This window comes from Bradyrhizobium sp., from assembly GCF_035935975.1.
In the GTDB taxonomy this organism is placed as follows: domain Bacteria; phylum Pseudomonadota; class Alphaproteobacteria; order Rhizobiales; family Xanthobacteraceae; genus Bradyrhizobium.
On the sequence record NZ_DASYWN010000057.1, the window covers coordinates 230687 to 285863 of the forward strand.

Sequence of the window (55177 nt, forward strand, 5' to 3'; positions counted from 1 at the left end):
GCCCTGGAGCACGGTCACGGATGGATCGAGCATCACGGCCGCGTCGAGCTGCCCCTGCTCCATCGCGGCGACCGCCGTCGCGCCGAGGCCGACGCCGATCACGGCGGTGCCCGCGGGATCGAGCCCGTTCTTTTTCAGCAGATATTTCAGGAAGAAGTCGGTGGAGGAGCCGGGCGCGCTGACGCCGACCTTCTTGCCGGAGAGATCCTTGACCGACTTGATGTCATTGGTACGCGAGGGCGCGACCACCAGCACGAGGCCGGGATAGCGGTCATAGACCACGAAGGCTTGAAGCTCCTGCTTCTTGGCGGCGAGGTTGACGCAATGGTCGAAATATCCGGAGACGACGTCGGCGCTGCCCCCGAGCACGGCCTTGAGCGCGTCCGAGCCGCCCTTGAGGTCGACCAGCTCGACATTGAGGCCGGCCTTCTCGTATTCGCCGAGCTGCTTGGCCAGCACCGTCGGCAGATAGCACAGGCAGGCGCCGCCACCGATCGCGACGGTCACCTTGCTTTGGGCCGCGGCAAGACCGGTGGTGAGCGTCAGCGCGAGCAGTGCGCCGGCGAGCCTGGCAATCGTGTTCTTCATTGGTTTCCTCCGTTCGGCTGGCGGCACCATAGAGCAGCGGGACCAGCTTGAGAAGCACCGCTTAAGTGCGACTAGCCATTGGCCTATCGACGAAATAGCATGCGCCCACAACAACAATTCTTGATGGGGAGGATCATCCATGAATCGCCTTGTTGCCGGACTGTCGATCGCCGCCGCCTTTGCCGCCGGATGCGGCGCGAACCAGCTGCTTCGGCCGGCGCTGGCCGCCGAGAACATCACCGCGCAGATCATCCATACCGGCGAGATGGAGGGCGATGCGCTCGGGGCCGCCAACAATGTCGGCTACCGCTCGAAAATGTTCGCCAGCGCCGACGGCGCCACCATCTCGATCCAGGTCGGCAATGTGCCCAAGCACATGCACCCCAACACCAACGAGATCCAGTACATCCTGGACGGAACCGGGACGATCTGGCTCGGCGACAAGGAGGTCACGGTGAAGCCCGGCGATCTCGTGATCATCCCGAAGGGCACGCCGCATGGCGGCACCAAGCCGATCAGCGGCCAGGTCAAGGCGATCGCGATCAAGACGCCGCCACAGGCACCTGACGACACCAAGCTGCTGGATTGAGATCTGACGATCAGGCAACGGGGCTCGCGCCAGTGTGCGGGCCCCTGTCGTGTCTTCCAGGCTAGATCGGGCGCGCCTGCTTCCGGATCTCGTTCGCGATCGGCTTCAGGGTGTCCCCCGGAAGCTGGCCGACGAGCGTATAGCCCATGCCGCCATCCGCCCATGCGAAGCCCGCGACGTCGCCAGACGCATGCGGCATCATCGGCGCATCCCGACTGCCGCTGTTCATCGGGCGTGTCAGCACGACGAGGCGATCGCCAAGATCGTCGTCATACATGAACATCGCGGCCGGCCCATGCGACGTCGCAACCAGGCGCCCACCCATCAGCCGATAGCCGGACATCGAGAGATCAGGCACCTTGACCGGCTGCTTCAGCCGATTGGACACCCATTGCGTCAGCTCGGCACTGTCGGAAGCCCGAATCTCGACCGGCCGCACGCGGTCCGGTGCATAGACGCCATAGGAATAGGCGGCCTCCTGCGCCAACGCGGACAGTCCGCTCGAGCCATCCTGCTGCAGGCTGCGCAAGGTCCATCCGCCGAGCCCGCCGATGCCCAGCAGCAACAGGGCCGCGATTGCTCCCCATGCGCGCAACGGGCGCCGCCTCCGGCGCTCAATGATGTGCGACAGGTTCAGCTCGGACGGCAATGGTTCATCGGCGATCGAGGCCAGCGCACCTCGCAACTGCTCGCGCTGGGTGGCGAACGTCGCGACACGTCCGGCGACCTCAGGATGATCGTCCAGATAGGAAGCAACCTCGACACGCCGCTCGGGCTCGAGCGCCTCGTCGACATAGGCGTGGAGATCATCTTCCGTGATCGGCCGTAGGCTCATTTCATGCTCCGCAAGGTCACGACATTCCCCGGCGCAGCCGCCTCCATCTCCTGCTGCAGCCTTTCCCGCGCGCGTGACAGACGCGACATCACCGTACCGACCGGGACATCCAGCATTTTCGCCGCCTCGGCGTAGGAAAAATCCTCGACTGCAACAAGCAATAGCACGGCGCGCTGCTCTTCCGGCAGCCTTGCGAGCTTGTTCAGGACGTCCTGATAGGCCAGCCTGTGCTCCTGTGCGGCCGCACTGACGAGCTCGCGTTCGCCTGCGTCATCAATCGGCATATGCCTTCCCCGCGTTGCAGCCTGACGAAATTGACTGACCGCCAGATTGTGGAGAATCGTGAACAGCCAGGCGCGCACGCTGCCGTCGCGCCGCTGATGCCAGCGGCTGACGGCACGCTCCAGGCAATCCTGGACCAGATCGTCAGCCGCCGCGCGATCGCGCACCAGCGCACGCGCATAGCGACGAAGCGCGGGGATCAGCGGCTCGACCTGAACCAGCATGTCCTTCATGACGCGCTCCGTCACATCTTCATTGCTGCCCTGACCTCGGTCATTGCGCCTCGATCTGGACGGCCTCGCCGGGCGCGGCCGCATCGCCGGCCGCAATCACCAGATAACGCTTTGCGGCTACGGCGGACTGGTCGACGATCTGTCGGATCGGGCCGGCCGCGTTGACGATAGCAGATCCGGCTGGATTGGTCATGAACGCCGCCAGCGGCTGCAGCGGGCCGCTGCCGTCGCCATGCTCCGCCAGGGCAAGCACATATTTCTGCTTGGGCTGAAGTCCCGTGACCGATGCCTGCAGGATCTGAATCAGACCCTGATCGAACAGCGACACGCTGGTCGGGGCCTTGCCGTCCTTTGCGCCAACCTTCGATGCGAGCGACAGATGGGCCACTTGGCCGGCAACGCCTAGCGCCTGAAGGTTCTGGCGGTCATCGGGATTGGGCGCAGCATTTGGAACATAGGCGATTGCCTGCGGCGCCTGGCCGATCGGAACGTTCCCGACCACCGTGTTGGTCGCCGTGTCGATGGCCGCAAGCGCATCGGCATTCTCCAGCCCCACATAGATGCGGGTGCCGTCGCCAGACGGCCACACACCGTGCGGCAGGCTGCCGACCGGGATCGTTGCGACGAGCGAGAAGTCGTCGGTGCGGAACACCTTGATTTCGTTCAGTCCACCGATGGTGACATAGGCGAACGTGCCCTTGGCGGTATGCGCGAAGTTGACGTGATTGGTGATCGGGCCGGTGTCGATCGTCTTGATTGCGTTAAACGGCGGCTTCGCGTTGAACACCTGGGTGCGGCCGACATCCTTCAGCGTGAACCAGACCTGGCTTCCATCCGGCGTCGCCGCGATGTTCGGGCAGAACGGGCTTTCCTGCTTCACCTTGGCGATGATCTTGTGCTCGGCCACCGCGACGACATCGGTCTCGGGATTGAACGACGAACAGATGTAACCGTATTTGCCGTCGGGTGAGAAAATCTGCATGCCCGGCCCGTTCGGGGTCGTGATGCGGGTCTTCTCCTTAAAGCTGACGGGGTCGATGACGGAGATGTAGTTCTCGCCGCGAACGGTGACCCAGACCTCCCTGCCGTCAGGCGTGAAGAACGCCTCGTGCGGCGATCGTCCGACATAAGTGGTGTGCTTGACCGCGTTGGTCGCGGTGTCGATGAACGTCACCGAATTCGAGCCGATCGACACCACGGCGAGCGTCTTGTGGTCGGGCGAGAAGCCCATGCCGTGCACGAGCACCTGCCCCTTGTACAGCGGACTAAAATTGCCGGGCTGCGGATCGCCCAGCCGGATCACGCCAAGCAGCTTGTTGTCGACGGGGTCGGTGACCGAAACCGTATTCGAGAACTGTTCGGCGGCGTAGACGCGGTCGTGGTGGCTGACCTGAATATCGGGCGCGGACAGCGCACCCGGCGCCTGCCCTGCCCATGCGGCAGAGCCGGTGGCGAGCATGGTGGCTGCCAGGAAAAGGCTCTTCATCGTCATGCTTCGTAACGTGGTCATCTGCGGCTCCTACTTCTTCATTCCATTGGACATGTCCATCTGCATGCCCGGATGATGATGGCCGGTTGCGACGGGAACGGATGGCGACTGGGTCGGAGCAGGCGTGGTGTCCGCGGCCGGCTCGCCGATGGCGAGCTTCATGGCCGCGATCTCCTGCATCTGGTCGACGATGATTTCCTGGGCGATGCGCCGCAGCTGCTCGTTCTTGCCGTAGCGCAATTCGATCACCGCCATGTCGATCGCGCCCTGATGATGCGGGTTCATCATCGCAACGAAGTCACGATCGACATCACCGGTCGGCTTGACCGCCATATCGTTCATCATCTTCGTCATCGCGGCTTCGTTTTCTTCCAGGAACGCACGCTCCTCCGCATTCACCGCAGCCGGCGCGGCGGCCGGATGGGATTCATGCGCGAACGCGAGCGGAGGCACCGCGAATGCGATCAGGAGGCGCGCGGCAAGGAAAGCCGTGCCGAGGCCGGGCCGGGGCCATCGACATCTGCCTGCAAGCGTTGCCAAGGCGCTGCGAAACTGTGAGGAGGGCATCGAAAACTCCCATGCGGGTGGTTGCATGGGGGTTTGACGCGCGGGCGCGCGTTCTATTCCGGCCGGCCAATCACATAAATGTCAGCGCACAAACGAGGCGGATCAGCCGCGCCCTTCCGAGGCGGTCGGCCGCCACACCAGCAGGCGGCGCTCGACCAGCGTGACGCCGAAATCGATCAGGATCACGAAGGCCGACAGAACGAACATACCGGCGAACACGCCCGCGACGTCGAACACGCCCTCGGCCTGCTGGATGAGATAGCCGAGCCCCGCCGCCGAGCCCAGATATTCGCCGACGACCGCGCCGACCACGGCGAAGCCGACCGAGGTGTGCAGCGAGGAGAACATCCAGGACAGCGCCGATGGCCAATAGACGTGCTGCATCAATTGCCGCTCGCTCATGCCGAGCATGCGGCCGTTGTCGAGCACAGTGCGGCTGACTTCTTTCACGCCTTGATAGACGTTGAAGAACACGATGAAGAACACCAGCGTGACGCCGAGCGCGACCTTGGACCAGATGCCGAGGCCGAGCCACAGCGCGAAGATCGGCGCCAGCACGACGCGTGGCAGCGCGTTGACCATCTTCACGTAGGGATCGAACACCGCGGCAACGAGCGGCTGGCGCGCGAACCAGAAGCCGATCAGCACGCCACCGAGCGAGCCGATCACGAAGGCGAGGATCGATTCCGCCAGCGTGATGCCGAGATGCTTCCAGATCACGCCGGACGAGAACCATTTGACGATCTGGGCGAAGACGTCGACCGGATTGGAGAAGAAGAACGGCGGCAGCAGGATTTTTCCGAATACCGGCACGCTCGAAAAGACTTGCCACATCGCGAGGCAGACGACGGCGACCAGGACTTGCAGCGCAAACAGCGTAACGCGCGACATCAGACCGCCTCCGCCGGCTGGGTGGATTGCGCGTAGCCCTTCATCACCTCGTCCTTGAGCACGCTCCAGATCTCGCGGTGGAGTGCGTGAAATTCCTTGTCGAGCCGCACTTCGAAAATGTCGCGCGGACGGGGCAGCGTGACGCGCCAGTCGCCGATGATGCGCGAGGACGGTCCCGCCGACATGATCACGACGCGGTCGGCGAGCGCGATCGCCTCTTCGAGATCATGGGTGACGAACAGCACGGCCTTGCGGTCGGCGTTCCAGAGGTCGAGCAGCAGATTGCCCATCACCTGGCGCGTCTGCGCATCGAGCGGCCCGAACGGCTCATCCATCAAGAGAATCTTCGGATCGCGGATCAGCACCTGTGCCAGCGCCACGCGCTTGCGCTGGCCGCCGGAGAGCATGTGCGGATAGCGGGCGGCGAAGGCGCCGAGGCCGACCGACGTCAGCCATTTCTGCGCCTGCGGCAACGCCTCGGCGCGCGGCGTACCCTTGATCTCGAGCCCGATGGCGACATTGTCGAGCGCCGTCTTCCAGGGGAACAGCGCATCGGCCTGGAACAGATAGCCGGCATCCCGGTTCAACCCCGCGAGCGGCCGGTCGAATATCTTGACGCTGCCGGCGGCCGGCTTGAGCAGGCCTGCGGCGACGTTGAGCAGCGTCGATTTCCCGCACCCCGTGGGGCCGACGATGGCGACGAACTCGCCCTGCGCGACCGAAAGATGGGCCTTCTCCACCGCCGTATAGACCCGCCCGTCCCCGAGCCGGAACGCAACCTTGGCATCTTCCAGCGCCACTGCCGTGGGCGTTGTCATGTGTTCCCTCCGAACCTCGCCCGATGCCTTAGCCGCTCGCGCGGCCAAGTTCAATCAACCGGCCAAGCGTGCTACGCATGGGCCTTGTCATCCCCTCCCTCCATGGGCGGGGCAGCGAAGCGAGCCCCCGCCCGATGCCGTCCAGGCCGATGATTGGCTATGCCCACGTCACCAAAAGCTTCGGCTCGCTTAGGGCCGTCGACGACGTGTCGCTCGACGTCGCCGAGGGCGAGTTCGTGGCCATCGTCGGCGGCTCGGGCTCAGGCAAGACGACGCTGCTGCGACTCGCCAACCGGCTGATCGAGGCGGATCGCGGCACCATCACGGTGGAAGGCAAGGATGTGCAGAACATCGATTCGGTCGCACTACGGCGGCGGATCGGCTACGTCTTCCAGAGCGGCGGACTGTTCCCGCATCTGAGCGTCGCCGACAATATCGGGATCACGCCAAAACTGCTGGGCACGCCCGCAGCCGAGATCGCCGCGCGCGTCGACGAGCTGATCGAGCTGGTGCAGCTCGACCGGGCCGCGCATCGCGACCGGCTGCCCGAGGCACTCTCCGGCGGCCAGCGCCAGCGTGTCGGCGTGGCGCGGGCGCTTGCGGCAAAGCCCCGCATCGTCCTGATGGACGAGCCGTTCGGCGCGCTCGATCCCCTCACCCGCGATGCACTGGGCGACGAATATCGGTCGCTGCATCGGAGCCTCGGCCTGACCACCGTGATGATCACGCACGACATGACGGAGGCGATTTTGCTCGCCGACCGCATCGCGGTGATGCGCGGCGGCAAGCTGCTGGCGCGGGGCACGCCCGCAGAGCTCTCGAAGAGCAGCGATGCCTATGTGCTGGAGCTGCTGCGCACGCCACGGCGCCAGGTCGAGCGGCTGAACACGCTGCTGCCTCAGAGCGGTGCGGCATGAGCTTCCTGAGTGATCCGCGCTGGGGCGAGGCGCTGGCGCATCTGCCCGACTATCTCGGCAATCATGTGCGGGTGAGCCTCGCCGCGCTCGCGCTTGGCCTCGCGATCAGCCTGCCGCTCGCGATCCTGACGCGCAACCGGCCGGCGCCGCGCGCCGTCCTGCTCGCGCTTGCCAGCATCGTCCAGACCGTGCCCGGGCTGGCGCTGCTCGCGCTGTTCTATCCGCTGCTGCTCGCCGCCGCCTCGGTCACGCTCGCCTGGTTCGGCGTCTCGTTCTCCGCGTTCGGCTTCCTGCCGGCGATGCTGGCGCTCGCGCTCTATTCGATGCTGCCGGTGCTGCGCAACGGCATCACCGGCCTCAACGGCATCGATCCCGCGCTGATCGAGGCGGCGAAGGGGGTCGGCATGACGCCGCGTCAGTCGCTGACGATGGTCGAGCTGCCGCTGGCGCTCCCGGTGATGATGGCGGGGATCCGCACCGCCGCGGTCTGGGTGATCGGCACCGCGACACTGTCGACCCCGATCGGCCAGACCAGCCTCGGCAATTACATCTTTGCGGGATTGCAGACCCAGAACTGGGTGTTCGTGCTGTTCGGCTGCCTTGCCTCGGCCCTGCTCGCGCTCGCCGTCGATCAGCTGCTGGGCCTGATCGAGAGCGGCCTGCGCCGGCGCAGCCGTCTGCGCACCGCGCTCGGCGGCATCGGGATCGCGGCGCTGGTCGCCGCCACGCTGGTGCCGACGATGAGCCGCTCGTCGCAGAGCTATGTCGTCGGCGCCAAGACCTTTGCCGAGCAATATGTGCTGTCATCCCTGCTCAGGGATCGCCTCCAGGCGGCAGGTCTTGCCGCCACCGCGCGATCGGGCCTCGGCTCCAGCGTGATCTTCGAGGCGCTGAAGGCGGGCGACATCGATCTCTACGTCGACTATTCCGGTACGCTCTGGGCCAACCAGTTGCACCGGACCGACATCAAGCCGCGTGCCGAGTTGCTCGCCGATTTGAAGACCGCGCTTGCCAGGGACAACATCACCCTGCTCGGCGAGCTCGGGTTCGAGAACGCCTATGCGCTGGTGATCCCGAAGAAGCGCGCCGAGGCGCTCGGCATCCGCAGCATCGCCGATCTCGCCGCGCATGCGCCGACACTGTCGATTGCCGGCGATTACGAGTTCTTTTCACGCCCGGAATGGGCGGCACTGCAAAAGGCCTATGGCCTTCAGTTCCGCGCCCAGCGCCAGATGCAGCCGGACTTCATGTATGCCGCGGTCGCCAGCGGCGAGGTCGACGTCATCGCCGGCTACACCAGCGACGGCCTGATCGCGAAATACGACCTCACGGCGCTCGACGACCCCAAACACGCAATTCCGCCCTATGACGCCATCCTGCTGCTGGCACCGAAGCGCGCTGGTGACGAAAAATTGCAGGCGGCGCTGAAGCCGCTGCTCGGCAAGATCGACATCGCCACGATGCGCGAGGCCAACCTCCGCGCCAGCGGCAATGACGCGAATTCGTCACCCGAGGTGGTGGCGAAGTGGCTGTGGGAGAAGGTGGGCCGGCGCTAGGCTTGCCTCCCAGCGCCGCCGCCCCTTTTTGCTAGGCCTTCTCGGTCGCCTCTCCGGCATCGACCCAGTCCTTGAAGCCGCCGACGTTGTAGACATGGCCATAGCCCATGTCCTGAAGCAGCTTGCCGGCGAGCGCGGAGCGGCCGCCGGAGGCGCAATAGAGGATCACTGTCTTGTCCCTGGCGAGGGCCTTGTCGTGATAGGGCGAGTCCGGGTCGGCCCGAAACTCCAGCATGCCGCGGGAGATGTTCAGTGCACCCGGGATCTTGCCGCTCTTCTCGATTTCCGGTGCATCGCGCACGTCGAGCACGAGCGCACCCTTCCCGATCATCTCCTTGGCCTGGGCCGGCGTGATCTTCGGCACGGCCGCGTTGGCGGCCTCCAGCATCTGTTTCACTGAAATTGGCAATGACGTCTCCTTAAGGTTCGCGGTTGGTCGAGCGCCCCATTACCCGGCATTATCCTTCATCGCGTCCCTCGTTCGGACGAGGACGCCGGGCCTAAATATCGACGGATGCGGTGGCGAATGAATGGCCGCGATGGAAACTACAGCCCGCGGATCATCCCGGCATTGATCAGCAACCGGTTCAGCCGCCGCGCCTCGGCGCCGTCCTTGCAGCCGTAGAAGATGCCCTTGCAGCGGAGCATGATCTGCTTCTGCTCGGCGAAGGACGGGTCGAGCGGGATACCGGCGGCCTCCTGGATCACCAGCGGCAGATACGGGCCGTCGACCGTGTCCATCACGGCCTCGCTTTTCACCGGCTCGAAATTGACGGCGTCGATTGCGTAATAGGTCGCGTAGAGGCGCGGGTCGTAGGCGTCGAGCTTCTTGCCGATCGCGCCCTCGTCGAGCCCCGGCTCGAGCAGGTTCGGCGCGAATTCCGGCTGATGATCGCCATAGCGGACGATCAGGAAGGGCTCGCCGGGGAAACTCTTCTTCAGGCCCGCAAGGAACGCCTTGTACTGCTCGGCGCTCATCGCCTGGCGACGCAGATATTCGTCGATCGACGCCGCATTGCCCGGCGCGCGCCAGGTCGGCATCAAATCGGGGCGGAAGCGCGTCTCCCAGGGGAAATGATTGGCGCCGAGATAGATGAAGGTGAACAGCGGCTTGTTCGGCGGCTGCTGGCCCATCAGCTGCAGCGCCTTGTCGTAGAAGAAAGAGTCCGGCTCGACATCCTTGGCGCCGAGATCCTTGGAATCGAGGAAGCGTTCGACGCCGGTCGTGATCTGGAAGCTGCGCGCGCCCATGAAGCCACCATAGGCGGGATAGAGCGACATCGTATCGTAGCCGCAGCGGCGCAGCGCCAGCGGCAGGCCGCGCTCGACGCGGTTCGAGGCGATGCGCGTCACGAAATAGGCGAAGCGGCCGAACGAGCGCGACGAAAGCCCGGCGAGCACGTTGTATTCGGTGAACCAGCTCGGCCCGCCATTGCTCTCGGCGAGGAAGGTGCGCTGCTTGCCGTCCCAGGACTTGAAGTGATTGCCATAGCCCTGGGGCAACTTGATGCCCTGCGCGGCGCGGATGTCGAAACTCGATTCATCATGGATCATGATGATGTTCGGCCGGCGGCCGGCGGGATGACAGGCATCGACCAACGGCATGTTGAGCCGCTCGTCGGTCGAAGCGGCCGATTCCATGAAGCCGTATTGCGCGAAGTCGGAGACCGCGGTGACGCCGGAGCGGAAGAATTTCGAGAGATAGCCGTCGTCGTAATAGCCGCGCCAGGCCTCATCGGGATGATACAGCGAATAGCCGACGAGCGCAGCAAGACAGGCCAGCTTGCAGGCCAGCGCCGGCAGGCGGCGGATGCGGAACGGATCGAGCCACCACAGCGCATACATCAGCGGCAGCGTGACGAGGCCGGCCAGAATCACCGACCAGCGCAGATTCGGGAAGATCGTGAACAGGAATGCGACGGTGTCGCGGTCGATCATCATCAGGTCGATGAAGTTGACCGTCATCTGCACGACGTCGTGCTTGAGCCGCGACAGCAGCACCAGCACCACGACCATGGTCAGCGACAGCGCACCCGACAGCGCGGGCCGCCGCAGCAGCGTAATCCAGAAGAAGTTGAGAATGCCCCAGGCCAGCGCGAACGACAGGCGCGAGCCGAAATCGGTCTCGGTCTCGTACATCAGCGCGAGCGCTGCCAGGTGCGGCGCGGCGACCGCGAGCAGCCGCCAGATTCCGAGCGCGGCGACGCTCGCCAGCACGGCGGTCGTGGCAGAGGGACCTGGATTGGGCGCGGACGCCATCGACGACACGCAACAGCTGGTCCGGCGCAATGAAACCTAGCCGTCTGGCCGGCCTGGCGGCGGCTAGGGCGTCCGGCGCAGCCGGATGCCTGCACCATGTCACAAAACTGTAACGGAACGGTCAAGGACAGGCAACGCGCGGCGCGACGCGACTTTGGCTTAATCCTGGTGGGCGGCGACGTGCCGCATGCGCCAGTCTCTCCCCTCACCCTGAGGAGCCTGCGAAGCAGGCGTCTCGAAGGGCGAGGCCCGGATCAGCAGGCGGGCCTGCACGGTTTCGCGGCGATGCGAAGCATCGTCCGCAGGCGGCGCTACGCGCTCCTCACCATGAGGGTCAGGCGGACTTCGCGATCCCCGCGATGAACAAGTCGATCACCCCCTCCGCCATCCGCTCGATCTCGCCCTCGTCGACACCCCAGCGCGGAAAGTGGCCGTCGAGATTCATCCGGGCAAAGCCATAGACCAGGGCGCGTCCGGCGATCTGGATGCGCTTGAGGTCGGCCGAACGCAGCAGGCCCTGCGCAGCCGCGTCAGCCAGCATCTGCTCGGTCAGGGCGATCAGTTCGGCATTGTCCCGGGTCAGCTCAGGGGAGCTGCCATGGGCAAAATAACGCCCCGTGGAGATGATCTCAAAATGCGCAGGGTTTCGCATCGCCCAGCGCAAATAGGCGAGGCCGAAGGCGCGGAAGCGGCCCAGCGGATCGGTGGCCGGTGCCTGGCCAAGCGCCACCTCGATCTCGGAGCGAAAACGCCGCTGCGCCTCCTCGGCCGCAGCCGCCATCAGGGCATCGCGGTTCGGGAAGTGCCGGAACGGCGCCCCCGGCGATACCGCGGCCCGGCGCGCGGCCTCGCGCACGGAGACCTCGGCGCCCTCGGACGCCAGCTGCAGCGCAGCATCGATCAGCACCCGGCGGAGGTCGCCGTGATGGTACGGCCGGGCTTCAGGTGTTTGGCGGCTGGCGCGCGGCTTGGACGGCTGTCGGGCAGGCATGGCGTTGTCCTAGCATCACCCGAACGTGAATGTAAGCAGCGATTACATCATTGACGATCTCGCCACCATCAAATGTAATCGATGATTACATAAGGGAGGAGATCGCCGTGTCGCAACGTCAAGGCTGGTTCGAAGGCTGGCGGCTGCTGGCCGCGCTCACCCTGAGCCTGATCGCGCTCAGCCTGTGGATTGCCTCGATGCGGCAATTCGAGGTCGAGGGCGTGCGGATGGTGATCCGCTTCACGGCCCGAAGCTCGCTGCTGCTGTTCTGCCTCGCCTTCAGTTCCGCGGCGCTGGCGCGGCTGCGGCCCAATGCCTGGACGCGCTGGCAACGTCGCAACCGCCGCTATCTCGGCTTGAGCTTTGCCGCCTCCCACGCCATCCACGCGGTCGCGATCATCGCCTTCGCCAACATGGATCCGGCCGGCTTCGCGGAGGCCACCTCGCCCACCTCCTACATCTTCGGCGGCATCGGCTATGCCGTCATCATCGCCATGAGCGCGACCTCGTTCGACCGCACCGCCGCGCTGATCGGGCCGCGTGCCTGGCGCGTGCTGCACCTCGCCGGCGGCTATTACCTCTGGCTCCAGTTCATGGTGTCGTTCGGCAAGCGCGTGCCGGCGATGCCGCTCTATGCCGCCTTCCTCATTCCGCTGCTCGCCGTGATGGCACTGCGGCTGATCGCGATGGCCGCCCATCCGCGCGGGCGAACCATCGCGGCAGGCTGAACGCCAATCAGGCCTGCGGCAGGAATCCGAGCCGCTTGGCGATGATGCGATCGACCGTCCGTTTCGGCAGCAATGCACCGATCAGATGGCGCAGCGGGTCGGGTGTGATCTGGTACCGCACCTTGGGGCTTGCCGCGGTCAGCGCCTCGAACACGACCTCGGCAATGCGCTCGGCCGGCAGGCCCTTGGCGCCGAGGTCCATCATGAACGCCATGACCTTGTTCAGCGCCGGCAGATAGGGCGAGTGCTGGTAGACGGAGAGATCGATCTGCTCGGCCTTGCTCCAGATCGGCGTTTTCACCGCGCCGGGCGCGACGATGATGACGTCGATATCGAACAGCATCAGCTCGCGGCGCAGGCTCTCCGACAATCCCTCGATGGCGTGCTTGGAGGTGCAGTAAGGCGCCGACAGCGGGTTGCCGTTCTTGCCCGCAACCGAGCTGATCATCACGATCCGCCCTTTCGGCCCCTTCAGCGACGGGTCCGCGCCGAGCAGCGGCCCGAAGGCCTGCGTCGCGATGATGGGGCCGATGACGTTGATGTCCATCTGGCGGCGAAAGTCGTCTGCCGACAATTCGAGCACAGGGCCGGCCACGGCGATACCGGCGTTGTTGACGAGGCCGGCCAGCGTCTCGCCACCCAGCGCCTCGCGGACCTGGCGGGCCGCAGCCAGCACGGCGGCCTCGTCGGTGACGTCGAACAGCAGCGGCGTGAAGTTCGCGCCGAACTCACCCTTGAGCCGGTCGGCATCGGACTGCTTGCGGACGCTGCCGAAGACGCGGTAGCCGCGCCCGATCAGAAACTTGGCAATGGCCCAGCCGATGCCGGTGGACGCGCCGGTGACGACGACGGATCGCATGGTCGTTTCCCCCTGTTGAATTCCCGCGATCATGGGGGAGGAAGGCCTTGGTGCGCAATGCCGCCCAGCGCTCAAGCTGAGGTTGCAGGTGTCGATTCTTAAGATGAAGCGACAAGTGAACGTCACGACACGAGATGGATTGCGCCCTGAAAATGCAGATGAAGAGCCGAATCCTTGACTCTGAAGACGCTGGGCTTTTGGCGATCGGCCGCTTCTGAAAAAGCTCTGAAAAACGACGCGAGCTCAAGAATGTGGTTTAAGCGTCAGTTCTTCGTGCTCAGAGGGCACATCAGCTCGCGAAGAATTTGAATGAAGCAGCAATGCTTCGCGCGAGATGAAAGGAGCGAGACCGCTGTTTGCGATCTCGCTCGAATATAGTCGCGAAGGTTTAAGATTTGGTTTGGCGACCGAAGCTTGTGTTTCACCTGTCATTCCGGGGCGCGCCTTAGCGCGAGCCCGGAATCCAGAGGTCGTCGGTCGAGATTCCGGGTTGCGCTTCGCGCCCCCCGGAATGACGGCGCAGCCGTCAGTTCTTCGACTTGTCGACCAGCGCGCCCTTCTTGATCCAGGGCATCATGTCGCGCAGCTTGGCGCCGACCTCCTCGATCGGGTGCGCAGCGAGCTTGGCACGGGTCGCCTTGAACGAGGTCTGGTTGACCTTGTTCTCGAGCATCCAGTCACGGGCGAACTTGCCGCCCTGGATGTCGGCGAGAACGCGCTTCATCTCGGCCTTGGTCTCGGCGGTGACGATGCGGGGACCCGTGACGTACTCGCCGTACTCGGCGGTGTTGGAGATCGAGTAGTTCATGTTGGCGATGCCGCCTTCATAGATCAGGTCGACGATCAGCTTCACTTCGTGCAGGCACTCGAAATAGGCCATCTCCGGCGCGTAGCCGGCTTCGACCAGGGTCTCGTAGCCGCCCTTGATCAGCTCGACCAGGCCGCCGCAAAGCACGACCTGCTCGCCGAACAGGTCGGTCTCGCACTCTTCCTTGAAGGTGGTCTCGATGATGCCGGCGCGGCCACCGCCGACAGCGGAGGCGTAGGACAGGCCGAGGTCATGGGCGTTGCCCGAGACGTCCTTGGCGATCGCGATCAGGCAGGGCACGCCGCCGCCGCGCTGATACTCGGAGCGCACGGTGTGGCCGGGGCCCTTCGGCGCGATCATGAGCACGTCGAGGTCGGCGCGCGGATCGAGCAGGTTGAAGTGGACGTTGAGGCCGTGCGCGAACACGAGGGCGGCGCCCTTCTTCATGTTGTCGTGCAGGTGCTCGCGATAGATGTCGCCCTGGAGCTCGTCCGGGGTCAGCATCATGACGAGGTCGGCCCATTTGGCGGCTTCGGCGACTTCCATCACCTTGAAGCCGGCGGCTTCCGCCTTCTTGACCGAGCCCGAGTCCTTGCGGAGCGCAATCGCCACTTCCTTGACGCCGGAGTCCTTCAGGTTGAGCGCATGGGCGTGGCCCTGGCTGCCATAGCCGACGATGGCGACCTTCTTGCCCTTGATCAGGTTCAGGTCGGCGTCGCGATCGTAATAAACACGCATAGTCGTTTCCTCGTTCAGGGCCAGAATCGGCCGATAGTCAGTGTCCGAAGGGTGAAATTTGCGGATTTCGGGGGCTGTCTAGGACATTTTCAGCCCGTAGGGAAACCCGTTTCTGCATGGAAATCCGCGACATCATGCATCCATGAAAACGGGGTAGAGGGAGGCAAGCAGTAGGAGCGCCATCAGGATATTGAAGGCGCGGACCAGCCGCTCCGAGGTCAGCACCGGCCGTAGTGCAGTGCCGAACAGAGCCCAGACCACGGTCGAGACGGTGCCGACCAGCAGGCTGATCAGGGTCTGAATCGCGATGTTCAGGGGGAACTGGGCGATCGCCGCATAGGCGGTGATGGTGCCGATCACGATCACCCAGCCCTTGGCGTTGATCCACTGGAACATGGCTGCGCCCCAGAAGGTCATCGGGCCGCGTCCGCCCTCCCCGCCCGGCGTGGTCGGGCCGGACATGGCGATCACGACGGCGAGATAGATCAGGTAGGCGGCGCCGGCATATTTCAGGATCGTCTGCAGGATCGGATAGGCCAGAAATACCGTGCCGAGCCCGAGGCCGACGGTGGCGACCATGAAGGCAAAGCCGAGCACGATGCCGACGATGTGCGGAATGGTGCGGCGGAAGCCGTAGGTGAGGCCCGAGGACAACAGCATGATGTTGTTCGGCCCGGGCGTGAAATACATCACCACCATGAAGGCGAGGAAGGCATAGAACAGCGAATAGGCCATCATCACCTCACGCGGTCTTCGGCAGGATCTGCGGGCGCTTCGCCAGCACCATCACGGCGATGCCGCCGATCACGGTCAGCATCCCGGCGAGGCGCAGCGGCCCGAACCGCTCGCCGAACACGATGCTGGAGGCCGCCGACCCGACGAACGGCACCAGCAGCGCGAACGGCACCACCTGCGCTGCGGGATAGTCACGCAGCAAACGGCCCCACAGCCAATAGGCGATGCTGGTGGAGATCGCACCGATCGCCAGCAGGCAGACGAGGCCGGTCAGCGACATGTGGATCAGCGACTGGAAGGTCGGCACCGGCCCGTTGACGACCAGCGCCAGCGCGAACAGCGGCACGGCGGTGGCAAGGCAGAGCCAGGCGAACAGGTCGAACATTGGCACGCCGCGCGCGCCGCGCAGCAGGAGATTGCCGACCGCGAAACTGACCGGCGCGATCATCAGCACCGCGAAGGCGCCGACGCTGAAATCATAGCCGACGGTGCCGCAGATCATCAGCAAGCCTACCGCGGCGATGACGACGCCCAGCGTCTGCACCGGCGTCGGCCGCTCGCCGAATGCGAGCGCGGCAAAGCCGATGGTGAACAGCGCCTGGCTCTGCACGACGACCGAGGTCAGGCCGACCGGCACGCCATGGGCGATGCCGTAGGCCTGGCTCAGGAATTGCCCGAGAAACAGCGTGAAGCTGATCGCGATCAGCAGCGACCAGGCAATCTTGGGCCTGCGGATGAACAGGCACGGCACCGCGGCGATGGAAAAGCGCATCGCGGTCATCAGCTCCGGCGAAAACTCGTCGAGCGCGATCCGGCTTGCCACGAAGGCAAGCCCCCAGATGATCGCCACCAGGAGGGCGATGAGGATGTCGGCCGGCTTCATTGTTGTTTCCGGTTCTGCTTTGTCGTGCAGCCCTGCTTGTTGTTCTGGTCTAGCCTTGCTCGCCGGCTTTCGGTTTGCGCAGCAGGTAAGTGCCGTGCATCGGTGCGTGATAATCGGCCGAGACCATGATGAAGCCGACGTCGGTCAGCATCCGCTCCATCACCCAGCCGAAGGTGGAATATTCGTCACGCATATGCGTGACGACGCTTTCGCGCGAAAAATCGTGGTTCTTGATCTGGTAGTCGGCCCATTGCTCGACGTCGCGCTCGACCGCGTCAGGCATGGACGCATAGACGATGTCGCGCAGGTAGAACGTCGCGCCCGGCTTCAGCGCGCGAAAGATCCGCGACATCGCCACGACCTTCCAAAAATCCGGCAGATGATGCAGCGTGAACTCGCTGACGATCAAATCATACGACTCGGGCCGGTAGGCGAAGCTGAGCAGGCCGGCGGATTGCGTGCGCACCGGCGCCTTGCGGTCGCGGGCATAGATCTCCGCAAGCGCCAGCATCGCCGGCGAGATGTCGATCGCATCGACCTCGGCGCCCATCAGCGCGGCTTCGGTCGCCAGCACGCCGTTGCCGCAGCCGATATCGGCGATGCGCCAGCCGCGCTGTACTCCGAGCATTTTCAGCGCGGCGCGCGCCCGCAGGTCGGCATCGTCGTGGCTGTCGTAGATCGACGCCACCGCGGGCTCGATGCCCATCCGGTTCCGCTCGTTATAGTACCAGTCGCGCGCCAGCATGGTTCACATCCCTTCGGGACCGCGGCCGATCGCGGCAACGCCGGTACGCGACACCTCGACAAGGCCGAGCGGGCGCATCAGGTCGATAAACTGGTTGATCTTGTCCGTATTGCCTGTGATCTCGAACACAAAGCTCTCGGTCGTGGCGTCGATCACGCGGGCGCGGAACGCATCTGCGAGCCTGAGCGCCTCGACGCGATGCTCGCCCTGCCCGCGCACCTTCACCATCGCGAGCTCACGCTCGATCGAGCGCTTGGTCTGGGTCATGTCGACGACCTGATAGACCGGGATCATGCGATCAAGCTGATGCTTGATCTGCTGGATCACCATCGGCGTGCCCGTGGTGACGATGGTGATGCGCGACAGGTGCTTCTGCGCCTCGGTCTCCGACACCGTGAGGCTCTCGATGTTGTAGCCGCGGCCCGAGAACAGGCCGATGACGCGCGCGAGCACGCCCGGCTCGTTCTGCACGAGCACCGCGAGCGTGTGCGTCTCGTTGGGATCGTGGCGCTCTTCGATGAAGTAGGCGGATGCGGGCTGGTTCATTGTCGTCCCCTCTTGTCTTTCCGTCACGCCATCGCTGGCGCGTCCGTCCCGACCCAACGGCGGAACAGATCGAAATCGATATTGCCGCCGGACAGCACGAGACCGACGCGCTTGCCCTTCAGCTTGCTTTTTTCCTGCAGTGCCGCGGCGAGCGCGGCCGCACCGGCGCCTTCGGCGAGATTATGCGTATCGGTCCAGTATGCGCGGATCGCGGCGGCGACCTCGTCGTCGGTAACCTGCACGATGCGGGATGCACCCTTGCGGATCAGGGCGAGCGCATCCTCGTCGGGGATGCGCGTCGCCATGCCGTCCGCGCGCGTGTTGGCCGTCTCGGTCGTCACGATCTTGCCGGCCGCAAACGAGAGCGCGTAGGACGGCGCTTCCGTCGACTGCACGCCGACGATCTCGGTCTTCAGGCCCAGCAGGTCGCGCGCCATGATGCAGCCGCAGATGCCGGAGCCCTGCCCGATCGGCACGTAGAGAATGTCGAGATCGGACGCAGCCTTGAACAGCTCAAGTGCGTAGGTCGCGACACCCAGCACGAGGTCGGGATGAAACGACGGCACCATGTGGAGGCCGGCAAACTGCGCGCGCCGCTCGGCTTCCTCGCGCGCGGCCTGAAAGTCTTCGCCGTGCTCGACGAGCTCGGCGCCAAAGGCCTTCATCGCGCGGTTCTTCTCGACCGAATTGCCCCGCGGCACGTAGATCACCGCGGGCACGCCGTGGCGGCTGGCGGCAAAGGCCAGGCTCTGGCCGTGATTGCCGCGCGTCGCCGAGATGATGCCCGGCGTGCTGGGCCGCTCGCGCTTCAGACGGTCGAGATAGACCAGCCCACCGCGCACCTTGAAGGCACCGATCGGTGTGTGGTTCTCGTGCTTGACCACGACCTCAGTGCCGAGGCGCTCAGCGAGCAGCGGCCAGCCGCGTGCCGGCGTTGCCGGCACCGCCTGCCCCACGATCGCATGTGCGCGCTCGAGCTCCGTCAGGTCGAACATGGCCTCACACCAGCGCCTTGCCGCCGGCGAACGCCTTCGCGGTCGCCTCGTCGTTGGCCTGCTCGGGCAACAGCATCTCGTTGTGCGCCTTGCCGGAGGGGATCATCGGGAAGCAGTTTTCCAGCGCCGCGACGCGGCAGTCGAACAGCACCGGACGCTTGACCGAGATCATCTCCTGGATGGCGCCGTCGAGATCGGACGGCTTGTGCACCTGCAGGCCGACGCCGCCATAGGCCTCCGCGAGCTTGACGAAATCCGGCAGTGCTTCCGAATAGGAATGCGACAGGCGGTTGCCGTGGAGCAGTTGCTGCCACTGGCGCACCATGCCCATGTACTGGTTGTTCAGGATGAAGATCTTGATCGGCAGCTCGTACTGAACAGCCGTCGACATCTCCTGGATCGTCATCTGCACCGAGGCATCGCCCGCGATGTCGATGACCAGGCTGTCCGGATGCGCGACCTGCACGCCGACCGCGGCCGGCAGGCCATAGCCCATGGTGCCGAGACCGCCCGAAGTCATCCAGCGGTGCGGCTCCTCGAAGCCGTAGAACTGCGCTGCCCACATCTGGTGCTGGCCGACTTCGGTCGTGATGTAGGTGTCGCGGCCGCGCGTCGCCTCGAACAGGCTCTGGATCGCATGCTGCGGCAGGATGACGTCGTTGCTCTTCTTGTAATAGAGCGAGTTGCGGGCACGCCACTGCGCGATCTGCTGCCACCACGCCTTGATGTCGGGCTTCTTCGCCTCCGCCTTGAACACCTGCAGGATGTCGCCGAGGATGTTGCCGCAATCGCCGATGATCGGCACGTCGACGCGGATGTTCTTGTTGATCGAGGAAGGATCGATGTCGATGTGGATCTTCTTCGAGTTCGGCGAGAACGCATCGACGCGGCCGGTGATGCGGTCGTCGAAGCGCGCGCCTACGCACAGCATGACGTCGCAATCATGCATCGTCATGTTGGCCTCGTAGGTGCCGTGCATGCCCAGCATGCCGAGCCAGTTCTTGCCCGACGCGGGGTATGCACCCAGGCCCATCAGCGTGGAGGTGATCGGGAAGCCGGTGACCTCGACCAGCTCGCGCAGCAGCTTGGTGGCTTCGGGACCTGAGTTGATCACGCCGCCGCCGCTGTAGATCACCGGGCGCTTGGCGTTGGCGAGCAGCGACACGGCCTTGCGGATCTGCGTCGCATCGCCCTTCACGCGCGGCGCATAGGAACGGTGCACGTCGGACTTGCGCGGCGGATGATAGGTGCCGGTGGCGAACTGCACGTCCTTGGGCACGTCGACCAGCACCGGGCCCGGACGGCCCGTGGTCGCAACGTAGAAGGCCTCGTGCAGCACCTTTGCCAGGTCGTTGACGTCGCGCACCAGCCAATTGTGCTTGGTGCAGGGACGCGTGATGCCGACCGTGTCGCATTCCTGGAACGCGTCGTTGCCGATCAGATGCGTCGGGACCTGGCCGGAGATGCAGACCAGCGGGATCGAGTCCATCAGCGCGTCGGTCAGCGGCGTCACCATGTTGGTGGCGCCGGGGCCGGAGGTCACCAGCGCAACGCCGGGCTTGCCGGTCGAGCGCGCGTAGCCCTCGGCGGCGTGGCCTGCGCCCTGCTCGTGGCGAACCAGGATGTGCTGGACCTCGCTCTGCTGGAAGATCTCGTCATAGATCGGAAGCACCGCGCCGCCGGGATAGCCGAAAATGTCGGTCACGCCATGATCGATGAGCGCGCGGACGATCATCGCGGCGCCGGTCATCTGGTTCGGATCGTGGCTCTTGTCGCTCATTGTCTTGCTCCGGATGCGCTGTTGTCAGCGGCTTCGTTCGTTCTGGGTTCGGGAAATAAAAAAGGCCCCGAAGAGGGACCCTGCACACCGCCTGTCATGTGGATGGCAGCTAGCCACCCCCGGCGGTGTGCCTGGGTACGACGGCGATAAGGAGTTTGGTAATAATGTTACGCATTGCAGGTGCTCGGCATCCCAAAGGTTGCGCGAAACATAACGACCAAAGCCTCGATGTCAAGGCAAAGCGGCCGCTTCCGCACGATTTTGGCAGTGTAGCGGTGTTCCCGGGGTTCGGCGAGAGGTAAATGCGGGAACCCGGGCACAAAAGCGCGTCAATCGGGATCCCGGGCCGCGCTGACAGCCGCCGTGAGCCAGCCCCTCGCCTCCTCCAGCTTCACCCATTCGAACTCAGGCAATTGGTGCCGGAACCAGGTGAACTGCCGCTTGGCGTAGTGACGGGTGTCGGCCCGGCCAATGGTTGCGGCCTGCTCCAGGCTGAGTTCGCCGCGCAGATGCCGGATCAGGGCCGGCACGCCATGGGCCTTCATCGCCGGCAACAGCGGATCGAGGTGCCGGGCGGCGAGCCGTTCGACCTCCTTCAGCGCGCCGGCACCCAGCATGGCGTCGAAGCGCGCGTCGATGCGGGCATAGAGCTCGTCGCGCTCGGGCGCGAGGAACACCGCGCGAAAACTGTCTTTCGGCAGCAGCGGCGGCTGGCCCTCATGATGCCAGTCCAGCAGCGAGCGGCCGGTTGCCTCGACCACTTCGAGCGCGCGCGCGATGCGGGTCCGGTCGCGCAGGTTCAATCGCTCGGCTGCGCGCGGATCGCGGCGCGCGAGTTCCGCGTGCAGCGCCTCGACGCCGTTCCGCTCCAGCCGCGCACGCACGTCCTCGCGCACGTCTGCCGGGATCGGCGGCACCACGGAGAGGCCTGCCGTCAGAGCCTTGAAATAAAGCCCGGTGCCGCCGATGAAGATCGGCAGACGGCCTTCGCTTTGCGCCTCCCCGAGTGCCCTGGCTGCGTCAGCCACCCACGCGCCGGCCGAGAAATTCACCGCCGCATCGACATGGCCATAGAGACGGTGCGGCACGCGCGCTTCCTCGCCATGCGTGGGGCGCGCCGTGATGATGCGCAGGTCACGGTACACCTGCATGGAATCGGCATTGATGACGGTGCCGCCGGCGCTGAGGGCAAGCTCGAGCGCCAGCGCCGACTTGCCGCTGGCGGTCGGGCCTGCGATAAGCACCGCCTTGCCAACATGCTTTCTGCTGACCTGCTCCTCGCTCACGAAAACCTCAAATGTCCCTCGTCGCCACGCTGATCTGCAATCCCGACAATCCCGCCCTCGACTCCACCATCGTCGACGGCGCCCGTGCCGTGCTGCCTCAGGCAGCGCCCGCGCACTGGCTGTTCGACGGGGTCGCGGTCGATATCCCCTTCGGCGCCGACAGTAACCTCGAAGGCGACCGTCACGCCATCGAAGAGCGGCTCCGCGAGCTGCGCGGCGACCTGCCGATCGACATCGTGGTGCAGCCTGTCGGCGTCCGGCGCAAGAAGCTTTTTCTCGCCGACATGGATTCCACCATGATCGGCCAGGAATGCATCGACGAGCTCGCCGACCTGGTCGGGATGAAGGCCCACGTGGCCGCCATCACCGAACGCGCGATGCGCGGCGAGATCGAGTTCGAGCCGGCGCTGCGCGAGCGCGTTGCACTGCTGAAGGACCTCCCCGCCAGCGTGGTCGACGAAGTGCTGGACAAGCGCATCACGCTGACCCCGGGTGGCCGTGAGCTGGTCGCGACCATGCGCAAGCACGGCGCCTATACCTGCCTCGTCTCCGGCGGCTTCACGCTGTTCACGCGCGCGGTCGCCGCCAAGATCGGCTTCCAGGAGAACCGCGCCAACGAGCTCGTCGTGCGCGACGGCAAGTTCACCGGCGAGGTCAAGGAGCCGATTTTGGGCCGCGCGGCCAAGCTCGCGACGCTGGTGGATCTGATGGAATCGTTCGATCTCGATGACATCGACTCCGTCGTGGTCGGCGACGGCGCCAATGATCTTGCGATGATCCAGGCCGCGGGGCTGGGTGTGGCGTATCACGCCAAGCCCGCAGTGGCCGCGGCTGCAGCGGCGCGGATCGATCACGGCGATCTCACCGCGCTGCTTTATGCGCAGGGGTATCGGCGGGACGAGTTCGTGGAGGCGTAGCACGCCGTCTCCTTCGATCTCCCGATCTACTGCCGATGCGGCCCTTTCTACCTGAGGTGATGTGCTGTAGCCTATTCGCTCTTTGTAAACCACATTGCAGGGAGGTCATACGTGCTCATACCGCGTCGTCAATTCCTCGCAGCAGCAATCGGCGCATTTTCAGCCGCCACGAACACGGCCACATTCGCCGCGGTTGCGGACAGTGATGCCCAATTGATTGAAACATGGCTGGGCGCGGCGAAGGTCGTCGGCGATCGCACCGCGATCGGCACGCTCCTGCTCTCGCGCTTCGTGGAGCGCGTCTATTTTCTCATGAAGCCGATCGCCTGGAAGCCGGGCCCGAAGCAGGACCAGCAGCTGCCGTCCATCGAGGTGCCGGTCGGTTTTGTGACGGATTTCGCGAGCGTGCCGAGGGCGTTCTGGTCCGCGCTCCCGCCGGACGGCGAATATACCTATGCAGCCATCTTGCACGACTATCTCTACTGGAACCAGGCGACGGACAGAGCCACTGCGGATCTTGTGCTGAAAGCCGCGATGGAAGATTTCGGCGTGTCGACCACTGACGCATTTCTCGTCTACAACGGCGTCAAGATCGGCGGACAGGGTCCTTGGAACGACAACGCCGCGCTGAAGGCTGCGGGGGAGAAGCGGATATTGAAGGTCTTCCCGACCGATCCGACCACGCGATGGGAGGACTGGAAACGCCGGCCCGACGTGTTCGCGTAAAGCGCGATGACATTTGGATGAATCATCATCGCGCTTTAGGTTGTTGTTTGAGCATGATCTTCTTGGAAAACCGCTGCGCACTTTTCCGGATCATGCCTTAGCTCGCGCGGCGGCGAACAGAGCGTGTGGGCACAGCACACGCCCTAATCATACGCGATCGGAATATGCTGCCAGGCCGGCGATTTCGACGTTTGTGGCGTTTGCCGTCCCGGAGACGCAAGCCGGGGAACGCTGGTAGCGAGCCAGACGCCCAGTTCATCCGTTCTCAGGCTATTGCCCTGGTGGGGCGCGTTGCCTCCGAAGGCATCGACAAGTGCGCTTGTGAAGAACGAGTTTCTCCCCTTGGTGAGCGAAGTCTCGGCTCGATTGGACGAGGCATAGGTCATGACGCGGATCGTCTGCCACGACGACGTTTCGTTGAGAAAGTCGACCGTATCGAGTCCGTTGGCCGCGTAGCACGCATCGACGAACAGGATGAGGCCGCCATTCACCTGCCGCAAAATCTCGAACAGCGAGGCCTTCGAGATTCCGCTTCGCGACGGCTCGCCATCGTAGTCCACGGGCAGCAGGTAGGAGCCGATTCCGCCGGGCAAGTTCTTCCCGTGGCCAGAAAAGTAGACCAGCGCAATGTCCTCGGGAGCCTGCACCTGGTTCTTGAGCCATATCAGCTTTTCGATGATGTTCTGCTTTGTCGCCGGTTCCGGTCCGCGGTCCTTCAGCTTGACCACCTTGATTTTCCCGAATGCCTTGTTCGCCTGCCGATTGAGCAGCAGATCGAAGTCGTCGACATCGTTTCCCGGCGAGGGAAGCGCGAGCGACTTGTCGTCGTAATCGCTGGCGCCGATCAGCACCGCATACAGATTTGGTTTGACGGCCGCGGCGTCCGTCTGCGGCTTCCACCACAGGAGCGTCGATCGCGCCGGCTCGCTCGCGGTATCCCCCGTCTCCGCCACCAGGGATATTTCGACATCGCGGGAGGGGATCTTGACCTTCATCGTTCCGGTAAACTCGCCATCGGAGTTCATGATCCAGAGATCGCTGTTGCTCTGGGCGTTCGCGAGGATGCCGTCGACGAATAGGGTCAGCTTCTTGACCGGAGCACCGGTGGGAGAGCGAATAATGTAGGTCACCGTGATCTCGTTCGACGTGGCAACCGAGCGCGCGCTCGGTGACACGATTCGGGCAACCGGCGGCCGATGCGTGAGCACCTCGCCGGCCGCCGCAGGATCATTGCTTCGCTCTGCCGCGGCAAGAACCCGCTGCACGATATCGGGACGATAGAACGTCTTGCGAAACTGGGAGGCAGGGAAGAAATCCGCGCTTTGGTTCCACGCGCGATTGACGCTCCATCCGATCAGCTCCTCGCCCCCGACCGACGTCGTGAAGTAGCCATCCGGCGTCCAGGCTATCCAGCGGCGATCGGTCCGTTGAACAAACATCGACAGCAGCAGCGTTCCGTCCGACAACCGATACCAGCGCAGCGTTCCGTCACCGCACGCGGCGACGACGAGCCCGCGTTGCCTTGCGATATTGACGCCCCAGACGACCCCAGGTGCCTGGGATTGCCATAGCAACGCACCGCTCTTGTCGTAACTACGCAGAAAGTAATCCGTACCCAGAACGAAACCATCCCTCTCGGGCGTGATGGCCACGGATTGGGATCGCTCACGCGGAGTGAGGTCCAGCGCGTTTCCTTCCAGCCTGGGCGCGGTGGTCGATTTCCAGTTGGTGATCGGCAGGCTCTCGTCGTTAGGCGGAAACAGATCGTCCGGCTTGGTGGGCGAATCCGTCAGTGAGCCGGCCAGCATATCGAGCAGGACGGGATCCTGGCCGCCCGCCCGCAGGCCGAAGCGGACCCGCAATCCATCCTCCGAAACCGTGAAATCGCCTTGCAGCTTGCCGCGCATGTCGGCACCGGCCGATTCAAGCCAAAGCCGGCGCGCTCCGTTCGGATCGACCAGCCCAAACGCAGGGTCAGCGGCAGCCACTGCCACGCCGCTGCCGCAGGGAAACAGATTCGTGACCGCATCGCGTGACCCCGCAATGGTCCGGCGGTCTCCGGTGCCCTTGTTGCCCCATACCTGCAGCACGACGTCCCTTGCGATCGTGAAGCTGCCGCCGGCATACAGAGACTGGCCGTCGGCCGACCATGCGACGCTGCTGAGCGCACCCGTGCCGGCGGGGTCGGCCTCGAGCGGATACAGGCGGTTGAGAGAGGCGGCATCATAGACGTCGATCCGGCCGACGTCCCCATAACCTATGGCAACGAGGCCTTCGGACGGATGCACCGAGATGGAATGCGGTTGCAGGCCCGCAACGATCTGTGCCGTCTTGCGCTCAAACCCGGGTGCATAACGGCGAAGCCTCCGGTCGTAGCCGACCGTGTACAAGGCGCCCTCGCGATCGAACGCCGCACCTGTCGAATCCCTGCCGCCGTACTCCCGATCGTCGAGCGCGAGCTGCCACGACCCAAGCTCCGAGCCCGATCGCCGCCAGACGCGCGCGCCAAGGCCGCCGCGAAACGTCGCAGCAAGGAAGCGCCCGTCCACGGACGCAGTCAGATGTTCGACGACCTGCGGAAACGGCCCGAAGCTCCTGACCATGGACCCGGTCGAGCCGTCGAACAGATAGATGAAATGGTAGCCGGGCGTCCGCGAGAAGCCGCCGGCCGCAATCCACTCGCCCTTCGGCGCCAACGCCACCGCGTAGACCTTGCCGTCGTTTCCCGGACCGATCGGAGGATGCAGCACCTTCATCAGCTTGCCGTCGGGAAGGTGCCAGAGCCGCACTGTCTTGTCCTCCGAACCCGTCACCGCAAGAGAGCAAGACGGGTCGGCAGCGATCCGACGCACGACGGCCGTGTGCATGCCGGCTTCGATTTGCAGGATCGGATCACGCGGCGGCAAGTCCGAGTCCTGGGCCATGCAGGCCCGCGAAGCGCTTGCGCAAAAGACCAGCACGCGGACCAGAGGGCGGATCATGCTCATATCCTCGCGACGATTTCCGAAGCTAAACCCGATCGCGGCGAGGTGTAAACCGCGAGTTGAGTTTGGCGGAAGCCACAGCTAAGATAGGCCGGTGTCGGAATTCATTCCTGACTGCATTTTCTGATGAGACCGATTTCGTCCGTCCTGATATTTCTGGCGGGCTGTTTGCTGCAAGACGCCCGCGGGACTGCGTTCGGCAACGATACCGATCACGCAGCGCGATTTCTTGCGGGCATCGTCACGCCTCACGAACCCTCGCATGCATCGAATCCGCCGGGCTGGTGGTCGGCCTATGCACGCGACATCGAGCGGCGCTGGAACGCGTTCGACGACCAGAAGCTCGCTGCGGCGCGCACGTTCAGCCGGGAGCGTGTCCGATCGCACCATGAACTCGCCTACTACATGTTCGGCGGCCCCGACTTCCCGTTCCTGAATGCCTTCTTTCCGCAGGCGACCACCTATGTCCTGAGCGGTCTCGAAACCGTGGAAGACCCCGCTCAATTGCCGCAACGGTTGTGGACCGGCGCCGGACTGCAACAATTGCGCAAGTCGCTCGACACCTATTTCGATCTAGGCTTCTTCAGGACGGACCAAATGACTCCGCAACAGGGCTTTGCCGGCGTGACGCCGCTGCTGCTGGCTCTCATCGCCAGATCCGGAAACCACATCACCGAGGCAACGGCCCTCGACCTTGGGGACGACGGAATAGCCGTCGACCATCGTCCTTCGTCGACCCCGCTGGGCGGCCTCCGGATATCCTTCATCGACTTCCACGGGAAAGCGAAGACGCTCTACTACTTTCAGGCGGACCTCTCCGACGGCGGCAAGGGATCGGCAGCCCTATGGCAGTTCTGCCGTGCGCTTGGCCACGGCGACAATCTCCTCAAGAGCGCATCCTATCTTCTCCATGAAGATCGATTTTCAACCGCACGTGACTTTCTGCTGGGCCATTCCAGGCTTCTCGTGCAGGACGACAGTGGAATTCCGGTTCGCTTTCTGGACCGCACGAACTGGGAGCTCGGCCTGTTCGGGAAGTATCAGGCGCCGATCGGACGGTTCGAGAAATACTACCAACCCGAGCTGGCTGCGATGCGACAGCCCGGTGGCTTCCGGGCCTACACGTTCGGAACCGGGTACCTGGCGCAGGTTGGAGGATCCAACTACCTGCTCGCGAAGCGGCGAGGTGATCAATGACAATTGACCTGCCCGAAATGTTCAGAGCCAACATGCCGTGCCGGAAGGTGCTTGGTCTCATTGCGGCGAGCATGCTTGGTGCTTGGGCGGCGCTTGCCCCGTCCGCAGCGCAGGCCGCAAGCTGCACGGCCAAATATTCGCCTCTGGGCGGCATCCCGAACATGCCGCCGGTGCGCGAGCAAGTCTGCACATCCGAGGCGGACCACGCCGATCTGAAGGTCTCATTCCTGCGCCTGAGCGAAGCGGTCGCCGGAAGTCTCGCGCGGAAGCAGCCGATCGGCGAGCTGGAGAGCATCCTGAAGGGAATGACGGTCGCCGAGAACGACGTCTTCAAGGCGCTCAAGACGATCTACGACAAGTTCGGACATCAGGTCAGCTATCCGGCCGACAGCGTCAGGCTCGTCCTGAACATCAAGACCGCGCCCCCGGGCGCCGCACCCGGCTGGAAATCGGTCGAGCTGCCACCGGCTCCGCGGCCCGCCAACAGCGCGCAGAAGTTCTGGTCCGTGACGTCGCCGTTCGGGAATTCGTCCGAAGGCGTGTCGATCACGTTGAAGCAGGCGCTGGCGTCGATTCTGAAGACCGATGCCTGGCCCGCAGGCTTCAAGCAGTTCTATATCTGTCGCAGCTCGGAAATCCTCTGCACCCGGAACTGGACCTATCTCGATATGGCCGGTCTCGAACAGATCGAGCGCGACACAGCCGCTGCTGAGCGCGAGGCGAACGGCACTCTCGACCAGGGGACGGGGAGCAATGACACGGTTGCGGCCACCGCCGATGTGGACGCCGATTCCGCCGAATGGCCCTCACCGCAATATCCGGCTAATTTCTCATTCTATCGCTATCTCGGCGCGCAAGGTTGGCCGCGCGAATTTCTCCCGGCGAGCAGCGGCAATGACGAGTGTGGGGGCGGGTATTATTTCAACTATCATCCCCGCCCCCTCGCCCTCGATGTAGCCGTCGTCGAGAACGCTTCGGCCATACCGGTTGCAATGGTCGACATCGTCGGCAGTCGCAGTGAGCAGCAAGGCCTGAGGCAGGCCGAAGCCCTCGATCCGTCCGCCCCGCAGGCACCGCTGTCGCAGCCCGGCGCCACGATTGCGCCACAGGGACGACTCGTCATCCCGCTCAGGATCGTATTTGCAGATCCGGTCCCGGAGTGGCGCACGCCGCGCCGCATCGGCGAAGCACAGGCCATGTACCAGAAGCTGCGGTCGAAACCGCCGCAGAGCATCGCGACGGTAAGGATAGGCAACCTCCGGCCGCAGACCACAGTCAGGAAAAAGTTCGCGAGTTTCGCGGCTCCGGAGCTGCCCGACGTCCGGGACATCCTGTTCGGCCCCGAGATCAGACTGCGGGGCTTGATGATCAAGGCTCCGCTGTCGCTCAACGGCTCCTCATTCGACCTGTTGACCCTGATCGACAACGATCTGGAGCATTACGAAGAGCCCGACATCATCCAGCTCACGCAGCCCACTCCGGGCGGATCCTGCCCGATCCTCTATTCGTTGGTCGATGGCGAATGGATCAGCCATGGCAAGGTGATTCATACAGCGAACGGAGCCGGCAATGTCCAGACCAGCATCGTTCCGGTTGATCCCAGGGCGCGCAGGTTTCGCATTGCAGAGGAAGAGCCGGAGCTCGCCACAATCAAGCGCGTCAGTCTCGCACTCACGCTCAAGGACGGGCGCCGCATCATTCTCGATCCGGCTCCCTTGTCGAACGGAAAGCCCGCGCAAGACGTCCGCGTCCCCGCCTATTCGAGAATGAAGCTCGAATTTGTCGTCCCGCCGGAGCATGCGACCACGGAGATAACCGGCAGCGAGGTCGTGGTCAGCGGATTCTACGAACGCTACAGCAAGGTGGCCGGACGCTGATCCTGCTCACGGAACACGCTTCAAGCGAGGAGGCCTGATCGATGCTCCGAGGGAGCACCTTTGTGAAACGCCGCCTCGCGATGGCGTTGCTGCTCGGGTGGGCAGGCACGGCAAGCTCGCCCCTGATCGCACAGACCATGCGGGAGAACATGCACTTGCCGGCAGACGCCGCGCAGACCCGCTCGATCTCCCCATCGTGGGAGAACGCACGGCCGGACAGTTCGGATGTCAGGCCCAAGGTCGTCGGGGGCGACCCGGCGAAACCGCAGGAGTTTCCCTGGCAAGTTGCATTGATCCTGGCTTCATCGCCGAAAGAGGATCCCTTCCGCGGTGTGTTCTGCGGAGGAACCCTGGTCGCGTCCCGATGGATCCTGACCGCGGCTCACTGCACATACGAGAGCGATCCGCGCAGCGCAACGCTGCCGCCGGTCGAGATGGCTCCCGAGCGGATCGACGTCTACGTCGGATCGATCGATTTTGTCCATGGACAGCGCATCAAGATCACCAGGATCGTGCGCCATCAGTACAATCGGAGAACCAAGGACAACGACCTTGCGTTGCTTGAGCTCTCCACCGAACCATCGGCCGATTACCGAACCGGGATCATCAAGCCGTCGCGGCGAGCTGGACAATTCGCCAGGGTCGTCGGCTGGGGCTCAACCGAAGGCGGCATCCTCCCGCCTGCGTTTCGCAAGAGCGCGGATCACCTGATATCCGCGGAACTCAGCTTCAAGGACTCCTACGAATGCAACAGATTCTATGTCCAGGACCGGCGAAAGAAGCTTTCCGATCTTCTCGTCCTCCAGGGCAAGAGCCAGGATGAGTTGCGTGAGACGCTCGACAAATGGATGCCATTGTCGACGGTGCTGGTGACCGACAACATGTTCTGTGCAGGCACTGATGGCAAACAGGATGCCTGCTTCGGCGACAGCGGAGGTCCGCTTGTCATCAAGTCGCAGGATGGCTACCGCCAGGTCGGCATCGTCTCCTGGGGACCAGACGAGGGATGCGGCCTGACCAACCTGAATGGCGTCTACGTCAATCTCGAAGTCTATCTCGACTGGATGTCCCAGATCATCAACTGACGAGGCGCTCAAAACGGAGATGCGCCGGTCAAATCCGCGCATCTCCGTGAGGATGGGATCAGCCAGCGCCCCTTACTGCACGCTCAGCGCAACAAACCGCAGCTCGCCGTCGGCGTTCGAGACCAGCAGCAGTACGGATTTCTTGCCGTCCTTCTTGAGCTGGTCGACGCGCTTCTGGATGTCGGCGCCACTCGACACCGCCTCCTGCGCGACCTCGACGATGACGTCGCCGGCGGAGAGGCGCTTCTCGGCGGCGTCGGAATTGGCGTCGACATTGGTCACGACGACGCCCTTGACGCTGTCCTTGATCTTGTAGCGCGTGCGCAGATCCTTGCTCAGCGCGGCAAGATCGAGGCCGAGCGCCTTCTGCGTCACCGGCTTCTCGGGCGCGGGCTCGTCGGTCTTCACCGCGGCCTGCACCTTGTCCGGATCCTGCAGACGGCCGAGCGTGACCTTCTTGGTCTCCTCTTGGCCCTTGCGGATGATGACGACGTCGACCTCCTTGCCGACTGCGGTGTCGGCGACGACGCGGGAGAGATCCTTGGGGTCCTTGACGTCCTTGCCGTCGAATTTGACGACGACGTCGCCGGGCTCGATGCCGGCGGGCTTGGCCGGGCCCTTGTCGTCGATGCCCGCGACCAGCGCGCCGCGCGGCGGCTTGATGTTGAGGCTCTCGGCGATCTCGTCGGTGACGCTCTGGATGCGCACGCCGAGCCAGCCGCGGCGCAATTCGCCGAACTGGCGGAGCTGGTCGACGACACCCGCGACCGTCTTCGAGGGCACGGCGAAGCCGATGCCGATCGAGCCGCCCGAGGGCGAGATGATCAGCGTGTTGACGCCGATGACGTCGCCTTCGAGGTTGAACAGCGGACCGCCGGAATTGCCGCGATTGATGGCGGCGTCGGTCTGGATGTAGCTGTCATAGGGCCCCGAGGAAATGTCGCGGTTCTTGGCCGAGACGATGCCCGCGGTGACGGTGCCGCCGAGGCTGAACGGGTTGCCGATCGCGACCACCCAGTCACCGAGGCGCAGCTTGTCGCTGTCGCCGAACTTCACCGCGACCAGCGGCTTCGGCGGCTTGAACTTGAGCACGGCAAGGTCGGTCTTCTTGTCGACGCCGACCAGCTCGGCCTTGATCTTGGTGCCGTCGTTGAGGATGACGTTGATCTCGTCGGCGTCCGCAATGACGTGGTTGTTGGTGACAACGACACCTGATGTGTCGATGATGAAGCCCGAGCCGAGCGAGTTGGTCTTGCGCGGCGGGCCGCTGCCGTTGTCGCCGCCCTTGCTGCCGCCGCCGGGACCCCTGCGGTTCTTGAAGAAGTCGTCGAAGAACTCCTCGAAGGGCGAGCCGGGCGGCAATTGCGGCATCGTGTTGCTGCCACCGCCCTTGGCCTCGACGGTCTGCGAGGTCGAGATGTTGACGACCGCATCGATCACCTTCTCGGCGACGTCGGCGATGCCCTCCGGTCCGCGCGCCTGAGCGGGCATGCCGAACGCGCTGAGAGCACTGATGGCGAGCGCAGCCAGCCCAAATCGCGCACATCGGCGCAAGCGGGACGGGGCAATGATGGCAGCGGTCATTGGTATCTCCAGAGAAAAGGATTCTGCGCCAGACTGCGCTCGAACCGGGGGACGGCGCAAGCGCGGACGTTAACGGGCCTCAAGACCCCGACAATATGGCGAAAACCGGCTTCTCGCCTTCACTTTGGCGTTGGCCGCGCGGCTAAACCGGGCGCCGCATCACCCAGATCAGGATCAGGCCGGCCACGGCCGAGCCGATCCCGACCACCCGGAGGATATTGTCCGGCGTGGCGATGGCGCTCTTCATGGCCTTGCGCATCCAGTTCGGACTTGCCGCGAACATCAGGCCTTCCAGCACAAACAGGATGCCTAGGCCGATGAGGAAGTCGGCGAACGCAATGGACCTCATCGGATGGGAACCTCCCGTTGTGCTGTTCTTGTCTGGACGAAGGGCGGCAGAACTGCCGCCCCCTGTCTAGCTTACGGTTTCGCCGGCGTCTCGGTCGCCGTCTTGCCGGACGGGCTACCGAAATACCGGAAGAAATCCGAGTCCGGCCGCAGCAGGAAGCGGGTGTCGCTCGACTTCAGTCCAGTCTCATAGGCCGTCATCGACCGGTAGAAGGCGAAGAAGTCGGCATCCTTGCTGTAAGCTTCCGCGAACAGCCGGTTGCGCTCGGCATCGCCCGCACCGCGGGTCTGATCAGCCTGCGAATTGGCTTCCGCGATGATCACAGTCGCCTCACGGTCGGCCCTCGACTTGATCTCCTGCGCCCTCTGGCCGCCCTGTGCGCGGAACTCGGCAGCTTCGCGCTCGCGCTCGGTCTTCATGCGCTGGTAGACTGCCTGGCTGTTCTGCTCCGGCAGATCGGCACGGCGGATCCGGACGTCGACGACCTGGATGCCGTAGCCGTCGGCCTCACGATCGAGCTGGTCGCGGATGCGCAGCATCAGCTTCTCGCGATCGTCGCGCACCACGTTGATGAAGGTGACCTCGCCGAGCACGCGGCGCAGCGCCGCGTTCAGGAGCGTGGTGAGCTGGATGTTGGCGGCCTGGATCGAGCCGACGCTCTGATAGAAGCGCAGCGCGTCCTTGATGCGGTAGCGCGCGAAGGCGTCGACCACGAGACGCTTCTGGTCGGACGCGATCGCTTCCTGCGACGGGTTCTCCAGATCGAGGATGCGCTTGTCGATGTTGATCACCGAATTCCACGGCGCCTTGAAGTGCAGGCCGGGATCGGTGACGACGTCGACGGGCTTGCCGAACTGGAGCACGATGGTCTGCTCGGTCTGCTGCACCGTGAACAACGACATGTAGCCGACGATCACGACGATCAGGAGCCCGAGCAGCGTGACGATACCTGTGACCGGAGACCTCATCTTGTGCCTCCGCTCGAGGGCTGACCGGTGGTAGGCGCCCGCTTGGTCGTCAATTCGCTGAGCGGCAGATAGGGCACGACGCCCTGGCCGGAACGGCCGCCATCATAGATGAGCTTGTCCGAGCTGCCGAGCACACGCTCCATCGTCTCCAAATAGATCCGTTCACGCGTCACGTCGGGCGCCTTCTTGTATTCCTCGTACACCTTCAGAAAGCGCGCGCTCTGGCCCTTGGCCTCGGCGATCGCCTGCTCCCTGTAGCCTTCGGCGGCCTGCTGGATCTGCGCCGCCCGTCCACGGGCCTGCGGAACAACCTGATTGGCGTAGGTCTGCGCTTCGTTCTGCAACTGCTCCTGATTGGCGCGCGCAGCCTGGACGTCGCGGAAGGCGTCGATGACCTGGGCAGGCGGGTCAACCTTCTGCATCTGCACCTGGGTGATCTGAATACCCGCGCCGTAGCTGTCGAGGGTCCTCTGGATCAGCTCCTGCACGTTCTGCTCGGTGACGTTGCGCGCGCCGGTCAGGATCGGCTGGATCTGCGATCGGCCGATCACCTCGCGCATCGCGCTTTCGGCGACCGCCTTCACGGTGCCCTCGGGGTTCTGAATGTTGAACAGGAAGTTGCCGACACCGTTGGGCTTGATGCGCCAGAGCACGGTGAAGTCGACGTCGACGATGTTCTCGTCGCCGGTCAGCATCAGGCTCTCTTCCGGCACGTCACGGATGGAGCGGCCGCGCCGCGCCGGATCGTCGATCAGCGTCATGCCGATCGAGAGGGTGTTGACGCGCAGCGCCTTCGGCAGCAGCACGGTCTCGATCGGATAGGGCAGATGATAATTCAGGCCCGGATCGACGGTGCGGACATGCTTGCCGAAGCGCAGCACGACGCCCTGTTCTTCGGACTGAACGCGGAAGAAGCCCGACAGCAGCCAGAACGCGATGATGAGCAGGACGATCAGTGTGATGCCGATGCCGGAGAAATAGCCGCCCGGCATGATCTGCTGGAGGCGGTCCTGGCCACGACGCAGAAGATCTTCCAGATCCGGCGGCCTGGGCCCGACCGGTTGCGGGCCTGTGCCCCATGGTCCCTTCGGACCCGAGCCCCAAGGGCCACCGCCCTGATTCTTCCACGGCATTCGACGCTCTCCTCGGCAGGGTAGACTTGCCCCCGCCCGCTTTGTCCGGTCCGGCTTTATAGGGGACAGGCAGGTCCCTTACAACGCAGCCCTCGCCGTCTTCCGAGCTATGCTCGGGCAAGAAAAAGTCAATGTAAACATTGGAGAAAGCGGTTAATGGGGCGACCGCCGACGATATGTCACATAGGAGAAGCCGGCGCTGTCGTCGGGTCCGGCAGGATGACGAATGCGCGCCGTCTCCTCCCATTCTGCCCTGTCGATGTCGAAATGCGTGTCGCCTTCGGGCCGCGCATGCACTTCGGTGATTTCGAGGCGATCGGCGCGGTCGAGCCATTGCCGATAGATCTCGGCGCCGCCGATCACGGCGATCTCGGCGACCGAACGCCGCAGGGCATCGCCGCGCGCAACCTCGCCGGCATCATCAGACGATGTCGTGACGACGGCCCCCGCGGCGCGATAGTCCGGATCTCGCGTGATGACTATGTTGGTGCGGCCCGGCAACGGCCGGCGCAGGGTCTCAAAGGTCTTGCGGCCCATGATCACGGGCTTGCCGATGGTAAGCGCCTTGAAGCGCGCCATGTCGGATTTCAATCGCCACGGGATCGCATTGCCCGCACCGATGATGCCGTTCTCCGCGATCGCAACGACGAAGACGATCTCCATCAGGATGCGCTCCCCGCAAGTCGCGTCAGTGCAGGTCCAGACACGCGGCACAACGTCCAGTCGTCCATCATGACCGCCCCGAGCGATTTGTAGAACGCGATCGACGGCGCATTCCAGTCGAGCACGGCCCATTGCAGGCGCGACCAGCCGTTGTCGACGCATTCTTTCGCGAGATAGACCAGCAGCGCCTTGCCGAGGCCCTTGCCGCGATGCGACGGCCGCACATACAAATCTTCGAGATAGATGCCGTGGCGGCCGCTGAAGGTGGAGAAGTTCAGGAACCACACCGCGAAGCCGACCGGCTCGCCGTTCCACTCGGCAATCGCACAAAACAGCCTGGGATCGCTGCCGAACAGGGCGTCCGCAATGTCAGCCTCGGTCGCCTCGACCTCGTGCGAGAGCTTTTCGTACTCGGCGAGCTCGCGGACGAAATCGAGGACGAGTCCGGCTTCGCCGGAACGCGCGCGGCGGATGTTCAACGCCATCGGCGCTAGACCGCGACTTCCGCCTTGATATGCGGATGCGGATCGTAGCCGACGAGTTCGAAATCCTCGTAACGGAAGGAGAAGATGTCCTTCACATCGGGGTTGATGCGCATCACCGGCAGCGCACGCGGCGCGCGGGTGAGCTGAAGCCGGGCCTGCTCCAGATGGTTGGAATAGAGATGGGTGTCGCCGAGCGAATGCACGAAGTCGCCGGGCTTCAGGCCCGTGACCTGCGCCACCATCATGGTGAGCAGCGCGTAGGAAGCGATGTTGAAGGGCACGCCGAGGAACACGTCGGCCGAGCGCTGATAGAGCTGGCAGGACAGCTTGCCGTTGGCGACATAGAACTGGAACAGCAGGTGACAGGGCGGCAGCGCCATCTTGTCGACGTCGGCCGGATTCCAGGCGGTGACGATCAGCCGGCGCGAATCCGGGGTGCGCTTGATCATGTCGATGACCTTGGCGATCTGGTCGATGCTGCCGCCGTCCGGCGTCGGCCAGGAGCGCCATTGATGCCCGTAGACCGGGCCGAGATCGCCATTGGCGTCAGCCCATTCGTCCCAGATGGTGACGCCGTTGTCCTTGAGGTATTTGATGTTGGTGTCGCCCTTCAGGAACCACAGCAGCTCATGCACGATCGCCTTCAGCGGCAGCCGCTTGGTGGTCAGCATCGGGAAGCCGGCGGACAGATTGAAGCGCATCTGATGGCCGAACACCGACAGTGTGCCGGTGCCGGTCCGGTCGGTCTTCTCGGCGCCGTCTGAAAGAATCCGCTCGAGCAGGTCCTGATACTGGTGCATGTGCCCAAACCTTTAGAAAGACGGCAGCCTTTGGGGAGGCGGCGAACTTAACGGCCACCCCCGCACTGCGACAGCAGCGATTCGCTGCCTCCACCGATTATACCCCGAAAAGTGGCTGTTCCCGGGGCAAACGAAAAGGGGGCGGAACTTGCGTCCCGCCCCTCGCCTATCGGCTTGAAAGTGCTGGTTAAGTTGCCGGCTTGAGCACCGGGGTCCACTTCGCGATCTCGTTCTTGACGAGGGTCGCCAGCGCCTCCGGCGTCCGGTCCTTGGGCGCCGGGATGACGCTGCCGAGCTCGAGCAGGCGCTTCTTCACGGTCTCGTCGTCGAGCGCCTTGATGGCGGCGGCGTTCAGGCTCGCGATGATCGCGGGCGAAGTTCCCTTCGGCGCGAACATCGCGTTCCAGGCCTGGGCCTGGAACGTCGGCAGGCCGGCTTCGGTCGTGGTCGGCACGTTCGGGAGCGACGGATTACGCTCGGGCGTTGCGATCGCATAGGCTTTGATGGTGCCGGCGTTGATCTGCGGCACCGCGTTGACGATCTGGTCGCACATGTAGTCGACCTGGCCCGCCACCAGCGCGTTCATCGCAGGGCCCGTGCCGTTGAAGGGCACACCGACCGGCTTGACGTCGAGGATCGAGTGCAGGAGCTCGCAGGAGACGTGCGAGACCGAGCCGATTCCGGCATGCGCCGCGTTCACCTTCTCGGCGTTCGCCTTCACATAGGCGACGAACTCCTTCAGATCCTTCGGCGGAAAATCCTTGCGCGCAAGGATCAGGATCGGCGTGCCCGCGAGCAGCGCGATCGGCTCGAAGTCCTTTTCGGGATGATAGGCGAGCTTCGGATAGAGCGGCACGGAGGCGGCATGCGTGCCCATATGCCCGGTGATGAGCGTATAGCCGTCATTGGTCGCCCGCGCCGCGCGGGTGGTCGCGGTGGTCCCACCGGCGCCGACCACGTTCTCGATGATGATGCTCTGGCCGAGCGTCTGCGCCATGTGCGAGGTGACGATGCGCGAGATCACGTCGGTCGGACCGCCGGCCGCGAACGGCACGATCATGGTGATGCCGCGCGTCGGATAGGTCTGCGCCTTGGCCGGTGCGACAAAGGCGCACAGCGATGCGAGCACGGCAGCACATGCGCCGGTAGCGAGCGCGCGAATAGAAGTCATTTCGTTTCCCCCGGGACACACAAAAATGCCGGCCACAAGGGCCGGCATTTTCATTTCACGAAGACATCACACAAGTCGATTCGACTTCCGAATGCGGCGCGCGGACGCAGGGCGCCGCGTGGACGCAGGGCGCCGCGCGCGGCGCGCTCAGTTCTCGGATTCGGTGAACACCTCGTCGCGCTTGGCACGCAGTGTCGGCAACACCGTGAGCACCAGAAGGCCCGCCGCGATCGCCAGCAGCACCGCCGACAGCGGACGCGTCAGGAACACGCTCCAATCGCCGCGCGAGATCAGCAGCGCACGACGCAGGTTCTCTTCCATCAGCGGTCCGAGCACCATGCCGAGCAGCAGCGGCGCCGGCTCGAAATCGTGCTTGATCAGCCAGTAGCCGACCAGCCCGAACACGCCTGCGAGGATGACGTCGACCGGTGCGTTGTTCACCGAGTAGATGCCGATCGCACAGAAGATCACGATCGAGGGGAACATCAGCCGGTAAGGCACGCGCAAGAGGCGCACCCAGATGCCGACCAGCGGCAGGTTGATGATGATCAGCATGAGGTTGCCGATCCACATCGAGGCGATCATGCCCCAGACGAGGTCGGGTTGCTTCTGCATCACCTGCGGACCCGGCACGATGCCATGAATGGTCATCGCGCCCACCATCAGCGCCATCACCGCGTTCGGCGGGATGCCGAGCGTGAGCAACGGGATGAAGGAGGTCTGCGCCGCCGCGTTGTTGGCGCTTTCCGGCGCCGCCACGCCCTCGATCGCGCCGCGGCCGAACCGCGACGGGTTCTTGGCGAGCTTCTTCTCGAGCGTATAAGCCGCGAACGAGGCGATCACCGCGCCGCCGCCGGGCAGAATGCCGAGGATCGAGCCGAGCACGGTGCCGCGCAGGATCGCAGGCGTGGAGTCAACCAGGTCCTTCCTGGTCGGCATCAGGCCGGTGATCTTCTGCTGCACGAGGTCGCGGTTCATCTCGGCGCCGGCGTCGAGATTGCGGATGATTTCGGCGAAGCCGAACACACCCATCGCCACCGTCGCAAAGCCGAGACCGTCGGCGAGCTCCGGAATGTTGAAGGCCATGCGCGAGGCACCGGTCTCGATGTCCGACCCGACCATCGACAGCAGCAGGCCGAACACGATCATCGCGATCGCCTTCAGCACCGAGCCCTTGGCCAGCACGACCGCGAAGATCAGGCCGAGCACCATCAGCGAGAAATATTCGGCCGGACCGAACGCCAGCGCGAGCTTCGTGAGCGGCGCGCCGAGCACCGCGATCAAGACGGTCGCGACGCAGCCTGCGAAGAACGAGCCGATCGCCGCGATCGCCAGCGCCGGCCCGGCACGGCCCTGCTTGGCCATCTGGTGACCGTCGATGGCGGTGACGACCGATGTCGCCTCACCTGGAATATTGACCAGGATCGACGTGGTCGAGCCGCCATATTGCGCGCCGTAATAGATGCCGGCGAGCATGATCAGCGCGCCGACCGGCGGCAGTCCGAAGGTGATCGGCAGCAGCATCGCGACCGTCGCGATCGTGCCGATGCCCGGGAGCACGCCGACCAGCGTGCCGACGAGGGCACCGATCAGGCACATCAGCAGGTTGATCGGAGAGAGCGCGACGACAAAGCCGTGAGCGAGGTTCGCAAAAATATCCATCACGCCCTCACTGGATCAGGAAACGCGGAAACATCGGCATCGGTAGCCCGAGCACGTAGGGAAACAGGACTGCACAGCCCAGCGTCAGACAGGCGCCGACAATGGCGGCCTCCAGCCAGCGCGTCTCGTGCGATCCCGTCGCTGCGATCATGAAGCTCACGAACGCCGTGACCACCAGGCCGAGCGGCCGGATCGCCAGCGCGAAGAACACGATCGCGACCATCACGAACAGCGGCCCGCGCCAGGAATAATGCGACATTCCCGGCCCATCGACCAGAAGGCCGCTCAGGGCGATGCCGGCGGACATCGCGACGAGGAGCGCGCCGAACATCCGCGGCGCGGTGCCCGCGCCGAAGGAGAAGCCGCGCATGCCCTGCAAATCGCTCGAGGCCCACAGCGCGAACAGCGCCAGCGCCATCAGAATGACGCCGCCGACATAGTCCTGCGCAGACCGGATGGTCATGAACAGCGTGACGATCGCCACCGCCAAAATCGGATAGGAGTAGATCAGCACAAGCAGCACATCCGATGACGCCTTCTTGGCATCACCGCTGGCCGCTCCGATTAGCGCTGCAGGAGCGCCCGTGACCAGCGCGGTTGCGTGGCTGATCAGGACGGTGGCCGGGCCGCGTCCGGCGCCCCAGCCGAAAATCGTCCCGATCGACCAGATGAATTCGAAAATCTGTGGCGCTATCGCCAGCAGGCAAAAGCCGATCGCCACCGATGTGTTTCGGGTGGTTGTCGCTGAGTGGCCCATCGTCTCGGCCATGTATGTCTCCTCCGCGACCCGTAAGTCACGAGCACTGTTGTTCTAAATCGGCTGGAAGTGGATCCCCGGCCCGGACCATTGCCTAGCGATTTTCATCACACAATGCCAGCAAAACCAAACAGGCCTCCTACGAGCAGAAGCCAGAGTGGATTGATGCGCGAGACCGACGCGACCACCGCAACCAATGCGGTCAGAAGCAGTGCAACAAACGTACGATCGGTCGACTGGGCCAGGATCAGGGCGCTGGCTGCCATCAATCCGATCGACAGCGGAACCAATGCAGCCTGAATCAAGCTGGGCCAGCGCGATTGGCTGGGCCGGCTCAAGAGACGGCTGACATAATAGGCAAGCAGCGCTGTCGGCAGGCACATCGCGAGCGTTGCGGCCAGCGCGCCGGGGATGCCGGCGACCGCATAGCCGATTAACGTCACGATAAGCACGTTTGGACCTGGTGAGAGTTGTGCGATCGCATAGGCATCGGTGAACTGCTTGTCGGTCATCCAGTGATGCACGTCGACGGCGATACGATGCATCTCCGGCACGGCCGCCGCGGCGCCGCCGACCGCGAACAGCGACATTAGACCAAAGGTGGAGATCAGCGCCCAGATCGGGTTCTCGCTGTTCATGCTGCTACCTTCCGCCGCATCAGATAGGTGACGCCGATGCTGACGGGGATCGCGACCAGCAGCACCGCCTGAAGCGGCAGGCGGAGCACGCCGATGGCCACGAACACCCCGAGCATCAGGATGATCACGACAAAGTCCATTCGCTTGAGCAGCGGCGTCATCATCCGGAGCACCACCGCGATCAGGAGGCCGACCGCCGCGCAGGAGATGCCCGCGAGAATACGTCGCAGCACCTCGACGTCGCCGAACCGGGCATAGACGATCGCGAGCACGGTCATGATCAGTGTCGGCGGCAGCAATAGGCCGGTGAAGGCGGCAACCCCGCCGGCAATCCCGCGCAGGCGCGAGCCGAACACCATCGACAGATTGACGATGTTGGGTCCGGGCAGGAAATGGCAGAGCGCAAAGGTCTCGTTGAACTCGTCCGCCGTCATCCAGCGGTGCTGGTCGACGATGGCGTGCCGGGCAAACACCAGGACGCCGCCGAAACCGGCCAGCGACATCCGGGCGAAGGCCACGAACAGCGCCAGCAAGCCGGGCGGTGGGGCGTGGGCGGCGGGGATATCCGGCTCTTGGACGGCCGGTGCTGAATCCGTGGACATGTCAGGAGCTTAGAATGAGGGCCGCGCCGCGGCCAAGATCGGACCTGTGGCGATCCGGGACCTATCCAAAGGGAACCGTACCCTCTCCGCTCGAAACCTCTGTTTTTTGAAACCTTTGCCCCCTATATTGGGAGTGCCGGTTCGCCGGCTATGGAAATAAACGGTCGTCGCAATAAACCATTCGGACCCGGGGGCGGTACCCGGCGCCTCCACCAAAGCTCATCGGGCTCAAGCCCATCGAAGGTGAGTTTCGGCGGGGGCGAAATAGGATCGACGAGGGCGTAAAGGGCGTGCTTTTTCCCGGTATTGTTCCGCCGTTATCGGGCTACTGCAATAGTTGCCAACGACAACTTTGCTCCGGTTGCTCAGGCTGCGTAACGCAGTTTGAAAGACCACTTTAAAGTCCTAACGGGTTAAGCTCCGTTAGGCGGGGTTCGGAGGCACCTGGCAACAGAAGCCTCCACTTGCCTTCTATTTCCTCCCCGGCGGGGACTCCTGCTGACCCGTCAGGCGCGGTACTATTGCGGCTTGGCGAGTCGGGCCGGCAGGGCCCAACTCCTGGAATGCAACAGGACCACCATGGCGACCGATCATATCCGATACGATGTGCTGGCCCGCGACGCGCTGCGCGGCGTGCTGCGGAAGGTGCTGACCGATGCCGCCTCCCACGGCCTGCCCGGCGAACACCATTTCTTCATCACCTTCGTGTCGAAGGCCGAGGGCGTGAAGCTGTCGTCGCGGCTGCTCGCGCAATATCCGGAAGAGATGACGATCATCCTGCAGCACCAGTTCTGGGACCTGACCGTACTCGAGGATCGTTTCGAGGTCGGCCTGTCCTTCGGCGGCATTCCGGAGCGGCTGGTGGTGCCGTTCAGCGCCATCAAGAGCTTCCTCGATCCGTCCGTGAAATTCGGCCTCCAGTTCGACACCTCCGATGTCGCCGAGGTCGCGCCGGAGACGCTGCCGGCGGCCCCTGCCCCTTCGGCATTGTCGGTGCCCGCGCCCGACACGGAGAAGGCGGAGACCGCGGAAGAGCCGACCCCGCCGAGCCAAGGCGGCGCCGAGGTCGTGCGGCTCGATCGTTTCCGCAAGAAATGATCTAGGTTGGGCGCCAACCGGTCGCGCCCGGCCAAACTCCCTATATAGAGAAGCACATGAAGAGGCCGCGCGGCACCTCGCGCGGCGGAATGGATGTGCTCATGGCCAAAGCTGCCCGCGCGAAGACCTCGTCCCCCGCCACCCGTATCGAGACCGACAGTTTCGGTCCCATCGAAGTCCCCGCCGATCGTTATTGGGGGGCGCAGACCGAGCGCTCGCGCCAGAATTTTCGCATCGGCACCGATCGCATGCCGATCTCGCTGGTGCATGCGCTGGGCATCGTCAAGCTTGCCGCGGCACAGTCCAACCTCGCGCTCGGCCTGCTCGACCAGCGCCGCGCCAATGCGATCATCCGCGCCGCGCGAGAGGTGATCGAAGGCAAGCTCGACGACCATTTCCCGCTTGTCGTATGGCAGACCGGCTCGGGCACCCAGAGCAACATGAATCTCAACGAGGTGATCGCCAACCGCGCCAATAAGCTGCTCGGCGGCGAGCTCGGCGCCAAGAAGCCGGTGCATCCGAACGACCACGTCAACATGAGCCAGTCGTCCAACGATTCGTTTCCGACAGCCATGCACATCGCGGCAGCAAGCCGCATCAATGTCGATCTGGTCCCTGCCCTCACCGAGCTGCTCCGCGCCCTGCGCAAGAAGGAGAAGGCATTCGCGAAGATCGTGAAGATCGGCCGTACCCACACCCAGGATGCGACGCCGCTGACGCTGGGCCAGGAGTTCTCCGGCTATGCCGCGCAGGTCGAGAGCGGCATCGCCCGTCTCAAGGTCGCGGTGAAGGACCTCTATCCCCTGGCTCAGGGCGGCACCGCCGTCGGCACCGGCCTCAATTCGAAGCCGCGCTTTGCAACGTTGTTCGCAAAGCACGTTGCCGGGATTACGAAGCTGCCCTTCACCAGCGCGGCCAACAAATTCGAGGCGCTGGCCTCGAACGATGCCTATGTGCTGGCGCACGGCGCCATCAATTCCGTCGCGACGGGCCTGTTCAAGATCGCCAACGACATCCGCCTGCTCGGCTCGGGCCCGCGCTCGGGGCTCGGCGAGCTGATCCTGCCGGAGAATGAGCCGGGCTCCTCAATCATGCCGGGCAAGGTCAATCCGACGCAGTGCGAGGCGATGACCATGGTGTGCTGCCAGGTGTTCGGCAATCACACGGCCATCACGGTCGCCGGCAGCCAGGGCCATTTCGAGCTCAACGTCTACAAGCCCGTGCTGGCCTACAACATGCTGCACTCGATCCGCCTGATGGCGGACGCGGCGCGCTCCTTCACCGAGCATTGCGTCGACGGCATCCGCGCCGACGAAAAGCGCATCAAGGAGCTGATGCAGCGCTCGCTGATGCTGGTGACGGCGCTCGCCCCGAAGATCGGTTATGATAACGCCGCCAAGGTCGCCAAGACCGCGCATCACAACGGCACCACGCTGAAGGAGGAAGCGCTCCGGCTGGGCTTCGTCTCCGCCGACGAATTCGATCGCCTGGTGCAGCCGGAGAAAATGACCCGGCCCGGGTGAATTCCGAATTCCGATAGTCATCCGTAATGATACGGAGCCCGAGGCCCTATAATTATAAGGTTTCAGGGACGGGATTTGATTACCGTCAATGTTGCAGGGAGGCGGCGTGCTAGGCAGGCCTCTCTGCCCTTGACGGGGCTAATTCATCGTTTGATGGCCCGAGGGCCGATTGACGAGGACAAGCTAATGGCGATCAAGTCTTGTAGGGCGCAGCGCGGCACCCTGTTTCTGAATGTTTCATCCCACCTGGAGAGGATCGGATGATGGAGACGCGGCATGGGGAACGTCATCAACCTGAATCGTTTCCGGAAACGCGCCGAGCGGGAAGCCTCGGCGAAGCAGGCGGACGCCAATCGGGCGAAGTTCGGCCGCACGAAGGCGGAGCGGTCCGCGGAGGAGACCCGCGCGGACAAGGCGAAGACGCATCTGGACCAGCACCAGATCGATCACGAGGATCAGCCATGAAGTCGCCTGTGGTGAAACGATCGATCGTCGTTGCCGGCCACAAGACCAGCGTCAGCCTGGAAGAGGCGTTCTGGAACGGCATGAAGGAGATCTCGGGCCTGCGTAACATGACGCTGTCCGAGCTCGTCGGCGAGATCGACGGCGCCCGCCAGCAGGGTAACCTGTCCTCGGCGATCCGCCTGTTCGTGCTCGACTACTTCAAGAGCCGCGCCATGGCCGCCATCCAGCCGGAAAAGGTCCCGGCCCAGTAGCCGCCGGGGCGTCTTTTCGACGCCCCCCATCAACTGCACTTTAAAATCACTCTAAGGTGCAGTTTCGGCGAGCCCGCGCGCTTGACCTCAATGCCCTGCGTTGAAAATACAGGGCATGACCGACACCCATGATACGCGCCCACACATGCCGCTGGGTCTGGCCTTGCGCGGCTACACCGGCGTCATTCAGCACCTTTCCACCAAGGACGCAGGCTCGGCGCTCTCGGACATCGAGCTCGAGAGCCGGCTGATCGAGCTCGGCTTCGTCGAGGGGGCCCGGGTCGAGGTCCTGCACGAGGGCCTGGTCGGGCGCGACCCCATCGCCGTGCGGGTCGACAACATCACGATCGCGGTGCGCCGTCGCGAAGCCATGGCCATCATCGTCGCCTGAGATGGCGACCGGATATTTGTTTCCATGGAATTACCCCTGCTGCATCTCGCCCTGGTCGGCACGCCCAACAGCGGCAAGACCTCGCTGTTCAATGCGCTGACCGGCAGCCGCCAGAAGGTCGCGAACTATCCGGGCGTCACCGTCGAGCGCAAGGAAGGATTTTTCGTCAGCCCGCAGGGACGCCAGGTCTCGGTGGTCGACCTGCCCGGCACCTATTCGCTGCGCGGCCGCAGCCCGGACGAGGAGATCACCCGCGACTTCGTGCTCGGCAAGGCCTCTGGCGAGACCGTGCCCGACCTCGTGCTGTGCGTGGCCGATTCCACCAATCTGCGCCTGACCATCCGCCTGCTGCTCGAATTGAAGCGCACCGGCCGGCCGATGATCCTCGTCCTCAACATGTTCGACATCGCGAGCCGCCGCGGCATCACGGTCGACGTCGAGCGGCTCGCCAAGGAGCTCGGCGTGCCCGTGGTCACCTCGATCGCGGTGCGCAAGGGCGGCACCGCCGACCTGCTGGCGCTGACCGACGAGATCTCGGCAAAGCTCGCCGCCGAGCCGCGGCAGGAGAACAGCTGGCGCGCGCTCAGCGTCGCCGAGCTGCGCGCCACCCAGCGCGAGGCTGACCGCATCATCGCCGACTGCGTCAGCCTGCCTGCTAGGCCCGACACCTGGACCGCCCGGATCGACGCCGTGGTGCTGCATCCCGTCGGCGGCCTGATCGTGCTGGCGCTGATCCTGTTCGTGATGTTCCAGGCGGTGTTCGCCTGGGCGCAGCCGCTGATGGATCTGCTCAACAACGGCTTCGACGCGCTCGGCGAGTTCGTGCACGCCACCCTGCCCGCGGGCCTCTTCCAGAGCTTCCTTCAGAACGGCGTGATCTCGGGCGTCGGCAGCGTCATTGTGTTCCTGCCGCAGATCATCATCATCTTCCTGTTCATCCTGCTCTTGGAAGATTTCGGCTACATGGCGCGCGCGGCGTTCCTGATGGACCGCATCATGGGCGGCGCCGGCCTGCACGGCCGCGCCTTCATTCCGCTGCTGTCGAGCTTTGCCTGCGCCATTCCCGGCATCATGGCGACGCGCGTGATCGACAACAAGCGCGACCGGCTGACCACCATCCTGATCGCGCCGCTGATGACCTGCTCGGCACGCATCCCGGTCTACACGCTGATCATCTCCGCTTTCATTCCCGCGAAGGACGTCTGGGGCTTCATCAACCTGCAGGGCCTCGTGATGTTCGGGCTCTACGCCACCGGCATCGTCAGCGCGCTTGCCGTCTCGTTCGTGATCAAGTTCTTCATGATCCGCGACTATGCGCCGGCGCCGTTCATGCTGGAGCTGCCGGACTACAAATTGCCGCGCCTGAAATCGGTCGCGATCGGCATCTTCACCCGCGCAAAGATGTTCCTGTACCGCGCCGGCACCACGATCTTCTCGATGATGGTGCTGATCTGGTTCCTGGCCTCGTTCCCGCAGCCGCCCGCCGGCGCGACCGAGCCCGCGATCGATTTCAGCCTGGCTGCGATCATCGGCAAGGCGCTCGAGCCGCTGCTCGCACCCGTCGGCTTCAACTGGCAGATCGCGGTCGCGCTGATCCCCGGCATGGCGGCGCGCGAGGTCGCGGTCGCGGCGCTCGGCACCGTCTATGCGATCGAAGGCGGCAAGGAAGCCGCCGAGCAGATCGGCCAGGTGCTGGCGACGAAATGGTCGCTCGCAACCGCCCTGTCGATGCTGGCCTGGTACATCTTCGCCCCGCAATGTGCGTCCACACTCGCCGTGATCCGGCGCGAGACCGGAAGCTGGGGATGGATGGCCGTCACCTTCACCTACATGCTGGTGCTGGCCTATGCGGCGAGCCTCGTGACGTACAACATCGCGGTCGCACTTGGGGCCGGCTAAGGCCCCCTCAAAACAAAAAACTGCGAAAACAACCCCATGCACAGTAGGCGGGGTCTGTGAAATCAATGACTTACGCGAGTGCTGGAATCACCGGCCGCAGCCTGGATAGAACGAGCGCGCCGGTTGCACCGTCGGGCAAAACAGGAGCATGATGGCATCCTCGGCGGGTGCCCGCGGCACATCATCGGGTATCGTCTCGCCCATCCTCCGGATCGCTCTCCGGCTCCTTGGTCAGCACCGCGTCCGGCTCCTGGATCAGCACAGCCGGTTCGTCATAGCCCTTGCGGCTGCTGTAGAACACCAGCGCCATGAGGCCGATGCCGACGACCAGCGAGAACACCACGCCGAGCACCAGCGCGACATAGCCGGCCTCCGGCACGTCGTGATCCGTCCTGAACCAGCCGAGATAGCCAAGCGCGCCGGCGCCGACGAGCATGGCGCACAGCACCGCGATGACGAGCCATCCGGCGAGCTTGGAGTCGCGGGGGCTGGACGGTGTCGGTGACTCGTTGGTGGTGCTCATCGACTTCTCCCGACGGTCCGCATCAGGGGGCGCTCGTCGCCTTGGCGGCGATCGCCTTCAACGCGCCCGACATCGCCTCGACCGGAGCCTTGGCGGCATCGCCGAGGCCGTGCCGGTGCGTGAGATAGGCTGGATCGTTGTAGCTGAGCCATGTCGCGCCCTGCTCGTCCTGCCAGACCAGCGCCTTCAGCGGCAAGTCGATCCCGATGGTCTGGGCCTGTTGCATCAACGGCGTGCCGCCCTTGGCGTTGCCGAAGATGATGAGATCGGTCGGCCGCAGCGGCAGGCCCACCGCAGCGGCGCCCGCGGCGTGATCGATATGGGCAAACACGGTGAGACCCTTGGCCTTCACTTCCGCTTCCAGCCGCTTCATCGTGTCTTCCGGTCCAAAGCTGCTCTTGATGGTAATCAGTCCGTCTGCGGCCATCGCTTGCGTCTCCCATGAACATGTCGCTGCAACCAGAGCGAGGATTGTGACCAGTGCCGAAAGCCTCATGACCACGCGCTCACTTCTTACGGAATAATTTCGCCGGGTCGAACTCCGGTTCCGGAATGAAGCCGTCGCGATTGGGCATCTTGATCTTCGGCAGGCTGTCCTTGTCGACCTTGCCGTCGGCAGGAACGATGCCGTTGAGGCTCAGTATGTAGGCGGTGACGGCATAGGTCTCATCGGTGCTGAGCGAGCCCGGCGTCGGATACGGCATCGCGCGATGGATGTAGTCGAACAAGGTCGTCGCATAAGGCCAGAAGCTGCCGACGGTCTTGACCGGCATGTTGGAGGCAAGCGTACCCTGTCCGCCGGCGAGACGATCCTTGATGCCCCCCTGGCCGTTGTCGCCATGACAGGCCGCGCAATAGTCTGAGAACACCTGCTTGCCTTGCGCCGCTGTGCCGCCACCATCAGGCAGGCCCTTGCCGTCGGGGCTGACATCGATGTCCCACAGCTTGATCTCCTGCGGCGTTGCGGGGCGGCCGAAATCGAACGCCAGAGCGGGTGCGGCGAGCAATCCGGCGGCGACGATACCGGCAAAAAGCAACTTGTCATGCGAGGACATTGCGGACCCTCCCGGCCTCGTCGATGCTCCAGGTCTGCTGGGCATTGTAGTGAAACAGCGCGTTGGTCCCCATCGCGGCGATGAAGGTCTGCCGGTCCGGTTGAACGTTGCGTTGCTCGTCGGTCGAGCGGCTCACGATCTTGGTCGGCTTGCCGTCCCACACCCAATCCATCTGGAAGCGCACCTGGGCCTTGGAGAGGACGGGCTGGCTCAGTTGCGCCTGCTTCCATGTTTTGGCGCCGTCGGTCGAGATCTCGACCTTGGCGATCTTGCCGTGGCCGCTCCAGGCAAGGCCGGAGATGCGGTTGTAGCCCGGCTGGATCTGCATCATGCCGGAGGGCTGGGTGATGACCGAATTGGTTTCCATCCGGAGCTGGAATTGCCGCGCCTTGCCGTTCGCGAGCAACTGCGTGTAGCGCGCCGTCTCCCAGCGCGTCATCCAGGGCGCGTTGCCGAACTTGAGACGGCGCAGCCATTTGATGTTGAGGTTGCCCTCGAAGCCCGGCATCACCAGCCGCATCGGAAAGCCGTGAGCGGGCCGCAGCGGCTCGCCGTTCTGCCCGTAGGCGACGAAAGCCTCGCTCACGATCTCGTCGGTGAGCGGAATGCTGCGATCGACACCCGCGCCGTCGCCGCCCTCCGCAAGCATCCAGCTCGCCCCCTTGTCCCTGGCGACGAGGTCGATCAGGAACTTGAGCGGCACGCCGGTCCACTCGTTGGTGCTGACGAGGCCGTGGGTATTCTGCACCGTCACGTCGGGGTCGGCCTTCTTCCAGTTCTCCCAGCCGTTGCCGGTGCATTCGATGAAGACCACGCGCGTGACCGACGGCATCCGCTTCAAATCGTCCACGCTGAACACCAGCGGCTTCTGCACCATGCCGTGGATCAGCAACCTGTGCTGCGCGGGATCGATATCCGGCACACCCGAATGGCTCCGCTCGTAATGCAGGTCGGTCGGCGTGATGTTGCCGACGAGCTTCTGATGCGGCGTCTTGGAGTTGATGGCGTCGCCGGGATCGACGTTGCGCTTGCCCGGCGTGGCCTCGGGGATGCGATCCAGCTTTGCAAACCGGGATCGCTCACTGTGTGCGCTCAGGTCGGCGCCGGGCCCGCGATCAGGCACGTCGGCCAACGACTCGGCTCTCGCCGCCTCGGTCGAAACCGCGGCAACGATGCCGGTCGAAAGGCCTCCCACGAAGCCACGGCGCGACATATTCGCGGGCCGTGGCAACACTTCGATTGGCGCCTTGGATGTCATGTCATCTCCCGTCGACATCGTGCTTTTTTGAAAATCTCCGCCGCTGTCGTGCCGCCACATTTAGCGAACACGGCGGCGATTGCTCGTTAGGTTGTGTTAGAAACAATGAGCCTCGTGCGCATGATCGCTCAGGCGGCCCTGAAGGCCTCGTGCGCACGCGTCGAATAGACCAGCGCGGCGCCGGCATTGACCGAGATCGCGGCGCCGAGTGCCTCGGCGACCTCGCCTTCCGTCGCGCCATGCTTCTTCGCTTCAGCGGCATGGACGGTGATACAGCCATCGCAGCGCAAGGTGATTGCAGCCGCCAGCGCGATCAACTCGCGGGTCTTGGCATTGAGGTGACCGGTCTTCGAGCCCGCGCCGTTGAGCATTGCGTAGCCCTTCACCGTATCCGGCGTCAGCTTTCCGATTTCGCCGACGCCGGCCACAACCTGGCGGCGGTAATTGTTCCAGTCGAGCATGGACATTCTACTCTCCGTGTCTTGATCGCTATGATCTAGAAGCGCTTGCAGCCGCGAGGTATGGCCAGGCGGCTCGCAGTCATGTCCGGGCGGATCAAGGAGCACGAATGTCGGGGGCGGAAGCCGCGGAATTGTTGAAGGCGATGGTGCCGCTGCTCAGAATCCGGCCGGTGATCGACGATTCCTGTCGATTTGGCGGCAGTTGGGAATCGCTTCACGCGCCGAACGGCCGGGGCTGGGCGCAATTCCACATGGTCACGCGCGGCTCGTGCGTGGTCGAAAGGCCGGGCCTGGGCTCGCAGCGGTTGAACGCCGGCGACATTCTGCTCTTGCCGCACGGAGACAGCCATTTGGTCCGCAGCCAGACCGGCGGCGTTGCGGCGCGGATCGCGAGCGACGTCCGGAACGGGGTTCGACAACGCACGACGGTCGACGCCCAGATCGACACCGAATTCCTATGTGGCCGGTTCCTGTTCGAGACAGCGGACGGAAACCCGCTGATCGCAGCGCTTCCCGATGAAATCGTCCTCCGCACCGCAGGAGAGCCGTTACTGGAAAGGTTCCGGCGACTGCTGATCGATATTCGTGACGAGCTGGATGCAGGCAGGGTCGGATCGGACACGATCGCGGCCGATCTGGCGAGGGCCTTGTTCGTCATGATGCTCCGCGACCATCTTGCGGACGATGCTGCCGGGAATCATACGGTTTCGCTATTGCGGGACCGCACGACGGCCCGTGTCGTGTCGGCAATCCTCAACGATCTTTCCAGGGACTGGACGCTCGACGAGATGGCGACTGTTGCAATCACCTCCCGCGCGAGCCTGGTCCGCGCCTTTCGAAAGCACGCAGGGATGGCGCCGATGACGTTCCTGTCCGATTTGAGATTGACGGTTGCGCGCCAACGTCTGGCCGGCACTTCCGACTCCATTGCCAGGATCGCAGGCGAGGTCGGCTATGCATCCGAAGGCGCCCTCAGCAAGGCCGTTATGCGCAAATACGGCCTGCGGCCCGGCGCGCTGCGAATGGCGGAGCAATAGCTGCCGCCGGACCTGTGGCTCCGGCCCAGTTGACGCTGCTGGTCCTCGACACCTGCGAGCATCTGATCGAAGCGATCGCCCGATGGCACGCGCGGTTTCGCCTCCACGCGAAGCCGCCGGCGCGCGCGCCACAGGCAGCCACAGCGCTGATATAGATCAGCCTTGGACCAGGGCTATGCTCACCGTGCCGCGGCCCGACATCGGGAGGCAGAATGCGCAACTTCATTGTGGGTCTGATTGTTGTTGCGCTCGCTTTTGCGGTTGAGCCGGCCGGAGCCGCCGACGGACCACCCGTGTTCGATATCGCCGGAAACTGCAGCATGGAGACGGCGGGATCCGGCATGGGGAGGAATTGCACGATCGACAAGGACCAACTGACCCGACGCTGGTCTTCGTTCAGCGCGCGACAGAAACAAGAGTGCATCGGCGAGACCACCGCTGGCGGCGACGAGACAAGCTACGTCGAACTTTTGACCTGCCTCGAAATGTATTCGGGGCAATTCGGAGACAAGAAATGAGCCGCGCTGGCGTCATGTCGGCTTGTCCCGACGCAAGACGCCGGTTGACGTGCACCCCGACTGGTTTTCGCCACATCAACTCGCGTGACTGGTGACAAAGCGGCCAGCGTCGATGACGTGTCCACCGCAAGCACACCGGATCGATCAGTCCACGGCCTAGCGCGGATACCACTGACTGCCAGGATCGCGCTGATACGCGAAGGCGTAGCTCGGATCGATGCCGCAATACGCGTTGGTCCCTGAAGCGGTTGCCATGCACTGCTCATAGGTCGCGAATTGGCAATTGCCTGGGTATCCCCAAATCCGCCCTTGCAAGCAGTAGCGCACAGGAACGCTCGGGGCGATGTAGCCATGGCGATACTGGCGTTGCCCCGCGGACGAGGTCGAGGCCGTCGACACCAGAATTAAGCTGGCCGATATGATTGCGAAGAGCAGGCGCGTCATGTCGATCTCCTGAATTCAGATCCGTCGGTTGCTATGCGCGAATCCGCCTAATGCCGTCGCCCCCTTGGGTGCGAGCCAGCCTACCCGCCAGGTTGATCTACATCAACGTGATCGGCCCTGCGAGGAGCAGGTTGTAGTCGGCGCAGGGAAAGCGGCTCATCCCGCAAACGCAAAGGGGAGGATCATCATGACTCCGAGACAGCGCTTTTCGATCAAGTCCATGACGGTTTCAGGCATCGCCGCCAGCGCCCTGCTGGGGCTTGCCGGCGTCACGCTCAATCCGTCCCCGGCCGCCGCGGTCTATTGCCAATACGTCGACTACCCCGTCGGTTGCGTTGCGAGAGCCGGCGTCGTGCTGAGGCCCAGGCCCGTCGCACGTGCCGCGGTCCGCCACAATGCCGGCGGCAACGCCAATGGCGGCGTCAATCGCATTGGCGCAGGGCGCTAAAGGTCTGGCTTGAGGGTCACGTGCTTACCGACATACGATGAGGCTGGTGGTTGACACGTTGCGTCAATGCCCCGAAGCTGCGCGGCAGTCCCGGTTGAGTTGCTCGCAGCTTCGCATTCCACACTCAAATGACTTGAATCGGGACGTCGTCGCTGGGCCCATTGTGGGGGGCACGGAGCGACTGAGATGCCGTTGTTGGCGTATTTCTGGAAGGTCGGCGCGGCGATACTCGCGCTCCTCTTCGTTGCGGACTTCTGTCTGCCCAAAGCGCCGGTTACCGAGAAGACAGCCGGGGACCGGCCGGCGATCCTCATTCACTCGGATCGCAAATGGCCCGAGCGCGTGGTCCTCGATACCAGCACGCAGGTCGTCGTCGCGGCTGCACCCGCAGTTTCGACCTCGCAGGGCGCCGCTCCTCCCGACCGCGCAGAACCGCCCGTCATCCGGGCAGAGACGCCAGCGGTTGGCAACGCACTCGCCATGGCGCAGAGGGAAGCGCCGCCGCGCGACGTCGTCGATCACAAACGATCGCGCAAGACCCAACACGTTGCGGCGCGATCGAAGCGGCACGCGCCGCCGCAGATGCTTCTGGCGGCGCGGCCGGGACAGTTCGGGTGGTTTGGCTACAGGTATTGGTAGTCCGCGGCTCGAATGCTCGTGGTGGCAAGGACTGTCACAGACAAAGGGAGGCGGCGCGCGGCCGCCTCCGGTCTCGCGTCCTATTGGCAAACATACATGATGCCGTCGCCGCCCTTGACCAGCGTACCCGGCGTGCAACCGATACCGTTGCGGAGGGCATAGTCGGCCCAACCGCTATAGCCATAGACCCATGGGCCTCCGGCGTAATAGGCACGCACCGCGTACCAGGGCAGGCCGGTCTGGTCGGCGATGTAACCACCATGATAGAGCGGCCCGACATAGAGCCGGTCTCGTGCCTCGGCGCCGCTGATCGAAAGCATCGAGGTTGCGCACGCGAACGCGGCAGCCGCCACAGTCAATCGCTTTGCATCCATATTCGCCTCCGTAAGCTGGTGAAATCCAGCATCCGGAGCATCGGAAGCTGCCGGGCGCGCATGTTGCGCTAGATCAAACTGCGGCTCCTTCCCTCACGGGCATATCCGCTTCATCGCGCCGCACCCGAGCGGGTCGACAACCAACGGCGAACGCGTGAGAGGCAGGTGGCGATAAGGGACCGGCTGCGGTTGAGCCTCAACGATTGGCTCCTCACGCTGCCGACGGTCCTGCTGATTTTAATCGTATTCGTTCTTACGCCCATGCAGGCGACAGGGTTCTTCGCGCTTCACGCCGGAGCGATCACCATCCTGCTGGCGGTCATGGCAGGCATGGCCATGATCTCGAAGGGCAAGACCGCGATCCTCATGATCGTGCTCTCGCTTCTCGTCAGTCTTCCTCGAGCGCTATTACTATTCGTAGCCTTACAATCTGCATGTCCCGGCCGCAGCCCGGCTGGCGATCGCGGCGACACTCGGCGTCGTGGTCACGAGAGCGGTGTTCGGCCGGGGCCACGTCAGCTACCACCGGATCGTCGGCGCCGTGCTGGTCCATCTGCTGATTCAGTCGGATTTGCTGCGTATTCACGTTTTTGGGCTTATCTATCGACGGAGCATTCAAGGGGATCGAGTTCGGGAATGACCGCTCGCTCGCGAGCAAGGTTTTCTGCCTCAGCTTCGCGACGTTGACGACCACCGGATACGGCGACATCGTCCCCGTCCGTCCCTGGGCAAGAAGTCTTTGCAACGCGGAGGCCGTGATCGGGCAACTCACGCTCGAATTCGGCGAGCCAAACAATACGCGGATCGATGATGCGTTGCCGAATGCAGCTCTGTCCTGTCCGTTGGGACAATGAACCTTAGGACGATAGTCATCGGTTTCGCTTTCGAACAAGCTTCGCGTCAGCAAGAACGAGGCGGCGCGACGCCACCCCGGTGTCACACGCGCTGCGACTGACAAGCCCGATCGCCATGGGCTTGAGGAGTTGGTCCGATGCTGATGCACATGACCTCGGCCTCCCTGCCCCGCCCGCATTCTCTCAGCGAACTCGGAATGACCGCGGACTCGGATCCGATGGT

General features: G+C 64.2%; 61 protein-coding genes and 1 other RNA gene (2 of these 62 cut by a window edge). 21 read left to right on the plus strand and 41 right to left on the minus strand.

Annotation, left to right across the window (positions count from 1 at the left end):
• Positions 1-588 carry the 5' portion of an ABC transporter substrate-binding protein gene (locus tag VGR99_RS37105; protein WP_326904898.1) on the minus strand. It extends 438 nt beyond the left edge of the window, so the window shows 588 of its 1026 coding nt (coding positions 1-588); it begins with the start codon at positions 586-588; its stop codon lies beyond the left edge, outside the window.
• Between the two features lie 139 nt (positions 589-727).
• Here VGR99_RS37105 and VGR99_RS37110 point away from each other — a divergent pair, with 139 nt between their 5' ends.
• The gene (locus tag VGR99_RS37110; protein ID WP_326904899.1) at positions 728-1177 is read left to right on the plus strand and encodes a cupin domain-containing protein; all 450 of its coding nucleotides are present in this window, start codon (positions 728-730) and stop codon (positions 1175-1177) included.
• Positions 1178-1238: 61 nt separating this feature from the next.
• Here the strand turns inward: VGR99_RS37110 and VGR99_RS37115 are convergent, their stop codons facing one another.
• From VGR99_RS37115 to VGR99_RS37140, 6 genes are all read right to left on the minus strand, one after another.
• Entirely contained in the window at positions 1239-2012 is a 774-nt protein-coding gene (locus VGR99_RS37115) for an anti-sigma factor (RefSeq protein WP_326904900.1), read from the minus strand.
• The gene (locus VGR99_RS37120; protein ID WP_326904901.1) at positions 2009-2527 is read right to left on the minus strand and encodes an RNA polymerase sigma factor; all 519 of its coding nucleotides are present in this window, start codon (positions 2525-2527) and stop codon (positions 2009-2011) included. Before VGR99_RS37120 ends, VGR99_RS37115 begins: the two co-directional genes overlap by 4 nt.
• Positions 2528-2567: 40 nt before the next feature.
• Positions 2568-4037, minus strand: a complete 1470-nt coding sequence (locus tag VGR99_RS37125; RefSeq protein WP_326904902.1) for a YncE family protein — start codon at positions 4035-4037, stop codon at positions 2568-2570.
• Positions 4038-4046: 9 nt separating this feature from the next.
• Positions 4047-4583, minus strand: coding sequence for a DUF305 domain-containing protein (locus VGR99_RS37130; protein WP_326904903.1), 537 nt, complete (start codon positions 4581-4583; stop codon positions 4047-4049).
• Positions 4584-4685: 102 nt separating this feature from the next.
• Positions 4686-5474 carry an ABC transporter permease gene (locus tag VGR99_RS37135; RefSeq protein WP_326904904.1) on the minus strand — a complete coding sequence of 263 codons (789 nt, stop codon included), beginning with the start codon at positions 5472-5474 and terminating at the stop codon, positions 4686-4688.
• Entirely contained in the window at positions 5474-6292 is an 819-nt protein-coding gene (locus VGR99_RS37140; protein ID WP_326904905.1) for an ABC transporter ATP-binding protein, read from the minus strand. The genes VGR99_RS37135 and VGR99_RS37140 overlap by 1 nt, the downstream gene beginning before the upstream one ends.
• Before the next feature lie 134 nt (positions 6293-6426).
• On the opposite strand from VGR99_RS37140, the gene VGR99_RS37145 reads away from it, so the two are divergent.
• Together VGR99_RS37145 and VGR99_RS37150 are read left to right on the plus strand one after the other, a co-directional pair.
• Positions 6427-7209, plus strand: coding sequence for an ABC transporter ATP-binding protein (locus VGR99_RS37145; protein WP_326904906.1), 783 nt, complete (start codon positions 6427-6429; stop codon positions 7207-7209).
• On the plus strand, positions 7206-8765 hold the full coding sequence (locus tag VGR99_RS37150) for a glycine betaine ABC transporter substrate-binding protein (protein ID WP_326904907.1): 1560 nt from the start codon (positions 7206-7208) through the stop codon (positions 8763-8765). Before VGR99_RS37145 ends, VGR99_RS37150 begins: the two co-directional genes overlap by 4 nt.
• 31 nt (positions 8766-8796) lie before the next feature.
• Here VGR99_RS37150 and VGR99_RS37155 read toward each other — a convergent pair whose 3' ends face one another.
• From VGR99_RS37155 to VGR99_RS37165, 3 genes are all read right to left on the minus strand, one after another.
• On the minus strand, positions 8797-9174 hold the full coding sequence (locus VGR99_RS37155; protein WP_326904908.1) for a rhodanese-like domain-containing protein: 378 nt from the start codon (positions 9172-9174) through the stop codon (positions 8797-8799).
• A gap of 137 nt (positions 9175-9311) precedes the next feature.
• Positions 9312-11024 (minus strand): sulfatase-like hydrolase/transferase, encoded by a 1713-nt coding sequence (locus tag VGR99_RS37160; RefSeq protein WP_326904909.1) that lies wholly within the window; start codon positions 11022-11024, stop codon positions 9312-9314.
• 334 nt (positions 11025-11358) lie between these two features.
• Positions 11359-11931 (minus strand): TetR/AcrR family transcriptional regulator, encoded by a 573-nt coding sequence (locus VGR99_RS37165; protein WP_326904910.1) that lies wholly within the window; start codon positions 11929-11931, stop codon positions 11359-11361.
• A gap of 191 nt (positions 11932-12122) precedes the next feature.
• Here VGR99_RS37165 and VGR99_RS37170 point away from each other — a divergent pair, with 191 nt between their 5' ends.
• Complete coding sequence (locus tag VGR99_RS37170) at positions 12123-12743, plus strand: hypothetical protein (RefSeq protein WP_326904911.1); 621 nt, start codon at positions 12123-12125, stop codon at positions 12741-12743.
• A 7-nt stretch (positions 12744-12750) separates the two neighbouring features.
• Here VGR99_RS37170 and VGR99_RS37175 read toward each other — a convergent pair whose 3' ends face one another.
• The 9 genes from VGR99_RS37175 to miaA all read right to left on the minus strand — a co-directional run bounded on the left by VGR99_RS37175 (position 12751) and on the right by miaA (position 22118).
• Positions 12751-13602, minus strand: coding sequence for an SDR family oxidoreductase (locus tag VGR99_RS37175; protein WP_326904912.1), 852 nt, complete (start codon positions 13600-13602; stop codon positions 12751-12753).
• Between the two features lie 526 nt (positions 13603-14128).
• Positions 14129-15148 (minus strand): ketol-acid reductoisomerase, encoded by a 1020-nt coding sequence (gene ilvC / locus VGR99_RS37180; protein WP_014493068.1) that lies wholly within the window; start codon positions 15146-15148, stop codon positions 14129-14131.
• Between the two features lie 132 nt (positions 15149-15280).
• The gene (locus tag VGR99_RS37185) at positions 15281-15883 is read right to left on the minus strand and encodes a LysE family translocator (protein ID WP_326904964.1); all 603 of its coding nucleotides are present in this window, start codon (positions 15881-15883) and stop codon (positions 15281-15283) included.
• Between the two features lie 7 nt (positions 15884-15890).
• Positions 15891-16766, minus strand: coding sequence for an EamA family transporter (locus tag VGR99_RS37190; RefSeq protein ID WP_326904913.1), 876 nt, complete (start codon positions 16764-16766; stop codon positions 15891-15893).
• Positions 16767-16815: 49 nt separating this feature from the next.
• Positions 16816-17511: a class I SAM-dependent methyltransferase gene (locus tag VGR99_RS37195; RefSeq protein WP_326904914.1), complete on the minus strand. Its 696-nt coding sequence runs from the start codon at positions 17509-17511 to the stop codon at positions 16816-16818.
• A gap of 3 nt (positions 17512-17514) precedes the next feature.
• Positions 17515-18057 carry an acetolactate synthase small subunit gene (ilvN, locus tag VGR99_RS37200; protein ID WP_234679905.1) on the minus strand — a complete coding sequence of 181 codons (543 nt, stop codon included), beginning with the start codon at positions 18055-18057 and terminating at the stop codon, positions 17515-17517.
• A 23-nt stretch (positions 18058-18080) separates the two neighbouring features.
• Entirely contained in the window at positions 18081-19052 is a 972-nt protein-coding gene (locus tag VGR99_RS37205) for a threonine dehydratase (RefSeq protein WP_326904915.1), read from the minus strand.
• Between the two features lie 4 nt (positions 19053-19056).
• A complete protein-coding gene (locus VGR99_RS37210; RefSeq protein WP_326904916.1) occupies positions 19057-20832 on the minus strand; it encodes an acetolactate synthase 3 large subunit in 1776 nt (591 codons plus the stop codon).
• A gap of 329 nt (positions 20833-21161) precedes the next feature.
• Positions 21162-22118, minus strand: coding sequence for a tRNA (adenosine(37)-N6)-dimethylallyltransferase MiaA (gene miaA, locus VGR99_RS37215; protein WP_326904917.1), 957 nt, complete (start codon positions 22116-22118; stop codon positions 21162-21164).
• An 11-nt stretch (positions 22119-22129) separates the two neighbouring features.
• Between miaA and serB the strand changes: the two genes are divergently transcribed.
• Positions 22130-23035 (plus strand): phosphoserine phosphatase SerB, encoded by a 906-nt coding sequence (serB, locus tag VGR99_RS37220; RefSeq protein WP_326904918.1) that lies wholly within the window; start codon positions 22130-22132, stop codon positions 23033-23035.
• 213 nt (positions 23036-23248) lie between these two features.
• Positions 23249-23761 (plus strand): DUF1353 domain-containing protein, encoded by a 513-nt coding sequence (locus VGR99_RS37225; protein WP_326904919.1) that lies wholly within the window; start codon positions 23249-23251, stop codon positions 23759-23761.
• A gap of 143 nt (positions 23762-23904) precedes the next feature.
• Here VGR99_RS37225 and VGR99_RS37230 read toward each other — a convergent pair whose 3' ends face one another.
• The gene (locus VGR99_RS37230) at positions 23905-26742 is read right to left on the minus strand and encodes a caspase family protein (protein ID WP_326904920.1); all 2838 of its coding nucleotides are present in this window, start codon (positions 26740-26742) and stop codon (positions 23905-23907) included.
• Between the two features lie 171 nt (positions 26743-26913).
• Here VGR99_RS37230 and VGR99_RS37235 point away from each other — a divergent pair, with 171 nt between their 5' ends.
• A complete protein-coding gene (locus VGR99_RS37235; RefSeq protein WP_326904921.1) occupies positions 26914-27942 on the plus strand; it encodes a hypothetical protein in 1029 nt (342 codons plus the stop codon).
• Between the two features lie 221 nt (positions 27943-28163).
• Here the strand turns inward: VGR99_RS37235 and VGR99_RS37240 are convergent, their stop codons facing one another.
• A complete protein-coding gene (locus VGR99_RS37240) occupies positions 28164-28310 on the minus strand; it encodes a hypothetical protein (RefSeq protein WP_326904922.1) in 147 nt (48 codons plus the stop codon).
• A 138-nt stretch (positions 28311-28448) separates the two neighbouring features.
• On the opposite strand from VGR99_RS37240, the gene VGR99_RS37245 reads away from it, so the two are divergent.
• Entirely contained in the window at positions 28449-29819 is a 1371-nt protein-coding gene (locus VGR99_RS37245; RefSeq protein ID WP_326904923.1) for a hypothetical protein, read from the plus strand.
• 62 nt (positions 29820-29881) lie between these two features.
• The gene (locus VGR99_RS37250; protein WP_326904924.1) at positions 29882-30904 is read left to right on the plus strand and encodes a serine protease; all 1023 of its coding nucleotides are present in this window, start codon (positions 29882-29884) and stop codon (positions 30902-30904) included.
• A 72-nt stretch (positions 30905-30976) separates the two neighbouring features.
• Here the strand turns inward: VGR99_RS37250 and VGR99_RS37255 are convergent, their stop codons facing one another.
• The 12 genes from VGR99_RS37255 to VGR99_RS37310 form a co-directional block, all read right to left on the minus strand.
• On the minus strand, positions 30977-32488 hold the full coding sequence (locus VGR99_RS37255; RefSeq protein WP_326904925.1) for a Do family serine endopeptidase: 1512 nt from the start codon (positions 32486-32488) through the stop codon (positions 30977-30979).
• Between the two features lie 142 nt (positions 32489-32630).
• Complete coding sequence (locus tag VGR99_RS37260) at positions 32631-32837, minus strand: DUF2065 domain-containing protein (protein WP_270162114.1); 207 nt, start codon at positions 32835-32837, stop codon at positions 32631-32633.
• A gap of 71 nt (positions 32838-32908) precedes the next feature.
• Positions 32909-33805 (minus strand): protease modulator HflC, encoded by an 897-nt coding sequence (locus VGR99_RS37265; RefSeq protein ID WP_326904926.1) that lies wholly within the window; start codon positions 33803-33805, stop codon positions 32909-32911.
• Entirely contained in the window at positions 33802-34938 is a 1137-nt protein-coding gene (hflK, locus tag VGR99_RS37270) for an FtsH protease activity modulator HflK (RefSeq protein ID WP_326904927.1), read from the minus strand. The genes VGR99_RS37265 and hflK overlap by 4 nt, the downstream gene beginning before the upstream one ends.
• A 153-nt stretch (positions 34939-35091) precedes the next feature.
• A complete protein-coding gene (locus VGR99_RS37275; RefSeq protein ID WP_326904928.1) occupies positions 35092-35601 on the minus strand; it encodes a dihydrofolate reductase in 510 nt (169 codons plus the stop codon).
• Positions 35601-36086, minus strand: coding sequence for a GNAT family N-acetyltransferase (locus tag VGR99_RS37280; RefSeq protein ID WP_326904929.1), 486 nt, complete (start codon positions 36084-36086; stop codon positions 35601-35603). Before VGR99_RS37280 ends, VGR99_RS37275 begins: the two co-directional genes overlap by 1 nt.
• Positions 36087-36091: 5 nt before the next feature.
• The gene (locus VGR99_RS37285) at positions 36092-36886 is read right to left on the minus strand and encodes a thymidylate synthase (RefSeq protein WP_063689078.1); all 795 of its coding nucleotides are present in this window, start codon (positions 36884-36886) and stop codon (positions 36092-36094) included.
• A gap of 187 nt (positions 36887-37073) precedes the next feature.
• The gene (locus VGR99_RS37290; RefSeq protein WP_326904930.1) at positions 37074-38057 is read right to left on the minus strand and encodes a tripartite tricarboxylate transporter substrate binding protein BugD; all 984 of its coding nucleotides are present in this window, start codon (positions 38055-38057) and stop codon (positions 37074-37076) included.
• A 147-nt stretch (positions 38058-38204) separates the two neighbouring features.
• Positions 38205-39719 (minus strand): tripartite tricarboxylate transporter permease, encoded by a 1515-nt coding sequence (locus VGR99_RS37295; protein ID WP_326904931.1) that lies wholly within the window; start codon positions 39717-39719, stop codon positions 38205-38207.
• A 7-nt stretch (positions 39720-39726) separates the two neighbouring features.
• The gene (locus VGR99_RS37300) at positions 39727-40488 is read right to left on the minus strand and encodes a tripartite tricarboxylate transporter TctB family protein (RefSeq protein ID WP_326904932.1); all 762 of its coding nucleotides are present in this window, start codon (positions 40486-40488) and stop codon (positions 39727-39729) included.
• Positions 40489-40583: 95 nt separating this feature from the next.
• Entirely contained in the window at positions 40584-41114 is a 531-nt protein-coding gene (locus tag VGR99_RS37305) for a chromate transporter (RefSeq protein ID WP_326904933.1), read from the minus strand.
• Entirely contained in the window at positions 41111-41716 is a 606-nt protein-coding gene (locus VGR99_RS37310) for a chromate transporter (RefSeq protein WP_326904934.1), read from the minus strand. The genes VGR99_RS37305 and VGR99_RS37310 overlap by 4 nt, the downstream gene beginning before the upstream one ends.
• 96 nt (positions 41717-41812) lie before the next feature.
• Here VGR99_RS37310 and ssrA point away from each other — a divergent pair.
• The 7 genes from ssrA to feoB all read left to right on the plus strand — a co-directional run bounded on the left by ssrA (position 41813) and on the right by feoB (position 47343).
• Positions 41813-42181: a transfer-messenger RNA gene (gene ssrA, locus VGR99_RS37315) on the plus strand.
• Positions 42182-42295: 114 nt separating this feature from the next.
• Entirely contained in the window at positions 42296-42814 is a 519-nt protein-coding gene (locus tag VGR99_RS37320) for an SspB family protein (RefSeq protein ID WP_326904935.1), read from the plus strand.
• 89 nt (positions 42815-42903) lie between these two features.
• Complete coding sequence (gene fumC / locus VGR99_RS37325) at positions 42904-44337, plus strand: class II fumarate hydratase (RefSeq protein ID WP_326904965.1); 1434 nt, start codon at positions 42904-42906, stop codon at positions 44335-44337.
• Between the two features lie 276 nt (positions 44338-44613).
• Positions 44614-44802 (plus strand): DUF4169 family protein, encoded by a 189-nt coding sequence (locus VGR99_RS37330; protein WP_326904936.1) that lies wholly within the window; start codon positions 44614-44616, stop codon positions 44800-44802.
• Positions 44799-45053 carry a ribbon-helix-helix domain-containing protein gene (locus VGR99_RS37335; protein ID WP_027529561.1) on the plus strand — a complete coding sequence of 85 codons (255 nt, stop codon included), beginning with the start codon at positions 44799-44801 and terminating at the stop codon, positions 45051-45053. Before VGR99_RS37330 ends, VGR99_RS37335 begins: the two co-directional genes overlap by 4 nt.
• A 115-nt stretch (positions 45054-45168) precedes the next feature.
• Positions 45169-45444 carry a FeoA family protein gene (locus tag VGR99_RS37340; RefSeq protein ID WP_326904937.1) on the plus strand — a complete coding sequence of 92 codons (276 nt, stop codon included), beginning with the start codon at positions 45169-45171 and terminating at the stop codon, positions 45442-45444.
• 24 nt (positions 45445-45468) lie between these two features.
• Entirely contained in the window at positions 45469-47343 is a 1875-nt protein-coding gene (gene feoB, locus VGR99_RS37345) for a ferrous iron transporter B (protein ID WP_326904938.1), read from the plus strand.
• Between the two features lie 181 nt (positions 47344-47524).
• On the opposite strand, the gene VGR99_RS37350 is transcribed toward feoB, so the two are convergent.
• From VGR99_RS37350 to VGR99_RS37370, 5 genes are all read right to left on the minus strand, one after another.
• Entirely contained in the window at positions 47525-47866 is a 342-nt protein-coding gene (locus tag VGR99_RS37350) for a hypothetical protein (protein ID WP_326904939.1), read from the minus strand.
• A gap of 22 nt (positions 47867-47888) precedes the next feature.
• Positions 47889-48362, minus strand: a complete 474-nt coding sequence (locus VGR99_RS37355) for a DUF302 domain-containing protein (protein ID WP_326904940.1) — start codon at positions 48360-48362, stop codon at positions 47889-47891.
• 10 nt (positions 48363-48372) lie between these two features.
• Positions 48373-48921 carry a cytochrome c gene (locus VGR99_RS37360; RefSeq protein ID WP_326904941.1) on the minus strand — a complete coding sequence of 183 codons (549 nt, stop codon included), beginning with the start codon at positions 48919-48921 and terminating at the stop codon, positions 48373-48375.
• Complete coding sequence (gene soxC, locus VGR99_RS37365; RefSeq protein WP_326904942.1) at positions 48908-50179, minus strand: sulfite dehydrogenase; 1272 nt, start codon at positions 50177-50179, stop codon at positions 48908-48910. Before soxC ends, VGR99_RS37360 begins: the two co-directional genes overlap by 14 nt.
• A gap of 128 nt (positions 50180-50307) precedes the next feature.
• On the minus strand, positions 50308-50640 hold the full coding sequence (locus VGR99_RS37370) for a carboxymuconolactone decarboxylase family protein (RefSeq protein WP_326904966.1): 333 nt from the start codon (positions 50638-50640) through the stop codon (positions 50308-50310).
• A gap of 107 nt (positions 50641-50747) precedes the next feature.
• Between VGR99_RS37370 and VGR99_RS37375 the strand changes: the two genes are divergently transcribed.
• The gene (locus VGR99_RS37375) at positions 50748-51677 is read left to right on the plus strand and encodes an AraC family transcriptional regulator (RefSeq protein WP_326904943.1); all 930 of its coding nucleotides are present in this window, start codon (positions 50748-50750) and stop codon (positions 51675-51677) included.
• 212 nt (positions 51678-51889) lie between these two features.
• A complete protein-coding gene (locus VGR99_RS37380; RefSeq protein WP_326904944.1) occupies positions 51890-52195 on the plus strand; it encodes a hypothetical protein in 306 nt (101 codons plus the stop codon).
• 156 nt (positions 52196-52351) lie between these two features.
• Here the strand turns inward: VGR99_RS37380 and VGR99_RS37385 are convergent, their stop codons facing one another.
• On the minus strand, positions 52352-52639 hold the full coding sequence (locus tag VGR99_RS37385) for a DUF3551 domain-containing protein (protein ID WP_326904945.1): 288 nt from the start codon (positions 52637-52639) through the stop codon (positions 52352-52354).
• 187 nt (positions 52640-52826) lie between these two features.
• Between VGR99_RS37385 and VGR99_RS37390 the strand changes: the two genes are divergently transcribed.
• Entirely contained in the window at positions 52827-53087 is a 261-nt protein-coding gene (locus VGR99_RS37390) for a hypothetical protein (protein WP_326904946.1), read from the plus strand.
• A gap of 186 nt (positions 53088-53273) precedes the next feature.
• Positions 53274-53726 (plus strand): hypothetical protein, encoded by a 453-nt coding sequence (locus VGR99_RS37395; RefSeq protein ID WP_326904947.1) that lies wholly within the window; start codon positions 53274-53276, stop codon positions 53724-53726.
• Positions 53727-53806: 80 nt separating this feature from the next.
• Here VGR99_RS37395 and VGR99_RS37400 read toward each other — a convergent pair whose 3' ends face one another.
• On the minus strand, positions 53807-54046 hold the full coding sequence (locus VGR99_RS37400; RefSeq protein WP_326904948.1) for a hypothetical protein: 240 nt from the start codon (positions 54044-54046) through the stop codon (positions 53807-53809).
• Positions 54047-54488: 442 nt separating this feature from the next.
• Complete coding sequence (locus VGR99_RS40140; protein ID WP_326904949.1) at positions 54489-54992, minus strand: hypothetical protein; 504 nt, start codon at positions 54990-54992, stop codon at positions 54489-54491.
• A gap of 159 nt (positions 54993-55151) precedes the next feature.
• Between VGR99_RS40140 and VGR99_RS37410 the strand changes: the two genes are divergently transcribed.
• Positions 55152-55177: the 5' end (the start) of a helix-turn-helix domain-containing protein gene (locus VGR99_RS37410; protein WP_414645216.1), read on the plus strand. The gene runs 598 nt beyond the window's last position; the window shows 26 of its 624 coding nt (coding positions 1-26); the start codon lies at positions 55152-55154; its stop codon lies off the right edge, out of view.

Bases quoted from the DNA above. Each gene is read 5' to 3' on its own strand.
- VGR99_RS37110 (WP_326904899.1), top strand. From the start codon at position 728: ATGAATCGCCTTGTTGCCGGACTGTCGATCGCCGCCGCCTTTGCCGCC.
- VGR99_RS37115 (WP_326904900.1), bottom strand. From the start codon at position 2,012: ATGAGCCTACGGCCGATCACGGAAGATGATCTCCACGCCTATGTCGAC.
- VGR99_RS37120 (WP_326904901.1), bottom strand. From the start codon at position 2,527: ATGAAGGACATGCTGGTTCAGGTCGAGCCGCTGATCCCCGCGCTTCGT.
- VGR99_RS37125 (WP_326904902.1), bottom strand. From the start codon at position 4,037: ATGACCACGTTACGAAGCATGACGATGAAGAGCCTTTTCCTGGCAGCC.
- VGR99_RS37130 (WP_326904903.1), bottom strand. From the start codon at position 4,583: ATGCCCTCCTCACAGTTTCGCAGCGCCTTGGCAACGCTTGCAGGCAGA.
- VGR99_RS37135 (WP_326904904.1), bottom strand. From the start codon at position 5,474: ATGTCGCGCGTTACGCTGTTTGCGCTGCAAGTCCTGGTCGCCGTCGTC.
- VGR99_RS37140 (WP_326904905.1), bottom strand. From the start codon at position 6,292: ATGACAACGCCCACGGCAGTGGCGCTGGAAGATGCCAAGGTTGCGTTC.
- VGR99_RS37145 (WP_326904906.1), top strand. From the start codon at position 6,427: ATGCCGTCCAGGCCGATGATTGGCTATGCCCACGTCACCAAAAGCTTC.
- VGR99_RS37150 (WP_326904907.1), top strand. From the start codon at position 7,206: ATGAGCTTCCTGAGTGATCCGCGCTGGGGCGAGGCGCTGGCGCATCTG.
- VGR99_RS37160 (WP_326904909.1), bottom strand. From the start codon at position 11,024: ATGGCGTCCGCGCCCAATCCAGGTCCCTCTGCCACGACCGCCGTGCTG.
- VGR99_RS37175 (WP_326904912.1), bottom strand. From the start codon at position 13,602: ATGCGATCCGTCGTCGTCACCGGCGCGTCCACCGGCATCGGCTGGGCC.
- ilvC (WP_014493068.1), bottom strand. From the start codon at position 15,148: ATGCGTGTTTATTACGATCGCGACGCCGACCTGAACCTGATCAAGGGC.
- VGR99_RS37185 (WP_326904964.1), bottom strand. From the start codon at position 15,883: ATGGCCTATTCGCTGTTCTATGCCTTCCTCGCCTTCATGGTGGTGATG.
- VGR99_RS37190 (WP_326904913.1), bottom strand. From the start codon at position 16,766: ATGAAGCCGGCCGACATCCTCATCGCCCTCCTGGTGGCGATCATCTGG.
- VGR99_RS37195 (WP_326904914.1), bottom strand. From the start codon at position 17,511: ATGCTGGCGCGCGACTGGTACTATAACGAGCGGAACCGGATGGGCATC.
- ilvN (WP_234679905.1), bottom strand. From the start codon at position 18,057: ATGAACCAGCCCGCATCCGCCTACTTCATCGAAGAGCGCCACGATCCC.
- VGR99_RS37205 (WP_326904915.1), bottom strand. From the start codon at position 19,052: ATGTTCGACCTGACGGAGCTCGAGCGCGCACATGCGATCGTGGGGCAG.
- VGR99_RS37210 (WP_326904916.1), bottom strand. From the start codon at position 20,832: ATGAGCGACAAGAGCCACGATCCGAACCAGATGACCGGCGCCGCGATG.
- serB (WP_326904918.1), top strand. From the start codon at position 22,130: ATGTCCCTCGTCGCCACGCTGATCTGCAATCCCGACAATCCCGCCCTC.
- VGR99_RS37230 (WP_326904920.1), bottom strand. From the start codon at position 26,742: ATGATCCGCCCTCTGGTCCGCGTGCTGGTCTTTTGCGCAAGCGCTTCG.
- VGR99_RS37240 (WP_326904922.1), bottom strand. From the start codon at position 28,310: ATGTCCGAACTTGTCGTAGATCGTCTTGAGCGCCTTGAAGACGTCGTT.
- VGR99_RS37255 (WP_326904925.1), bottom strand. From the start codon at position 32,488: ATGACCGCTGCCATCATTGCCCCGTCCCGCTTGCGCCGATGTGCGCGA.
- VGR99_RS37260 (WP_270162114.1), bottom strand. From the start codon at position 32,837: ATGAGGTCCATTGCGTTCGCCGACTTCCTCATCGGCCTAGGCATCCTG.
- VGR99_RS37265 (WP_326904926.1), bottom strand. From the start codon at position 33,805: ATGAGGTCTCCGGTCACAGGTATCGTCACGCTGCTCGGGCTCCTGATC.
- hflK (WP_326904927.1), bottom strand. From the start codon at position 34,938: ATGCCGTGGAAGAATCAGGGCGGTGGCCCTTGGGGCTCGGGTCCGAAG.
- VGR99_RS37275 (WP_326904928.1), bottom strand. From the start codon at position 35,601: ATGGAGATCGTCTTCGTCGTTGCGATCGCGGAGAACGGCATCATCGGT.
- VGR99_RS37280 (WP_326904929.1), bottom strand. From the start codon at position 36,086: ATGGCGTTGAACATCCGCCGCGCGCGTTCCGGCGAAGCCGGACTCGTC.
- VGR99_RS37285 (WP_063689078.1), bottom strand. From the start codon at position 36,886: ATGCACCAGTATCAGGACCTGCTCGAGCGGATTCTTTCAGACGGCGCC.
- VGR99_RS37290 (WP_326904930.1), bottom strand. From the start codon at position 38,057: ATGACTTCTATTCGCGCGCTCGCTACCGGCGCATGTGCTGCCGTGCTC.
- VGR99_RS37295 (WP_326904931.1), bottom strand. From the start codon at position 39,719: ATGGATATTTTTGCGAACCTCGCTCACGGCTTTGTCGTCGCGCTCTCT.
- VGR99_RS37300 (WP_326904932.1), bottom strand. From the start codon at position 40,488: ATGGCCGAGACGATGGGCCACTCAGCGACAACCACCCGAAACACATCG.
- VGR99_RS37305 (WP_326904933.1), bottom strand. From the start codon at position 41,114: ATGAACAGCGAGAACCCGATCTGGGCGCTGATCTCCACCTTTGGTCTA.
- VGR99_RS37310 (WP_326904934.1), bottom strand. From the start codon at position 41,716: ATGTCCACGGATTCAGCACCGGCCGTCCAAGAGCCGGATATCCCCGCC.
- VGR99_RS37320 (WP_326904935.1), top strand. From the start codon at position 42,296: ATGGCGACCGATCATATCCGATACGATGTGCTGGCCCGCGACGCGCTG.
- fumC (WP_326904965.1), top strand. From the start codon at position 42,904: ATGGATGTGCTCATGGCCAAAGCTGCCCGCGCGAAGACCTCGTCCCCC.
- VGR99_RS37330 (WP_326904936.1), top strand. From the start codon at position 44,614: ATGGGGAACGTCATCAACCTGAATCGTTTCCGGAAACGCGCCGAGCGG.
- VGR99_RS37335 (WP_027529561.1), top strand. From the start codon at position 44,799: ATGAAGTCGCCTGTGGTGAAACGATCGATCGTCGTTGCCGGCCACAAG.
- VGR99_RS37340 (WP_326904937.1), top strand. From the start codon at position 45,169: ATGACCGACACCCATGATACGCGCCCACACATGCCGCTGGGTCTGGCC.
- feoB (WP_326904938.1), top strand. From the start codon at position 45,469: ATGGAATTACCCCTGCTGCATCTCGCCCTGGTCGGCACGCCCAACAGC.
- VGR99_RS37350 (WP_326904939.1), bottom strand. From the start codon at position 47,866: ATGAGCACCACCAACGAGTCACCGACACCGTCCAGCCCCCGCGACTCC.
- VGR99_RS37355 (WP_326904940.1), bottom strand. From the start codon at position 48,362: ATGAGGCTTTCGGCACTGGTCACAATCCTCGCTCTGGTTGCAGCGACA.
- VGR99_RS37360 (WP_326904941.1), bottom strand. From the start codon at position 48,921: ATGTCCTCGCATGACAAGTTGCTTTTTGCCGGTATCGTCGCCGCCGGA.
- soxC (WP_326904942.1), bottom strand. From the start codon at position 50,179: ATGACATCCAAGGCGCCAATCGAAGTGTTGCCACGGCCCGCGAATATG.
- VGR99_RS37370 (WP_326904966.1), bottom strand. From the start codon at position 50,640: ATGCTCGACTGGAACAATTACCGCCGCCAGGTTGTGGCCGGCGTCGGC.
- VGR99_RS37375 (WP_326904943.1), top strand. From the start codon at position 50,748: ATGTCGGGGGCGGAAGCCGCGGAATTGTTGAAGGCGATGGTGCCGCTG.
- VGR99_RS37380 (WP_326904944.1), top strand. From the start codon at position 51,890: ATGCGCAACTTCATTGTGGGTCTGATTGTTGTTGCGCTCGCTTTTGCG.
- VGR99_RS37385 (WP_326904945.1), bottom strand. From the start codon at position 52,639: ATGACGCGCCTGCTCTTCGCAATCATATCGGCCAGCTTAATTCTGGTG.
- VGR99_RS37390 (WP_326904946.1), top strand. From the start codon at position 52,827: ATGACTCCGAGACAGCGCTTTTCGATCAAGTCCATGACGGTTTCAGGC.
- VGR99_RS37395 (WP_326904947.1), top strand. From the start codon at position 53,274: ATGCCGTTGTTGGCGTATTTCTGGAAGGTCGGCGCGGCGATACTCGCG.
- VGR99_RS37400 (WP_326904948.1), bottom strand. From the start codon at position 54,046: ATGCTTTCGATCAGCGGCGCCGAGGCACGAGACCGGCTCTATGTCGGG.